Annotated in this window: 44 protein-coding genes and 1 pseudogene; 21 read left to right on the top strand and 24 right to left on the bottom strand. The window is 68.2% G+C overall.

Annotated features, from left to right (window positions below; genetic code table 11):
- Positions 1-175 precede the first annotated feature (175 nt).
- The 9 genes from SAZ01S_RS14690 to SAZ01S_RS14650 form a co-directional block, all read right to left on the bottom strand.
- Positions 176-553: a hypothetical protein gene (locus SAZ01S_RS14690; RefSeq protein WP_084583019.1), complete on the bottom strand. Its 378-nt coding sequence runs from the start codon at positions 551-553 to the stop codon at positions 176-178.
- Positions 554-691: 138 nt separating this feature from the next.
- The gene (locus SAZ01S_RS14685) at positions 692-1039 is read right to left on the bottom strand and encodes an ArsC family reductase (RefSeq protein WP_084583018.1); all 348 of its coding nucleotides are present in this window, start codon (positions 1037-1039) and stop codon (positions 692-694) included.
- 7 nt (positions 1040-1046) lie between these two features.
- Positions 1047-1457 (bottom strand): GNAT family acetyltransferase, encoded by a 411-nt coding sequence (locus tag SAZ01S_RS14680; RefSeq protein WP_084583017.1) that lies wholly within the window; start codon positions 1455-1457, stop codon positions 1047-1049.
- A gap of 32 nt (positions 1458-1489) precedes the next feature.
- Entirely contained in the window at positions 1490-2788 is a 1299-nt protein-coding gene (locus SAZ01S_RS14675; RefSeq protein WP_084583016.1) for an MFS transporter, read from the bottom strand.
- A 41-nt stretch (positions 2789-2829) separates the two neighbouring features.
- Positions 2830-4962: an acetate--CoA ligase family protein gene (locus SAZ01S_RS14670; protein WP_084583015.1), complete on the bottom strand. Its 2133-nt coding sequence runs from the start codon at positions 4960-4962 to the stop codon at positions 2830-2832.
- 17 nt (positions 4963-4979) lie between these two features.
- On the bottom strand, positions 4980-5816 hold the full coding sequence (locus SAZ01S_RS14665) for a p-hydroxycinnamoyl CoA hydratase/lyase (RefSeq protein WP_084583014.1): 837 nt from the start codon (positions 5814-5816) through the stop codon (positions 4980-4982).
- Between the two features lie 26 nt (positions 5817-5842).
- The gene (locus tag SAZ01S_RS14660; protein WP_084583013.1) at positions 5843-6316 is read right to left on the bottom strand and encodes a DUF3237 domain-containing protein; all 474 of its coding nucleotides are present in this window, start codon (positions 6314-6316) and stop codon (positions 5843-5845) included.
- Between the two features lie 9 nt (positions 6317-6325).
- Positions 6326-7777 (bottom strand): aldehyde dehydrogenase, encoded by a 1452-nt coding sequence (locus SAZ01S_RS14655; protein ID WP_084583012.1) that lies wholly within the window; start codon positions 7775-7777, stop codon positions 6326-6328.
- Positions 7778-7855: 78 nt separating this feature from the next.
- Complete coding sequence (locus SAZ01S_RS14650; RefSeq protein ID WP_439951230.1) at positions 7856-9133, bottom strand: YceI family protein; 1278 nt, start codon at positions 9131-9133, stop codon at positions 7856-7858.
- 280 nt (positions 9134-9413) lie between these two features.
- Here SAZ01S_RS14650 and SAZ01S_RS14645 point away from each other — a divergent pair, with 280 nt between their 5' ends.
- The 3 genes from SAZ01S_RS14645 to SAZ01S_RS14635 all read left to right on the top strand — a co-directional run bounded on the left by SAZ01S_RS14645 (position 9414) and on the right by SAZ01S_RS14635 (position 13985).
- Positions 9414-9950 (top strand): RNA polymerase sigma factor, encoded by a 537-nt coding sequence (locus SAZ01S_RS14645; protein WP_084583010.1) that lies wholly within the window; start codon positions 9414-9416, stop codon positions 9948-9950.
- Complete coding sequence (locus tag SAZ01S_RS14640; RefSeq protein WP_084583009.1) at positions 9947-10897, top strand: FecR family protein; 951 nt, start codon at positions 9947-9949, stop codon at positions 10895-10897. The genes SAZ01S_RS14645 and SAZ01S_RS14640 overlap by 4 nt, the downstream gene beginning before the upstream one ends.
- A gap of 121 nt (positions 10898-11018) precedes the next feature.
- Positions 11019-13985, top strand: a complete 2967-nt coding sequence (locus SAZ01S_RS14635) for a TonB-dependent receptor (protein ID WP_245824895.1) — start codon at positions 11019-11021, stop codon at positions 13983-13985.
- A gap of 51 nt (positions 13986-14036) precedes the next feature.
- On the opposite strand, the gene SAZ01S_RS14630 is transcribed toward SAZ01S_RS14635, so the two are convergent.
- Positions 14037-14393, bottom strand: coding sequence for an HdeA/HdeB family chaperone (locus SAZ01S_RS14630; RefSeq protein ID WP_167693172.1), 357 nt, complete (start codon positions 14391-14393; stop codon positions 14037-14039).
- Between the two features lie 391 nt (positions 14394-14784).
- On the opposite strand from SAZ01S_RS14630, the gene SAZ01S_RS14625 reads away from it, so the two are divergent.
- Together SAZ01S_RS14625 and SAZ01S_RS14620 are read left to right on the top strand one after the other, a co-directional pair.
- A complete protein-coding gene (locus tag SAZ01S_RS14625) occupies positions 14785-16068 on the top strand; it encodes a metal-dependent hydrolase family protein (protein ID WP_084583025.1) in 1284 nt (427 codons plus the stop codon).
- Positions 16065-17750 (top strand): GH39 family glycosyl hydrolase, encoded by a 1686-nt coding sequence (locus SAZ01S_RS14620; protein WP_084583006.1) that lies wholly within the window; start codon positions 16065-16067, stop codon positions 17748-17750. Before SAZ01S_RS14625 ends, SAZ01S_RS14620 begins: the two co-directional genes overlap by 4 nt.
- On the opposite strand, the gene SAZ01S_RS14615 is transcribed toward SAZ01S_RS14620, so the two are convergent.
- Positions 17731-18282 (bottom strand): PRC-barrel domain-containing protein, encoded by a 552-nt coding sequence (locus tag SAZ01S_RS14615; protein WP_084583005.1) that lies wholly within the window; start codon positions 18280-18282, stop codon positions 17731-17733. The two genes, SAZ01S_RS14620 and SAZ01S_RS14615, sit on opposite strands and share 20 nt — an antisense overlap.
- A 276-nt stretch (positions 18283-18558) precedes the next feature.
- Entirely contained in the window at positions 18559-19410 is an 852-nt protein-coding gene (gene asd, locus SAZ01S_RS14610; protein WP_084583004.1) for an archaetidylserine decarboxylase, read from the bottom strand.
- A 191-nt stretch (positions 19411-19601) separates the two neighbouring features.
- On the opposite strand from asd, the gene SAZ01S_RS14605 reads away from it, so the two are divergent.
- From SAZ01S_RS14605 to SAZ01S_RS14560, 10 genes and pseudogenes are all read left to right on the top strand, one after another.
- The gene (locus SAZ01S_RS14605) at positions 19602-25142 is read left to right on the top strand and encodes a hypothetical protein (RefSeq protein WP_139810090.1); all 5541 of its coding nucleotides are present in this window, start codon (positions 19602-19604) and stop codon (positions 25140-25142) included.
- 200 nt (positions 25143-25342) lie between these two features.
- Entirely contained in the window at positions 25343-25786 is a 444-nt protein-coding gene (locus SAZ01S_RS14600) for an RrF2 family transcriptional regulator (RefSeq protein ID WP_084583002.1), read from the top strand.
- A 60-nt stretch (positions 25787-25846) separates the two neighbouring features.
- A pseudogene (gene cysK, locus SAZ01S_RS14595) lies at positions 25847-26758 on the top strand (cysteine synthase A); the annotation flags it as partial.
- A gap of 283 nt (positions 26759-27041) precedes the next feature.
- Complete coding sequence (locus SAZ01S_RS14590; protein ID WP_245824892.1) at positions 27042-29465, top strand: TonB-dependent receptor; 2424 nt, start codon at positions 27042-27044, stop codon at positions 29463-29465.
- 4 nt (positions 29466-29469) lie between these two features.
- Positions 29470-30867, top strand: coding sequence for an MFS transporter (locus tag SAZ01S_RS14585; protein WP_084583000.1), 1398 nt, complete (start codon positions 29470-29472; stop codon positions 30865-30867).
- An 18-nt stretch (positions 30868-30885) separates the two neighbouring features.
- Positions 30886-31827, top strand: coding sequence for a TauD/TfdA dioxygenase family protein (locus SAZ01S_RS14580; RefSeq protein ID WP_084582999.1), 942 nt, complete (start codon positions 30886-30888; stop codon positions 31825-31827).
- Between the two features lie 260 nt (positions 31828-32087).
- Entirely contained in the window at positions 32088-33743 is a 1656-nt protein-coding gene (locus tag SAZ01S_RS14575; RefSeq protein WP_139810089.1) for an arylsulfatase, read from the top strand.
- A 178-nt stretch (positions 33744-33921) separates the two neighbouring features.
- Positions 33922-34866, top strand: coding sequence for a formylglycine-generating enzyme family protein (locus SAZ01S_RS14570; protein ID WP_084582998.1), 945 nt, complete (start codon positions 33922-33924; stop codon positions 34864-34866).
- A gap of 123 nt (positions 34867-34989) precedes the next feature.
- On the top strand, positions 34990-37233 hold the full coding sequence (locus SAZ01S_RS14565; protein ID WP_084582997.1) for a TonB-dependent receptor: 2244 nt from the start codon (positions 34990-34992) through the stop codon (positions 37231-37233).
- Positions 37214-38440, top strand: coding sequence for an MFS transporter (locus SAZ01S_RS14560; protein ID WP_084582996.1), 1227 nt, complete (start codon positions 37214-37216; stop codon positions 38438-38440). Before SAZ01S_RS14565 ends, SAZ01S_RS14560 begins: the two co-directional genes overlap by 20 nt.
- Here the strand turns inward: SAZ01S_RS14560 and SAZ01S_RS14555 are convergent.
- The gene (locus tag SAZ01S_RS14555; RefSeq protein ID WP_174596120.1) at positions 38422-39525 is read right to left on the bottom strand and encodes a Gfo/Idh/MocA family protein; all 1104 of its coding nucleotides are present in this window, start codon (positions 39523-39525) and stop codon (positions 38422-38424) included. The genes SAZ01S_RS14560 and SAZ01S_RS14555 overlap by 19 nt on opposite strands.
- 24 nt (positions 39526-39549) lie before the next feature.
- On the opposite strand from SAZ01S_RS14555, the gene SAZ01S_RS14550 reads away from it, so the two are divergent.
- From SAZ01S_RS14550 to SAZ01S_RS14540, 3 genes are all read left to right on the top strand, one after another.
- A complete protein-coding gene (locus tag SAZ01S_RS14550) occupies positions 39550-40656 on the top strand; it encodes an LLM class flavin-dependent oxidoreductase (protein WP_084582995.1) in 1107 nt (368 codons plus the stop codon).
- Between the two features lie 303 nt (positions 40657-40959).
- On the top strand, positions 40960-43998 hold the full coding sequence (locus tag SAZ01S_RS14545) for a sensor histidine kinase (protein WP_084582994.1): 3039 nt from the start codon (positions 40960-40962) through the stop codon (positions 43996-43998).
- Positions 43995-44636, top strand: coding sequence for a response regulator (locus SAZ01S_RS14540; protein WP_084583021.1), 642 nt, complete (start codon positions 43995-43997; stop codon positions 44634-44636). Before SAZ01S_RS14545 ends, SAZ01S_RS14540 begins: the two co-directional genes overlap by 4 nt.
- A 9-nt stretch (positions 44637-44645) precedes the next feature.
- On the opposite strand, the gene SAZ01S_RS14535 is transcribed toward SAZ01S_RS14540, so the two are convergent.
- The 4 genes from SAZ01S_RS14535 to SAZ01S_RS14520 all read right to left on the bottom strand — a co-directional run bounded on the left by SAZ01S_RS14535 (position 44646) and on the right by SAZ01S_RS14520 (position 47781).
- Positions 44646-45257, bottom strand: coding sequence for a hydrolase (locus SAZ01S_RS14535; protein ID WP_084582993.1), 612 nt, complete (start codon positions 45255-45257; stop codon positions 44646-44648).
- 37 nt (positions 45258-45294) lie between these two features.
- Positions 45295-45750: a cupin domain-containing protein gene (locus SAZ01S_RS14530; RefSeq protein WP_084582992.1), complete on the bottom strand. Its 456-nt coding sequence runs from the start codon at positions 45748-45750 to the stop codon at positions 45295-45297.
- Positions 45747-46664, bottom strand: coding sequence for an alpha/beta fold hydrolase (locus SAZ01S_RS14525; RefSeq protein ID WP_084582991.1), 918 nt, complete (start codon positions 46662-46664; stop codon positions 45747-45749). The genes SAZ01S_RS14530 and SAZ01S_RS14525 overlap by 4 nt, the downstream gene beginning before the upstream one ends.
- A 202-nt stretch (positions 46665-46866) precedes the next feature.
- Complete coding sequence (locus tag SAZ01S_RS14520; RefSeq protein ID WP_084582990.1) at positions 46867-47781, bottom strand: LysR family transcriptional regulator; 915 nt, start codon at positions 47779-47781, stop codon at positions 46867-46869.
- 125 nt (positions 47782-47906) lie between these two features.
- Between SAZ01S_RS14520 and SAZ01S_RS14515 the strand changes: the two genes are divergently transcribed.
- The 3 genes from SAZ01S_RS14515 to SAZ01S_RS24660 all read left to right on the top strand — a co-directional run bounded on the left by SAZ01S_RS14515 (position 47907) and on the right by SAZ01S_RS24660 (position 49716).
- Complete coding sequence (locus tag SAZ01S_RS14515) at positions 47907-48644, top strand: SDR family oxidoreductase (RefSeq protein WP_084582989.1); 738 nt, start codon at positions 47907-47909, stop codon at positions 48642-48644.
- Between the two features lie 65 nt (positions 48645-48709).
- A complete protein-coding gene (locus tag SAZ01S_RS24665; RefSeq protein ID WP_369688880.1) occupies positions 48710-49231 on the top strand; it encodes an aldo/keto reductase in 522 nt (173 codons plus the stop codon).
- Positions 49228-49716, top strand: a complete 489-nt coding sequence (locus tag SAZ01S_RS24660; RefSeq protein WP_369688879.1) for an aldo/keto reductase — start codon at positions 49228-49230, stop codon at positions 49714-49716. Before SAZ01S_RS24665 ends, SAZ01S_RS24660 begins: the two co-directional genes overlap by 4 nt.
- 34 nt (positions 49717-49750) lie before the next feature.
- Here the strand turns inward: SAZ01S_RS24660 and guaA are convergent, their stop codons facing one another.
- From guaA to SAZ01S_RS14475, 7 genes are all read right to left on the bottom strand, one after another.
- Entirely contained in the window at positions 49751-51310 is a 1560-nt protein-coding gene (gene guaA, locus SAZ01S_RS14505) for a glutamine-hydrolyzing GMP synthase (RefSeq protein WP_084582988.1), read from the bottom strand.
- Between the two features lie 31 nt (positions 51311-51341).
- Positions 51342-52385, bottom strand: a complete 1044-nt coding sequence (locus tag SAZ01S_RS14500) for a HupE/UreJ family protein (protein ID WP_084582987.1) — start codon at positions 52383-52385, stop codon at positions 51342-51344.
- A 23-nt stretch (positions 52386-52408) separates the two neighbouring features.
- The gene (locus SAZ01S_RS14495; protein WP_084582986.1) at positions 52409-53686 is read right to left on the bottom strand and encodes a YHYH protein; all 1278 of its coding nucleotides are present in this window, start codon (positions 53684-53686) and stop codon (positions 52409-52411) included.
- 73 nt (positions 53687-53759) lie between these two features.
- Positions 53760-54461 (bottom strand): YoaK family protein, encoded by a 702-nt coding sequence (locus SAZ01S_RS14490; protein WP_084582985.1) that lies wholly within the window; start codon positions 54459-54461, stop codon positions 53760-53762.
- An 11-nt stretch (positions 54462-54472) separates the two neighbouring features.
- Positions 54473-55807, bottom strand: coding sequence for an alginate export family protein (locus SAZ01S_RS14485; protein WP_084583020.1), 1335 nt, complete (start codon positions 55805-55807; stop codon positions 54473-54475).
- 157 nt (positions 55808-55964) lie between these two features.
- The gene (locus SAZ01S_RS14480) at positions 55965-56390 is read right to left on the bottom strand and encodes a DoxX family protein (protein ID WP_084582984.1); all 426 of its coding nucleotides are present in this window, start codon (positions 56388-56390) and stop codon (positions 55965-55967) included.
- Between the two features lie 2 nt (positions 56391-56392).
- Positions 56393-57268 carry a VOC family protein gene (locus tag SAZ01S_RS14475; RefSeq protein ID WP_084582983.1) on the bottom strand — a complete coding sequence of 292 codons (876 nt, stop codon included), beginning with the start codon at positions 57266-57268 and terminating at the stop codon, positions 56393-56395.
- Positions 57269-57368: the final 100 nt, after the last annotated feature.

Genomic DNA, 57368 nt, shown 5'->3' with positions numbered 1-57368 from the left:
GCCCCGTCGCGGGGGAGGGAGGGGCCCGCTACCGCAGGCAGTAGGAGGGAGAGGGGGCGATTTGCGATGCAAATCGCGCGGCGGCTACGCCGCCGCTCACCCTCTCCAAGCTATGCTAGGCGCTGAAGCGCCAAGCTACGCTATCCTCCCCCGTCAAGGGGGAGGATGCAGAACGTCAGCGCAGCCAGCCTCGCCGCGTCGCCATGCCGGCCAGCCAGATCTGGAAGATCGTCACGCCGAGGATAAACACCGGCGCGACGAACGCCTGCACCGGGCCCGAGACCAGGCCGGTGGCGAACAGATAGCCGAACTGCACGATCACCGCGGCAAGCGAGATTACGTAGAGAATATTCGCCTTGCGGGATCGCCGCAGCATCGCGATCGAGCCGAACAGGCTGCCGCCCACGCCGATCGCGTAATCGACCAGGAACCAGCGCGGAACCGCCTGATAATATTCCCAATTCCAGAAGCCGGGCTCGCCCGCCCGCTGGGGCGACAGCGTCGCATGGGCATAGAAGACGAGGCAGCCGAGCAGCCCCCACAGGACTAGCATCGTCGCGACGGTCCGGAACCAGCTTGCTGGTCGTTGTCGAATGTAAGACGCCATACGACCCCAATAATCCGTGGCTATTTTCGTGTTAATTTAGGATAAACACGGGGTTTAGGCCATGAATCCGCAAATTTTTCGCGCTCAGAGCAACGCGCGGGCGTAGCGTTCCGGCGCGAATCCGATCAACAGACCGCCCGGAATTTCCAGAACCGGCCGCTTGATCATCGATGGCTGGGCAATCATCAGCGCGCTCGCCTTGGCCGAATCGAGGTCGGTCTTGTCAATCTCTGGAAGCTTGCGGAAGGTCGTGCCGGCACGGTTGAGCAATGCCTCCCAGCCCTCCGCCGCGATCCAGCGGGCGAGCCGCGCCGGATCGACGCCTTCCACCTTATAATCATGAAAAACATAGCGAATTGCGTTCGCGTCGAGCCAGGCCCGGGCCTTCTTCATCGTGTCGCAATTCTTGATGCCGTAGAGCGCGATCGTCATGCCGCCTCTAGTGGAGGAAACGGCCGAGCGTCACAACCGGCTGGGGCTCCAATCCCAACGCGCGATAGAAACCGATCGCCGCATCATTGCCGTCGCGGACCATCAACTGGAGCTTCGGGCAGCCCCGCGCGCGCAGCCAGGATTCGGCCGCGGCCATCAGCGTGCGGCCATGGCCCTGCCCGCGCACCGCTTGGTCGACCGCCAGATAATAGACCCAGCCGCGGTGTCCGTCCTCGCCCACCATCGCGGTGCCGAGCAGCGTCCCGCCCGCGCGCAGCAGGAGGATGGCGGAGGTCGCGCCGGTCACCGCGCGATCGAAATCGGCGGCGGGATCGTTCCAGGGGCGGGTGAGCCCCGCGGCCTGCCACAGCGCCACCACCTCGGCGCAATCGGCCGGACCTGCTTCTTCGATGTTCATCGGACGAGCCTAGAGCCTCGCCGTACGCGCGCCTATCCCCGCCTGAGCCCGAGCAGCGCCGCCGCCGCGACCAGCGAGCCGCCGGCCATCGCCAGGGCGACGACCGGCAACCCGAGGTTCATCGAAAACAGCAGCCCCGCGACGATCGGCCCCAGCGCCGCCCCGCCGCGCCCCACGCCGATCACGAAGCCGGTGCCCGATCCGCGGGCCTCGGTGGGGAAACTCTGCGCGATCAGCGCGTACATGCCGACCACGCCGGCATTGGTGCAGAAACCGGCGATGCCGGCGATCAGCGCCAGGCCGCCCAGGTCGCGCTGGCCTTGCCCGAACAACGTCACCATCGCGGTCGCGGCGACCAGCGCCACCACCAGCAGCCCGCGCAGCGGCAGCCGCCAGCTGAGCACGCTGAGCAGCACCGCACCCGCCAGCCCGCCGACATTCGCCCAGACCAGCACGCCTGCCGCCTGCGATGGCGGATACCCCATGTCGACGACGATCTTCGGCACCCATTTCAGGATGAAGTAGAAGGTCATGATGTGGCAGAAATAGGCGATGGTCAGCAGGATCGTCGTGCGTGCCAGCGGTCCCGCAAAGAGCTGGGCGAGCGGGAGCTTGGCGCCCGCTTCGGCACGCGGCGGCAACGCGCCGATCGCCTCCTGCCGCATCCGCACCAGCAGCCGGTTGGCGCGGGCCAACGCGTCGGCGGGCTGGCGCTGGAACAGGTAGCGGATCGATTCGGGCAGCAGCCACCAGGCGAGCGGCAGGAACATCGCGGTCATGCCCGCGCCGAACAGGAAGACCTGCCGCCAGTCGCCGCCGACCAGCAGCCTGGCCGCGATCGACCCGCCGACGATCGCGCCGACCGGATAGCCCGAGGCCATCAGCCCCACCGCCAGGCTGCGGCTGCGGGCATTGGCCAGTTCGGCGACCATCGCATTGGTGCAGGCGAGCATGCCGCCGATGCCGAGCCCGGTGAACAGGCGGAAGGCGGAGAGCGTCTCGACATTGTGCGAAAAGGTTGCCGCCAGCATCCCCGCCGCCATGATGACGAGGCACAGCAGGATCGCCGGCCGCCGCCCTGCGCGATCGGCATAGGCGCCGAGCAGGACCGAGCCGACCGCCATGCCGATCAGTTCCATCGACAGCACCAGCCCCAGCGCCGCGCGATCGATGCCCCACTCCGCCGCGATGCCCGGCGAGGCGAAGCTGATCGCCAGCACGTCGAACCCGTCGAGCGCGTTGAGCAACAGGCAGAGCAGGATGCCCAGCACCTGCGTGCGGCTCAGCGGCGCTTCGTCGAGCCGCCGCAGGATGTGCGCGGACTCCGCCATTCCAACCTCTCCCTCGGGCGTTTGCCGCCCCTTGTCGTTCGTCAGGCAGTGAGCATCAGCGCGTCGAGCGCCACCACCCCTTCGCCCAGAGGGTGTACCACCACCGGGTTCAGGTCCACCTCGCGGATCGATGGCTCGGCGCGCAGCACCTGCGCCAGCCGCGCGATCAGCGCCGCGACTGCCGGCACGTCGAGCGCCGGTGCCCCGCGCCAGCCGCGCAGGATCGCCGCGCTCTTCAGCTGGTGCAGTTCGCGCTCGATCGCCGCTTCGGTCAGGTCGCAGGGAAGCAGCCGCACATCCTGAAGGATCTCCGCAGTCACCCCGCCAAAGCCGGCAAGGATCACCGGGCCCCATTCGGGATCGCGTTTGGCACCGACGATCAGTTCCACGCCGCGCTTGCCCATCGTCTCGACCAGCACGCCGTCCAGCGTGAGGTCGGGCCGGTGGCGCCCGACATCGCCGTGTAGCTTGCGCCAGCCGGCCCGGACTGCGTCCGCGTCGGCGAGGTTCAGCACCACGCCGCCCGCATCGCTCTTGTGGCTGAGCGCGGCCGACTGCGCCTTGAGCACCACCGGATAGCCGATCTCCCCTGCGATCTGCACCGCCTCGTCCGCCGTGCGGGCGAAGCCGCCCTTGGGAAACGGCATCCCAAGCGGACCAAGCACCGCCTTGGCGCGATATTCCGGCACCACGCCGCCCAGCGGCAGGTCCTCGCAGGCGAGCGGATCGGCGTCGCACGTCGTGAAGTCGCGCGCGGCATGCGCCGACAGCCGGGCGATCGCGCGGAACACGCGCTCGGTCGAGGCGAAGCACGGCACCCCCGCCGCGCGCAGCCGGGCGATATTCTCCGCCCCCAGCGGCGCGCCTTCGTCGAGCCCGGCGAAGATCAGCGGCGTGGCGAGCGGCTCTTCTTCCACCGCACGCAGGATCGGCGGCAGCTTGATCGCCACCGTCGCCGGATCGGTGAGGATGATGCCGGCAACAACGCAGCCGAAGCGATCGTCCGCGCCCAATGCGTTGAGCAGCCGATAATACATGTCGGGCTCGACCAGCCCCTGCGCGGTGATGTCGAGGGGATTGCTGACCGCAACGAAGTCCGGCATCGCCGCCCGGAGCACGGGCGCATTGGCGTCGTCCAGCGCCGGGAGCGCGACGCCCAGCCCCTCGCACAGGTCGAGCGTCAGCGCCTTGAACGCCCCCGATTCGCCGAGCACCGCGGTGCCGCCGCTCGGCAGCTTCGGGCAGCGTGCAGCGATCTCGGCGATGTCGCCCAGTTCCTCGAGCGTTTCGGCGAACACCACGCCGGCACGCTCGACCATTACCCGCATCAGCGCATAGTCGCCGGCCATCGCCCCGGTATGCGTCGCGGCGGATTCGCGCGCGGCGCTGCTCTTGCCGGGGTGGAGCAGCACGATCAGCTTGCCCGCCGCCCGCGCCTTGCGCGCCGCCGCCAGGAAGCGCTGCGGCTTACGGAACTGCTCGACGATCATCGCGATCACCTGCGTGTTCGGATCGTCCACGCAATACTCGACATACTCCTCGACCCCGCTCGCCGCCTCGTTGCCCGTCGAGACCGACAGCGTGACCGGCAGATCCCGGCTGAGCAGGGTGGTCGACAGCACCGCCGCCATCGCGCCGCTTTGCGAGACGATGCCGATCCCCTTGCCCGGCCCTGCCTCCGGCACCAGCGTCTCGACGAAGGTCAGCGGAATGCCGTCGACATAGTTGACCATGCCGAGGCAGTTCGGTCCCTCGATCACCATTGCCGCCTCCGCGGCGATGCGGGCGATCTCGCGCTGGTCGGCCAGCCCCTGTTCGCCGCCCTCCGCGAAGCCGGCGGAGAAGACGATCGCCGCCCCTACCTTGCGCGCGGCCAGCGCCCGGATCGCGTCGAGCACCCCGGCGCGCGGGATGGCGAGCACCGCCGCATCCACGCCCTCGGGCAGCGCATCGACCGAGGGCAGGCAGGGTCGGCCCGCGATCGTGTCACGCTTGGGATTGATCAGGTGGATGGCACCGGCAAAGCCGTTGCGCTCCAGATTGGCGAGCACCGACGCCCCCAGCGCCCCGGGCTTGTCCGAGGCGCCGACGATCACGACCGATCGCGGCCGCAAGAGCCGATCGAGCCGAAGGCCGTTGGTGGTGGGTGGCGGGGAAAGCGTATCGACGGTCATCGCGGCTCTCCCCCGTCTCAGGCGTTGTGCTTGGACTTGTCGTACGCGCCGAGGCCCGGCTTGTACGTCTTGTCGTCGATGAACTGCTTGATGCCTTCCTTGCGGCCCTCGTTATCGTAGCTGTTGGCCGCTTCCTGCGCGCGGATCAGATAATCCTCGGCATTGTCATAGGTCATCTCGCGCACGCGGCGGATCGCGTCCTTGGTCGCCTTGAGCGCGACCGGGTTCTTGCCGAGCAGCACCTTGGCCACTTCCTCGACGCGGGCCTTGAGGCCGTCGAGCGGCACCGCCTCGTTGACCAGGCCCCATTCGGCGGCCTTCTTGCCGCTGACATTCTCGCCCATCATCGCGTGGTACATCGCGTTGCGGAAGCCGGTCAGCTCGGCGATCACCTTCGAGGCGCCACCGCCGGGCAGGATGCCCCAGTTGATCTCGGACAGGCCGAACTGCGCCTCTTCCGCCGCGAAGGCGAGGTCGCAGGCGAACAGCGGGCCATAGCCGCCGCCGAAGCACCAGCCATTGACCATCGCGATGGTCGGCTTGTGATACCAGCGCAGGCGGCGCCACCAGGTATAGGCCTCGCGCTGCGCCTTGCGGGTGGCGCCCAGGCCCTTGGCCTCGTTCTCGCGGAAATATTCCTGCAGGTCCATGCCGGCCGACCAGGCGGTGCCCTCGCCGCTCAGCACCAAGACGCCGACATCGTCGCGATATTCGAGCTCGTCGAGCACTTCGACCATGCGGCGATTGAGGCGCGGCGACATGCAATTGCGCTTGTCGGGGCGGTTGAAGCGCACCCAGGCGATGCCGTCGATCACGTCATAGGCGACGGTGGCGGCTTGGATCGGGTCGGTCATGCTGTGCCTTTCTCGGAAATCGAGCGTCATTCGACGCAGTAGAAGTCAATGATCACATGGGTGGGTCGCCGGATGCCGCGGGCGACGAACACGGTGCGCGCCAGCCAGGCGTGCGGCCCGTCGGCCACTTCGAAGCGCGGCGTGGTGCGGAAATAATAGGCGTCGGGCGCGACCGGCTCGTCGCGCGCCAGCCGGTCGGTGACCGCCTCGCTGGCAACCCGCAGACCGGGATTCTCGATCCCGATCACCGTGCCGTCCTCCGCCTGGAGGAAATAGCGGGCGAGCACGCGGGTGACGCCGCCCGGCATGATCGTCTGCCAGTCGCCGCCGCCCGGCAGCACCATCGCGGTCAGCCGGGGGCCGGAAACCGTGCCCCCGGTGATCGCGATGAAGCGCGCCCGGCCGCCATCCACCTCCCCCCGGTCCACCGGCGGGGCGATCTCGACCCGCGCCGAGAAGGCGTAGGCGAGGCCCGGGGGCGGTGCGGAGGGGCCGGTCATGCTGTCCGCTCAGATCGGGAAGTGGCCGGGCTGGGTCTCCAGCGTGATCCAGCGCAGTTCGGTGAAGCTCTCGATCCCCGCCTTGCCGCCGAACTTGCCATAGCCCGATGCCTTGACGCCGCCGAACGGCATCTGCGCCTCGTCGTGCACGGTGGGGCCGTTGACATGGCAGATGCCCGACTGGATCTGCCGCGCCACGCGCAGCCCGCGCGCCGCATCGCGGGTGAACACCGAGGCGGACAGGCCATATTCGGTATCGTTGGCGAGTTCGATCGCATGCGCCTCGTCGCGGGCCCGGATCACGCCCACGACGGGGCCGAAGCTCTCGTCGCGGAACAGCTTCATCGCGGGCGTGACCTTGTCGACGACATGCGCCGGCATCAGCACGCCGTGTGCCTCGCCGCCATTCACCAAAACGGCGCCCTGCCCCACGGCATCGTCGATCAGGCTCTGCACATGCGCGACCGTCTTGGTGTCGACCACCGCGCCGAGTGGTGTCTTGCCCTCGCGCGGATCGCCGACCGCCAGCGTAGCGACCTTGGCCTGGAACTTCTCGACGAATGCATCGGCGATCGCGTCGACGACGATGATCCGCTCGGTCGACATGCAGATCTGGCCCTGGTTCATGAACGCACCGAACGCGGCGGCCTTCACCGCCTCGTCGAGATCGGCATCGTCGAGCACGATCAGCGGCGCCTTGCCGCCGAGTTCGAGCACCACCGGCTTGAGGTTCTGCGCGCACCGCACCGCAATGATCCGCCCCACGCCGGTCGAGCCGGTGAAGTTCACCCGGCGCACCGCGGGCGCATCGATCATCGCGCCGACCACCTCGCCGGCATCCTCGGGCGCATTGGTGACGAGATTGACGATGCCGCCGCCGAACCCGGCCTCGACGAACGCGTCGATGATCAGCGCATGGGTGCGCGGGCATTGCTCGCTGGCCTTGAGCACCGCGGTGTTGCCGCAGGCGAGCGGCACCGCGATCGCGCGCGTCGCCAGGATGATCGGCGCGTTCCACGGCGCCATCGAGAGCACCACGCCCGCCGGCTCGCGCACCGCCATGGCGATGCAGCCGGGCTTGTCGGAAGGGATCACTTCGCCGCTGATCTGGGTGGTGAGCCCGGCCGCTTCGCGGACCATCGAGGCGGCGAGCATCAGGTTGAACCGCGCCCAGCCCTCGGTGGCGCCGATCTCGGCCATCATCGCCGCGACGAATGCGTCGGCGCGGGCCTCCATCGCGGCAGCGGCCTTGGTGAGCAGCGCGCGACGGGCATTGGGGCCCTGCGTGGACCAGGCAGGAAACGCCGCCTGCGCGGCAGCGACGGCGGCAAGCGCATCGTCCGTGCTGGCGGCGGCAGCGATCGTAGCTACCGCACCGGTGACGGGGTTGCGTCGCTCAAAGGTACGCGCGGCCTCGCGCGGGGCACCGCCCACGCTCAGCGCAACTCGGCTTGCAGACATGACCTCTCCTGTCCTGCGTGCTATTGTTATGTAGCATAGCTTTTATCGCAGGACAGGCAAGAGGCGAATTGCGCCCGGCTATTTCGCGTCGGCGGCGAAGCGGAACGTCACGGCGACGGCGTCGGGGATCGTGCTCGCGTCGCTCCACTGGCCCTTGCCGACGCCGAAGGCGAGGCGCTTCACGGAGGCGGTGCCGCTCGCCTGGGCATGGTCGCCGTCGATCTTGAGCGTGAAGGCGACCGGCATCGGCTTGGTTGCGCCGGCCAGCGCCAGCGTGCCGTCGGCGACATAGCCTGCGCCCTGCTTGCGGATCCGGGTGGCGGTGAAGCGGGCCTTGGGGTGCGCGGCGATGCCGAAGAAATCGTCGCCCTTCAGTGTATCGTCGCGCTCCGAGTCGCCGCTGCTCACCGAGGCGAGATCGACGTCGACCGCGATCTTCGAATGGGCGAGGTCGTCCGGGCTGAACTGGATGTCGGCGGTCCATCGGGTGAAGCGGCCGTTGATCGTCTCGCCGCTATAGACGGTGCGGAAGCCGAGCGTGCCGCCCGCAGCGACCTTCCAGCTGCGGACCGGCACCGCGGCGGCGGCCTCGGTCGGCGAGGCCGAAGGCGACGGGGTCGGCTCGGGGCTGGCCGAGGCCTCCGGCGTCGGCGTCGGGGCGGCGGGCACGTCCGGAGTCGAGCCGGGCGTCGGCAGCGGTTGCGAAGGCTTGGGCAGCTCGGCATGGCCCTGATAGCGCCACGAGCCGGTGAGGAACGCCGCGACGCACGCCGCCAGCGCGACCACCACCGCCACCGACAGCGCCGGACGCCGCGACAAGGCCGCCGGCATCATCCGCCCGATCACGTCGTCGCGCAGCAGATGGTGCCGCAGCGCGCCCGCCACGTGCAATACGACCAACCCGGCGAGGAGCCAGCCGATCAGGCCATGGATCGTCTCGGCAGGCTCGTTCCACGCCGCGCCCAGCGGCAGGTGGGGCAGCGGAATCGTGCCGAACAGCAGCGTCGGCAGCTTCACCCGCGCGGTCGACACGATGATCCAGCCGGTGATCGGCCCGAGGATCATCACCGCATAGAGGCCAAGATGCACCGCGCTGACGAGCAGCTTCACCGCCGGCGCGCCCTCGACTGGCGCGGGACGCGGCACGACCAGCCGTACCAACAGCCGCGCAAGCGACAGCACCAGAATCAGGATGCCGATCGACTTGTGGAACTGGAACGCGATGAACAGCGTGGCGTGCGGCAGGTCCTCCAGCGCCCAGCCAAGGCCGAGCTGAAACAACAGCAGCAGCGCCAATGCCCAGTGGAGCAGGATCGCCACTCCGTTATACCGTTGTTGAAGAGCCTTCACGCCCACCTCGCTTTGCAACGCGCATGCCCGACCGGCCATTCGAGTCGTCACCGCAACAAGGCCGGTGTGCGCCTGCGCCCCGGCGCGGCGCAAGGCGGCAGCGGGAAACGCTGGGTTCCCGAACAACGGTGTCGCCGCATCATACCGCGCACCGACTGTCACGCCAGCTTCATCGAGAGCCGTTAGCCTGCGAAAAAACGGGAAATCTCAGGGTGAAAGAGGCCGCCCGGGCACGCCGATCCTCGGCACGACGGGCGACAAGAGCTTCGGGTAGGGGCACAGACCGATGACAGAAATGGGCACGGTTGCGGCCGAGCGTCGCGTCATATCCGAAGAGGTAGCCCTGCGCGCCGCCCTGCAGCGCTTCGTCCAGATGCGGCTGCGCGACGACCATGAGGGCGAGGATATCGTACAGGAAACCTATATCCGGCTGTACGATTATCGCCGGTCGCGCAGCGTCGCCGATGTCGGCGCCTTCTGCTTCGCGGTCGCCCGCAACCTGGTGTTCGATCATTTTCGACGACGCCGCGCCCTGCCCCGCGCCGCCGAACTCGCCGACGACATCCCCTGCGCCCAGCCGCGTGCCGAGGAGGTGCTCGACTATCGCCAGCGCGTCGACATTCTCGCCCGCGCGCTGCGCGTCATGCCGCCGCTGCGGCGCGAAGTGTTCCTCCGCCGTCGGCTCGACGGAGTCGCCGTCGCGATCATCGCGGCGGATCTCGAGATGAGCGTCGCGGCGGTCGAGAAGCACTGCGTCCGCGCGGTCGCCGATCTGCGTGCGGCGCTCGAACGGCGCGGCCTGCCGGGCGGAGCGGCGCGATGAAGCGAGATCGCCGCGCCGCGCTGAACGACGCTGCCCGCTGGGCGATGCGCGAGGATGACGCCGTGCTGCGTGAACCGCCCCCACAGGCGGCGGCCGACGTGCAGGCGATGCTGGACGACCGGGCGCTGTTCGACGCCATGGCGCAATTGCCGCGCCTTTCGGACGGCGATGTCCGCGCGATGCGCACGCGCCGGCGGCAGGCGATCGGCACCGGCAGCGCCCTTGCGCTCGTCGCGATGCTCGGCATCGGCGGGTGGCAGGCGGGCTGGTTCGGCATGCCCGCCCCGCAGCCCGTGCATTACGAGACGGCGCGCGGCGAGATGCTCGACATCCGCCTTGCCGATGGCTCGTCCGTGCATCTGAACGGCGCCACCAGTCTCGACGTGCTGCTCGCCAGGGATCGGCGCAGCGTGACGATGCAGCGCGGCGAAGCCTATTTCGACATCGCCCACCTGCCCGCCCGCCCCTTTGCCGTGCGGGCGCAGGGATCGGTGACCCAGGTTCTCGGCACCGCGTTCGATCTCGACATCGCCCGGGGCGGGGTGCGGCTGGCGGTATATCGCGGCACAGTGCGGTTCGGCGGCGACCGCGGCGGCAATGGGGACGTGGTGGTACCGGCCGGCTGGCGGAGCCGGTTCGCCGATGGCCGCGCCCAGGCGCCGACGCGCTTCGATGCCGCGCAGAAGGACTGGCGCAACGGCTGGATCGACGTCGACGCCATGCCGCTCGGCGACCTCGTCGATACGCTCAACCGCCGCGGCGGGCCACTCGTCGCGCCGCCGCCCGCGAGCCTCGCCGCACTCCCGATATCGGGGCGCTTCCGGCTGGACTCGTCGCAGGACCTGCTCGATGCGATGGGCGTGGCCTATGGCTTCCGCACGGTGCGAGCTGGGGCAACGCTGCGGCTGGTGCCGACGGACGCCGACGTCAAAGCGTCACCCAGATGACATTGAACTGCAACAACAAAATTTTGTCCGGAAGCTGATCGCCCCCCGTCTTCCTCGCTAGCGGCGCAACCGCGCCGGAGCGGAGGGAAGACCAATGAATCGCATCCAGGGGATTTCACGCATGGCCATAGCCATCATGCTGGCGGCGCCCGCCATCGGCCAGGCACACGCTGCCGAGGCGGCACTGGCCGCGCAGCACCGTTTCGACATCGCGCCCACCGACCTGCGCACCGCCATCTCGCAGTTTTCGCAGGCGACCGGCCTGCAGGTCGTCGTCGCACCCGCCGCGGTTGCCGGGCGTCGCACCGCCGGGGTGCGGGGTGCCCTCACGGCGCGCGCGGCGCTCGATCAGTTGCTGCGCGGATCGAACCTGACCGCATCTCTGCACGGCGGCATCGTGGTGCTCACGCCCGCCCGCGCCGCCCCTGCCGCGCGCCGGGTGGTGCGCAGCGAGGCACCCGCCGCCGCGACGACCGCCCCCGTCCAGACGGCCGCCGCCGCACCGCAGGAAGCGGACCCCGCCGAGATCGTCGTCTCCGGCTATCGCGAGAGTCTCACCGCCGCGCAGGACCTGAAGCGCCGCGCCGTGGGTGCCGAGGACGACATCGTCGCCACCGATATCGCCGCCTTTCCCGACCTGAACCTCGCCGAATCGCTGCAGCGCGTACCCGGCATCACCATCACCCGCGATACCGGCGAGGGCCGCCAGATCGCCCTGCGCGGCCTTGGTGCCGACTTCACCCGTACCCAGCTGAACGGCATGGAAGTGCTGGGCAACACCGCCTCGGGCATGGACAATCGCGGCTCGGTCACCCGCTCGCGCGCGTTCGACTACAGCCTGTTCGCCTCGGAGTTGTTCAACCGCGTCGCCGTGCAGAAATCCTATGCCGCGGAGCAGGACGAAGGCGGGCTCGCGGGCACGGTGCAGCTCTCCACCGCCAAGCCCTTCGACTATAGCGGCAACAAGTTCGTCGTGTCCGCCAAGGGCCAGACCAACACCAACACCAGCGGCGTCACCCCGCGCGCGGTCGCGCTCGCCTCGGTCCGCTCGGGCGATCTCGGCGCGCTGGTCTCGGTCGCGTACAGCAAGATCCGCAGCAACGAATATGGCTATCGCAACTGGGGTTGGGGCCCGACAAAATATGGCGCCGCGAACATCGGATCGGAGATCGACGCCGCGACCCGCGCCAAGCTGCTCGCCGGCGTCTACCAGCCGACCGCCCAGTCGCCCTCGACCTGGTACACCGAACGCCAGCGACTCGGCATCACCTCCTCGGTGCAGTATCACCCGGGCGACGCGTTCAAGCTCGACGTCGACTTTCTCTACGGGCGGCTATGGGACACGCGCGACGATTATGCGCTGGCGACCGCGGGCAGCAATCCGCTGACCGGATCGTCGGTCACCGGCACGCAGGTGATCCACAGCGCGGTGATCGATGACACCAACACGCTGCGCGCGGCGAGCTTCACCGGCATCGACCTCCGCTCCGAGCACCATATCGTCAAGAACCACACCGATTTCTACCAGGGCGTCGCCAATCTCAGCTGGAAGCTGACCGACCGGCTGACGGTCCGCGCGCTCGGTGGCTATGAGGAATCGGATTTCGGCCAGCCGGTGTTCGACAAGGTGTTCATGGAGGCCAAGCAAACCGCATTCAGCTACGACACGCGGCCGCAGATCCCGGTCAACACCTATGGCATCGCGATCACCGATCCGAACCTGTGGGCGGTCCAGCGGCTCGACGTGCAGGAAAACAAGATCGTCAACCGCTACACCAACGGCAAGCTCGGCGCCGACTATGATCTCGGTAACGGGCTGCTGTTCAAGGCCGGCGGCGCCTACAAGCACTTCACCAACAGCGGCTACACCTGGGCCAACAAGGTGTTCCACAACGTGCCGGCCGATATCCAGGTTTCGAACGACCTGAAGCAGCTGGTCGGGCCGAAGACGCTGCTCCAGTACATCGTCGGCAATATCGACGGCGTCTATGCCGCGATCGGTGACAAGCGCGACTTGGCCGCCGGCAACCTCCAGGCCGGCAGTGACTACACGGTCGACGAGAAGACGTGGAACGGCTTCGCGCAGGTCGACCTCGATACGCAGGTCGCGGGCATGCGGCTGCGCGCCAATGCCGGGCTGCGCTATTTCTCGACCGACCTTACCTCGTCGGGCCATCTCGCGGTGGGCACGGCGTTCGTGCCGGTGGTGATCAAGAACAACAGCCATGGCTGGCTGCCCGCCGCCAACCTCGCGCTCGACCTGACCCGCAGCCTGGTGTTCCGCCTGAGCGCCGACCGCAACATCAACCGCCCGTTCCTGGGCGACCTCGCCGCGGCGGGATCGATCACCACCCGGCCGAATGGCGGCAGCCTCAGCCTCGGCAACCCGTTCCTCAAGCCCTTCAAGGCGACCTCGGTCGAGACCTCGCTCGAATGGTACATGGACAGCAAGGGCTTCGCCTCGATCGGCTTCTTCTACAAGAACATGGACACCTATATCTCGCCGAGCACGACGACTATTCCCTACGGCCAGACGGGCCTGCCGCTGTCGCTGCTGATCCAGGGCCAGGACGCCAACACCCCCTATGACGTGAGCCAGCCGATCAACGGCCCGGGCGCGGACATCAAGGGCGTCGAGGTCGCGTTCCAGCACGACTTCACCTTCCTGCCGGCGCCGTTCGACCATCTCGGCGTCACCGCCAACGGCACCTGGTTCGATGGCAAGCAGCAGGGCAAGGTGGGCAACATGTTCGTGACGCTGCCGCTGTTCAACCTCTCGAAATGGGCGGCGAACGCGACGCTCTATTATGAGGACAAGCAGTGGGGCGTGCGCGTCTCCGACGCCTATCGCAGCAAATATTATACTGGCCTCGGCACCATCGGGAATGTCGGCGACTGGATCCGCGGCACCCACAATATCGACTTCCAGGCGCATGTGAACCTGCGTCCGGGCATCCGCCTGATCGCCGAAGGCATCAACCTCACCAACGTGCCGATCGAGCAGTTCGCCGCCGGCCCGATCGCGCGCCGGGTGGTATACACCACCAGCGGCCGCACCTTCACCTTCGGGTTCAGCGCCGAGTTCTGATCCCCCGGGCCCGCTCCGGCAGCGCCGGGGCGGGCCGCCTTTTCGAGGGCGTTACTTCTTCAGCGTCTTGGCCACGGCCTGGTGCAGCGGCACGGCCGGCGTGGTGACGCACGCGCTGACGACGACCGGTACCAGCGCCTCGACCCCGGATACTTCCACCACCGCTTCTTCGGGATGCTTCGCGCGGTTATAGCCGATGGCATAGGCGACGGCCTGCGGCTTGAACGCGTCCGCCAGCCCGACAAAGCCCTCGCAAGTGACTTCCTCTTCGCCGCCGCGCGTCTTCACGAACTGGTGCGACACGACCACGCCGTCCTTGACGGTGGCGCCGGACTGCTGCGCCTGCACCAACGGCGTGGGCGCGCCGAACGCGACAAGGGCGAAGGCGGATACGGCAAGCACGTTCATCGCAATCTCCATGGAATGGCAAGTGTCTTCGATCAAGGCCGTGGCGATTGAATGTTAAAATCCATTCGAACAGCCAAGCACGACCTCCCTACTATCCAACAACAACATCCAATATCATACGGATGGATGCAGGAGCGCACCCACATCAACGACGGTAAATCGGCATCAACCGTGTTCAACAACATCCCTGAATCCGCCGTCATTTCACCGACCCTCGAAATTCGCGACGTGTTCTAAAGCTTGTTTTGCCGGCAAGCGCGCGTGCTTCGCTATGCGGCGACTGCCGCACCTGGTCTCCGCATGCGCCACATCGAGCAAAGCCAATGGAAGCAATGGATTGCGCCCGGTGCGGATCCGCGTATCCATGGCCCGAAACGAAAACGGGGAGCAGATGGCGAAACATCGGTTCGCGGCCCTGGCGGCACTGGCGCTTGCCGGCCCGGCATCCGCGCAGCAAGCCGAACCCACCGGCATCCTGCTCAAGCCGGCCGCCGTGTTCGACGGGGTCGATGGCCAGATGCATCCCGGCTGGCAGGTTCTCGTCCGCGGCGAGCGCATCGTTGCCGTCGGCCCCGCACTGGCAGCCCCCGCCGGCGCGAAGGTGGTTACGCTCGACGGCGACACGCTGATGCCCGGCATGATCGAGGGCCATGCGCACCTTTTCCTGCATCCCTATAACGAGACGAGCTGGGACGATCAGGTGCTGCACGAATCGCTGGCGCTCCGCACCGCCCGTGCGGTGGCGCAGGCGCGCGCGACGCTACATGCAGGCTTCACCAGCCTGCGCGATCTCGGCACCGAAGGCGCCGGCTATGCCGATGTCGGGCTGAAGGCGGCGATCGACCAAGGCGTGGTGGAAGGGCCCCGCCTTCAGGTCGCCACCCGCGCCATCGTCGCACTCGGCGCCTATGGCCCCAAGGGGTTCGAGCCGGGTGTGGACGTGCCGCAGGGCGCCGAGCAAGTCTCGGGCCCCGAGCAGATGGTCGCCGCTGTTCGACGCCAGATCGCCGCGGGCGCCGACTGGATCAAGCTCTATGCCGATTATCGCTGGCGCCCCGGCGAGGAGAGCCGTCCCACGCTGAGCCTCGAGGAAATCAAGGCTGCCGTCGCTGCCGCGCACGATGCGGGGCGTCCGGTGGCGGTGCACGCCGCCACCGCCGAAGGGATGCGCCGCGCGATCGAAGCGGGGGTCGACACGATCGAGCATGGCTATGGCGGCACGCCGGCGATCTTCGCGGCGATGGCAGCGAAGAAGATCGCGCTCTGCCCCACCCTCGCCGCCGCCGATGCGACGTCCCGCTACCGCGGCTGGGACGGCATCGAGCCCGCCCCCGCCGCCGTCGTCGCCAGCAGGGAGAGCCTGCGGCTCGCGCTTCGCGCCGGGGTGCCGATCTGCATGGGCGGCGATGTCGGCGTCTTCGCGCATGGCGACAATGCCCGCGAGATGGTGCTGCTGGCAGCCGCGGGGATGCGCCCGGCCGAGGTGCTGATGGCAGCGACCGCCGGCAATGCCCGCTGGTCCGGTGCGTCCGCGCGGTTGGGAGCGGTGAAGCCCGGTCTGCTCGCCGATCTTGTCGCGGTCGCCGGCGACCCCACCCGCGACGTCCAGGCGGTGCGCGCCGTTCGCTTCGTGATGAAGGGCGGCACGATCGTCGCGCTGGAGCAACCGAAATGAAGGTGCGGGCGGTGCTCGCCGCGGCTGTCCTCGCGTGCCCGCATGCCGCCCTCGCGGCCCCCGATCCCGCGCCGATCCCGGTCACCATCGAGGTCGATGCCGCGCGCGACGAAGGCCCGGTCGAACCCGTCTGGCGCTTCTTCGGCGCCGACGAGCCCAATTATGCGACGATGAAGGACGGCCGGACCACGCTCGCGACGCTCGGCGCACTCGCGCCCGACCGCGTCTATTTCCGCACGCACAACCTGTTCACCTCAGGCGACGGCACCCCCGCGCTCAAATGGGGGTCGACCGGCATCTACAGCGAGGATTCCCAAGGCCGCGCGATCTACGACTGGACGATCGTTGATCGCATCTTCGACACCTATCGGGCGCGCGGCGTGAAGCCCTATGTCGAGCTCGGCTTCATGCCCGAGGCGCTATCCACGCAGCCGATACCCTATCAGCATGACTGGCGGCCCGGCAGCGGCACGCTGCGCACGGGCTGGGCCTTCCCGCCGCGCGACCTCGCCAAGTGGGAGGAACTGATCTTCCAGTGGGTCCGCCACTGCATCGCGCGATACGGCCGCGCCGAGGTCGCGAGCTGGTATTTCGAGACGTGGAACGAGGCCAATCTCCCGCAATATTATTGGGGCGGCACGCGGGAGGACTTCTTCCGCCTGCACGATGCCGCTATCCATGGGGTCCGCCGCGCACTGCCCGAGGCGCGTGTCGGCGGACCCGACGGCGCCGGCGCCGGCGATGATTTCCTCGCCGCCTTTCTTGCCCATGTGCGTGTGGCCGGCACCCCTACCGACTTCCTGTCCTTCCACGCCAAGGGCCAGCCCATCGTCGTCGAGGATGCTGCCGGCAGCCATGTCCGCATGGGACTGAACACCCATCTGCGCGCCGCCGACCATGAGTTCGCCGCCATCGCCGCCGATCCGATCGGCCGCACCAAGCCGATCATCATCGGCGAGTCCGATCCCGAGGGCTGCGCGGCCTGCCAGGGGCCGGCCAATGGCTATCGCAACGGCACGATGTATTCGAGCTACACCGCCGCCGCCTTCCCGCGCCTGCGCGCGCTGGCGGCACGGCGCGGACTGAAGCTGGAGGGAGTCCTGTCCTGGGCGTTCGAGTTCGAGGATCAGCCGCCCTTCGCCGGGTTCCGCCAGCTCACCTCGAACGGCATCGACCTGCCGGTGATGAACCTGTTCAAGCTGTTCGCGATGATGCGCGGGCACTATGTGCGGGCCAGTTCCGACCGCGAGGCGCCGCTCGATGCGGTGCTGCGCGACGGGGTGCGCGGCGCGCCCGATATCGGCAGCGTCGCCACTCTGGACGGCGACACGCTGTCGATTCTGGTCTGGCACTATCATGACGACGACATCGCCGGGCCCGATGCCCAGGTGGCGCTGCGGCTTCGCGGGCTGCCGACCGCACTGGCTAGCGGCGCCGTGGTGACGCACTACCGGATCGATGCGGCCCATGCGAACAGCTTCGCCGCGTGGCGCGCCATGGGATCGCCGATCGCGCCGAGCGACGCGCAGCGCGCCGCCTTGCTGCAGGCGGCCAAGCTGACGCCGATAGAGGCTGCGCCCCAGCCGCTGCGGGCCGTGAACGACGGGGCAGCGCTTCGCTTCCGCCTGCCGCGACAGGGCGTTTCGCTGCTCGTCGTGACGCCTAGGCAGGCTCTACAGTAGGCAGCCTTGCGAGTTCGGCGGCGTCGAGGTTCGTCAGCAACGCCCGGTCGCGCACGCGGACGTCACGCCAGGGGAGACGACGCAAGGTCTCGCCCACCCCGGCCACGCCGCCTTCGCGGATCACCAGGTGCGACAGGTCGCCCCCGGCGCATGCCAGCATCGCGTCGACCGCATAGGCAAGGACATCGCCGTCGCGGCCCTTTACCGGCATCCCGTCCAGGCCGGAGGCGGCGAACAGATTCTCGCCCGACTGGTGCCGGCTGATTTCCTGCTCGGCATCGGCGGCGTCGCTGAAGCGGGCGCGACGGCCCAGCCAGCGCCAGATGCCGAACAGGTCGACCAGCCCGAGAAAGATGTTGCTCCACAGCAACTGCGTCTGCTGCGTCGCGATCCCGACGACGATCCAGGCCGCGGCGCCGACGGTGAAGACGACGAAGCCCCAGCCGGTGACCCGCGCCCCCAGATTGGATGCCGTCATCAGCGCTGCGACACAGGTAGCGGCCAAAGCCAGCCAGCCGGCGATGTCTGCCATGTTCGTCCTTCTCTACATGCGCGGCCCGGGTGACTCGGCACGCCGCTGGGGGCGCCGCGAGCGTTGCTTCATGCCGCCTAGGCGGCGGCGTTGCTCGCGACCTCGATCATATCCTCAGTTGCGCGTATCGACACTCGAGCTCGACCGGACCGCGCTTGTGCTGACCGGACCGCCGCTCTCAACGACGCGTCGCCGCGAAGGGTCCGGCGGCGATCCGATGAATCTGCTGCGGCCGGTGCGCATCGAGACCGTCCACTGCGGAACCATCGAGCCTGGTTATACCGGGCGGTCGCCCATGCGCTCGCCGAGCCGTACGGGCCGTTCCGGCACCCAGCCGGCGTCGAACGCGATGGTACCGGGCCGGAAGAGCATCACCACCGTGGAGCCGAGCAGGAAGCGGCCCATTTCTGCCCCCTGCTCCAGCACGATCTCTTCGTCCGCATACCGCCATTCGCTGGGCGCGCCCGTCCGCTTGGCATTGACGACGCCGTGCCACACCGTCGCCATGCTGCCCACGATCGTCGCGCCGACCAGCACCATCGCGAAGGTGCCGTGCTCCGGACTTTCGAACACGCACACGACCCGCTCGTTGCGGGCAAACAGGTTGGGCACGCCGCGCGCGGTGACCGGGTTCACCGAGAACAGGCTGCCCGGAATGTGGATCATCCGCGTCAGTCGGCCCGTGCACGGCATGTGCAGGCGATGATAGTCGCGCGGCGACAAATAGAGGTTCGCGAAGCTGCCGTGCCGGAATGCGGCCGCCAGCGCGGCGTCACCACCGAGCAGCGCGGTCGCGGTGAAGCGATGCCCCTTGGCCTGAACCATGTGCTCGTCATCGATGTCCCCGAGCTGGCTGATCGCCCCGTCGACCGGCGAGACGAAATCGGCACGCGCCATGGGCCGCGCTCCCGCCCGCAGCGGGCGCGTGAAGAACGCGTTGAAGCTGGCATAGCTGGCGATGTCGGGGTCCGCCGCCTCGCCCATGTCGACGCCGTACCGGGCGACGAACGCGCGGATCAGCCAGCGCGTCATCGCACCGCCCCGGGCGCGGGCGACATGGCCTGCAAGCTGCGTAAGGCGCTGTTTCGGCAGGGCATGCTGCAGTAGCACGGCGAGACGATCGGACATGTTGAACTCTCCAGGCGGGGGGAGCCGCACTAGCGCACCTATCGGCGTGGACAACCTGCAACTTTTTCTTCAGTAGAAGTCGCGACCAACTGGTCGATCTACAGGGGGGAATTTTCGTGGTTCATGCTTTTGGAGCGGGGCGTGGCCGCCGCTTGTCGTACGTGCTCAGCACAAGCGCGCTGGCATTGTGCATGGCGACTGCGTCCGCACATGCGCAGTGCACGCCCGATCCCACAATCGCCAGCGGGACGACGACGTGTAGCGGCAGCGATCCCGATGGCGTGGTGGTCACTACCAGCTACAGCACGGTGGTGGTAGCGGCCGGCGCGACGACCGGCCAGGTCCGCGTGAACATGCCGATGTCCGCCAGCTACTATGAACGCCAGGCGACTCTCAACATTTTCGGATCTGTCGACGGAGGCGCGCAGAGCGGGATCCTCGTGCAGCCCGGCACCGCGCCCGCCAACAGCTATGATTATTATGGAAGCCGCGTCGCCCTGACGGTCGCGACAGGCGGCCAGGTCTCCGGCTTCAACGGAGTTACGGTGGACGCGTCCGGTACCGGCTATGCGCCCGCCCTTGTCACGATCGACAATGCCGGCACCATCACCGGCACCAGTGGGACGGCGCTGCTTGCGATACGGCCCGAGCAGGCCGGCTTTCGGTCGATCACCAATCGAGACGGCGCGTTTCTGGGCGCGATCAGCGGCAGCATCGGCACGCTGGCCAATGCCGGAACCATCGACGGCGGCAGCCTCGCGGCGATCAACATGGCCAGCGGCTACAACAGTTCCCTGCAGGGGAGCGATTGGACCAACAGCGGGACGATCCGTTCCAATTCGGCGGCGGCCACGCTCTCTAACCTGAGCACCAGCGGATATACGCTGACGAACACGGGCACCATTTCCAACAGCGGCAGCGGTGCCGCCATCGCGGGAAGTTCCGCGACCTACGCAACCCTGTCCATCGTCAACTCGGCCGGGGGGCAGATCACCTCCGGCGGATCGACCGCGATCACGATCAGCAACTCGGTTGGGCTCACCAATGCCGGACGTATCGACGGCAGGGTGCTCGCGGGATCGGCCCAGAGCTATTATGGCAGCACCGTCGACAGCACCGCAGGTACCATCAATGGCGATCTGATCTTCGGCGCAGGCGACGATGTGCTGGTGGCACGCTACACGGGCTCTCCGACGCTCAGCACCGGCGTCAGCGGCATCGTCGATGGCGGTGCCGGTACCGATCTGGTGCGCATCCGCGTCGATACCGACACGACCATCAATACGTCGATCAGCCTGCCGACCAACTTCGAGCAGCTGGAAATTGCGACCGAACGCGGCGCGACCACGACGATCGCCGGAGGCTTCACCAATTCCGGTACGCTGCGCGTCAGCGGTCCGGGAACGTTCGACAACCGCGGAACGATAGAGGCTGCCGGCCAGGCCTTGGTGAGTAGCGCGCTTTCTTCCTCCTACCCCGTGATCGTGAACAACGGAACGATCCGCACGACATCCGCTACCCCCTACAAATATGCGGTCGAGATCGGCTCCGGCAACGGCTTCACCAACAATCAGACGATCAGCGCCGCAGGCGATGGCGTGTCGTTCTCGTCCTACGGCGGGTTCGTCAATGCTGGGACGATCACGAGTGTCGGCATCGGCGTCTCGTTCTTCGGCGACGACTTCAACAATTCCGGCACGATCCGTTCGAGCGGGGGCACTGGCGTGATCCTGACGGGATCCTCCGGATCCTATTACAAGCGCGTCAACAGTGGTGTCATCGAAGGCGCGAGCATCGGCGCCCGCCTCTCGGCGGACCTGACCAACACCGGCACGATCCGCTCGGCAGGCACTGCGGTCTACCTGGAATCCCATGCCGTGCTGAAAAACCTCTCCGGCGGTGTCATTACCGGCGGAACCGAAGCCATCGGCGGCGCCCGCTATCCGGGCAACAACCGCGTCGTGCAGAATGCCGGCACCATCAACGGCGATGTGCACCTTGCCGGCAGCGAATCGACCTACCCATATAGCAACGACAATCGCTATTTCGCGCTGGCCGGCGGCGTGCTGAACGGCAATCTTACGCTCGGCTATGGCGACTATCTGGTCACCGAACTGGTCAATACCGGCACCGGCAGCTTCGCCGGCATCAACGGTACGGTCACCGCGACCGGCTCCAACTTGCGGTACGAGGTGCGGAGCGACGCCATGGCAAGCTACGGCGCAGTGAGCGGGTTCGCCATGATCGGCTATGAGTTGTTCAACAATGCCGCCCTGACGCTCAAGAGCAATGGCGGCGCGGCGCTTCCGCTGACGTTTGCCGGCGCCGGTTCGATCGATCTGACCGCGGATATCACGACGACCAGCAAGTCGGCGATCCAAACGAATTCTCTGATCACGGTCGGGGGTTTTGGCGGAACGGGCAACGCACTCTCGATCACGAGCCGCGGAAATATCTCCGTCAGCCATGCCGACAGCACTGCGTACGCCTATGCTGCGGTTTCGATCGGCTCGACCGACCGCTTCATCAACGCTGGCACGATCACGGTGAACGATCAGGCCCCGACCGGCTATTCCTCGATGATAGCCGTGGCGAACGGTGGTACCGTCGTGAACAACGGGACCATCAGCCTCGGCGGCGCAATCGGGATCAGGAGCGCCACCAGCTTCGTCAATACGGGCACCTTGAGCCAGATTGCCGGAAGCGGCGCGGCGACGGGCGTGATCGATGCCGGAACGATCACCAATAGCGGCACCATTCGCGTCGACGGACTCGCCATCGCCAATTCGGACTATACGTACGGATCGACGATCATCACCAATGCGGCGGGCGGGACCATCGCCAGCAGCAGCGGCACCGCCATCCAGGTCCGGGGCGGTACGTTCACCAACGCCGGCACGGTGCAGGGAACGGTCGATCTCGGCTATCAGCCCCCCTATAACAGCGGCGCGCCTTCGCGGTCGTACAACACCGGCATCTACATCGCCGCAGGTGGCACGATTGCCGGCGACCTGCTGTTCGGCCGCGGCGACGACCTGCTGCTGCAGCGCGGAGACTCGCTGGGTGTTTCGGGTACGATCGATGGCGGCGACGGCGCCAACGTCTATGGTCGCTCGCTATCGAGCAACGGAACGGTGGCGCTGGCCGTGCCCGCGCTGCGCAATTTCCAGAACAGCCTCCTCGAAGCCGTCGGCGACGACACGACGATCACCGCGACGGGCAGCCTTGCGGGCGACCTGTACGTTACCGGCACGGGCAGCGTGATCAATCAGGGAAGCGTCAGCGGCCGGCTGACAAGCTATCTGCCGTATGACCTGACACATGGTGCCACCGCGGTCTTCGCGACGGATTCCGTCCTGGCGTCGTTGACGAACACCGGCACCGTCGGAGGGGGCGTCGGGGCCCAGGTGAACGCCTTCGCCAATAGCGGCACGATCACCTCCGGCATGTACGTCGACCCCGCCGTCTGGCTTACCGGGACATCGCTGACCTTCACCAACAGCGGCACCATCCGGTCCCTGGCAGCCGCCAGCCCCTATTTCCAATCCGCGGTTGCACTGAGCGCCGGAAGCGGGATTCAGGCGACGAACAGCGGCCAGATCAGCGGCGTGATGGGCGTTTCCCTGCAGGCCGTTGGAGAGAATGCCTCGATCGTCTTTACCAATAGCGGCAGCATCGCCGCCGCCAGCACATCGGTTTCGATCTACGACACGCCGGCGATCGGCGTGGCGTGGTCCGGTTCGGCAACCGGCACCCTCACCAATCAGGCCGGCGGGTCGATCACGGCCTCCGGCCTGAACGCGGCCGCCATCTGGGCGGGCGGCACGACGGTGACGCTGAACAATTCCGGGCGCATCGCCGCCACCGGCACGGGCGCGGCAGCGATCCTGGCTGCCAGCGGCAGCACGATCACGCTCACCAACACCGGCACGATCACCGGCGCGACGCTGCTCAGCGACGGCGCCGATCTGGTCGACAATGCCGGCACCATGGGCGCGCTGTCGCTCGGCGCGGGCGACGACCGCGTGGTGCTGCGGGATGGCGCGATCAATCCGCGCATCGATGGCGGCGACGGCAATGACCGGCTCGAGATCGCCGGCACCGCCAATGGCGCCACGATCGCGCTGGGCGATGTCGCCAATGTCGAGGCACTGCGGATGAGCGGCGGCTTCGCGACCCTGTCCGGCACCGCCAGCTTTGCCGATGTGCAGCTGAACGGCGGCCGCCTGGTCGGCCTAGCCGGATCGACCCTCACCGCGAACAGCATCTCGGTGGCGGCAGGCGCGACCTTCGGCTCGGCGGGAACGGTGAACGGCAATATCGCCGTCGCCGGCACGCTCAGCCCCGGCGCATCGCCGGGCACGATGACGGTAAACGGCAACGTCGCGCTGGCGGGCACGTCGACCGCGTTGTTCGAAGTCACGCCGACCATTTCCGACAAGCTGGTGGTCAACGGCACGCTGTCGATCGCCAATGGCGCGACCTTGCAGATCGTGCAGACCGGCAACATCGCCCCCGGCACGGTGCTCGACCTGATCACCGCAACGGGGGGCGTCTCCGGCAGCTTCAGCAACTTGTTGACCAATGGCGCCGGCTTCGGCCTGTTCTCGCAGGACGGGGGCCGTATCCGGGTGATGTCCACCTTCGTCGCGGCGCCGAACTTTGGCGACCGCGCGAGCGCCAGCCTGAACTATGTCAACGGCGTGTTGCTCAGCGGCCGGGCCTCGCCGGCGCTGATCGCTGCAGCCCCGCAGCTGCTGACCAGCACGGCCGCCAGCAACGCCGCTGCCTTCGTGCAGATCACGCCGCAAGCCTATGCCGCTACCCGCCAGATCAGCATCGAGAACGGCCTGACGCTGGCCGATGCGGCGCGCGGCCAAGCCTTTGCGCCGGTCGGCGACTCGCCCGGCCTGTTTAGCTTCGCCACGGCGCTGGGCGGCACCCGCGCGCTCGCCGGGGATCCGACGGGCGGCGTGGCGCGAACCACCACCAATGGCTATGGCTTCCTGGCCGGCATCGGCTTTGGCGATACCGCATGGTCGCTCGGGGCATTCGGCGGCTATCTGAACAGCCACCAGACGCTGGCCAATCTCGGCGCGCGGACCACGGCGGACGGCGTGGTGGCGGGCGTCCACGGACGCGCGCAGGTCCGCGGCATCGGCTTCAAGGCGACAATCGCCTACGATGCCGCGCAGGCGAATACCCGCCGCATGCTGCCCTTGGGCAGCGCGACCGCCCGTTACGATCTGCACGGCTGGACGGCCGACGCCAGCATCGACGCACGCCTGGCGCTGCGTGGCAGCTGGTCGCTGCGGCCGGCAATCGGCGCGACGGCGATCCGCACCACCCGCGACGCCACGACCGAGGACGGGGGCAGCCCGTTCGCGCTGACCGTGGCAAAGCGGCGCGGCACCGCGGTGTTCGTCGATGGCGGCGTGACCTTCGCCGGGACCGCGGCGGCGAGCTCGGCGGTTTCGATCCGGCCCTATCTGACGCTGGGCGCCCGCTATCAGCTGCGCGGACGGGTGCCCTATGCGGTCGCCGGTCTCGCCGGCGGCGGCCTCGGCTTGGTCGGCGAGAGCGCGACGCGCGCGCCGCTGCTCGCCACGGCCAAGCTCGGCGCCGATGTCGTGCTATCGCCCCGGCTCGCGCTTTTCGCGGTGCTGTCCGGCGAGAGCGGCGATGCAGACCACCGCGCCGCGGCCCGCGGCGGGGTGCGCCTGGCGTTCTGACCCTCTACGGGCCCTGCGCGCCGGCGCGGGGCCCCGCTTCACCCCCGGCTCGATAGGGTCGCCCCATTCCGCGGCGAGCGAGACCGCGTCGGGGAACGGCGGTTTCTACCTTGCGTCCACGGCACATCCCATGATCGCCGGATGCCCGAAACCGCGCAGTTCGCGTTGAAAACGGATAGCGAGCCGCGCATAGCAGCGCCATGCTTTCGCAGAAGAGCCGCTACGCGATCCGCGCGTTGCAACACCTCGCTGATCGGCATGGGCAAGGCGTTGTACCGCTGGCCGAGATCGTGGCGGCGCAGAACATCCCGGCCAAGTTCCTGACCGTCATCCTCTCCGAACTCGGCCGCGAGGGCCTGGTCCGCTCGCAGCGTGGGCGTGATGGCGGCTATGTGCTGGTCCCCGCCCCTGCCGAAGTGCGGATTGGGGAGATCATCCGGCTGATGCGCGGATCGATCGCGCTAGTACCCTGCGCCAGCCGAAACTCGCACGAGCATTGCGAAAACTGCGTGCCTGAACCCGAATGCCGGCTGCGCGCCCTGATGCTTCGCGTTCGCGATGAAACCGCCCGGATCCTCGACAGCGTGACGCTCGCCGATGACTTCGCTGCCGGCAATCTGGAATTGGCTGGCGACAAGCCGTGATTTATTGCCCATCGCGTCGATAGGAATTAGCCTCCCTTCAACATCGAGGGGTGAAGCGTCATGCGGGCTGCAAGTGTCCTGGGTACGATCGGCAACACGCCACACATTCGGCTGTCGCGGCTGTTCCCCGATGCCGAGGTGTGGATCAAGTCCGAGCGCGGCAATCCCGGCGGATCGCTCAAGGACCGCGTCGCGCTTGCGATGATCGACGCTGCCGAACGCAGCGGCGCGCTCGCCCCCGACGGCATCATCGTCGAGCCGACCAGCGGCAACACGGGCGTCGGCCTCGCGATGGTGGCGGCGGTGAAGGGGTATCGGCTGATTCTGGTGATGCCCGAGAGCATGTCCGTCGAGCGGCGCCGGCTGATGCAGGCCTATGGTGCCGAGTTCGAGCTCACCCCGCGCGAGCAGGGCATGGCGGGCGCCATCGCGCGCGCCGAACAGCTTGCGGCATCGGTGCCCGGCGCCTGGATGCCACGCCAGTTCGACAACCCGGCCAATATCGACGCGCATGCCCGCACCACCGCGATCGAGATCCTCGCCGACTTTCGCAACGAGCCGATCGACGCGATCATCACCGGCGTCGGCACCGGCGGTCATATCACCGCGCTCGCCGAGACGCTGAAGATGGAGTGGCCGGGCCTGCTGGTGTTCGCGGTCGAGCCGGCCGCATCGCCGGTGCTTTCGGGCGGACGTGCGGGGCCGCATCCGATCCAGGGCATCGGTGCTGGCTTCGTGCCCACCAACCTGCATGCGGACATGCTCGACGGCGTGCTCCAGGTCGATGCCGAAGCGGCGCTGTGGTTCGCCCAGGCGGCGGCGCGGCGCGAGGGCTTGCTGGTTGGGCCAAGCTCGGGCGCAACACTGGCGGCGATCGCGGCCAAGCTTCCGGAGCTTGCCGGCCTGCGGGTGCTGGGCTTCGCCTATGATACCGGCGAGCGATACCTCTCCGTGCCCGGCTTCGTCGCCGAAGGCACCGACAAAGCTGCACTTTCGACGACACCCAAGCTGCACTTCGCCGCGGCCAAGCCAAACTAGGTTTCTAATCTCTACTTGTTTAGTAGACATAAGGCACCGCCACAAGGGAGGTGACATGATCCAGCCGAAACGCCGGGGCCGCTAACCCCCATTCGTGGTCTTATAAGGCCGACGATCTCTTCCGTGCCGTACGAACGGTCGGGCGCCGGACGCGCCGGACGATGCCCTTGTGCGGCCGCTGCAGATCGATCGCCCGCGACCTGCCAGGGAGATTCCATTGCCGTTTCCTTCGTCCGTGCCGGCATGGCTTGCCGGCGCCAGCCTCGTTGCGCTCTTCGCCGGTGCCGCCCAGGCCCAGACCGTCCAGCTCGCCGCCGTCGATCCGGTGAGAGCGCCGGCGGTGGGAGACGAGCCGACCGACGCCGCGCCCGCTGCCGAGGGCGACGACATCCTCGTCACCGCCCGCCGCCGCAAGGAGCGTGCGCAGGACGTGCCGATCGCCCTCAGCGCGATCAGCGGCGAAACGCTGGCGGCGCGCGGCGACTATCGGCTCGATCAGATCCAGCAGCTGGTGCCCGCGCTGCAGGTATTCAGCTTCAATCCCCGCAACACCAACATCAACATCCGCGGCCTCGGCTCCAACGTCGCGCTGACCAATGACGGGATCGAGAACGGGGTCGGCCTGTATATCGACGGGGTCTATTATGGTCGCCCTGGGCAGAGCCAGTTCGACCTGGTCGATCTCGAGCGCGTCGAGGTGCTGCGCGGACCGCAGGGCACGCTGTTCGGGAAGAACACCACGGCCGGTGCGATCAACATCAGCTCGCGCCTGCCGAGCTTCACCACCGAGGCGCAGGGCGAGGCGAGCTTCGGCGACTATGGCTATCGCCAGTTGCGCGGCTCGCTGAGCGGGCCGCTGCTCGCCGACCTCGCCGCGGCGCGGATCAGCCTGGCCGAAACGCACCGCGACGGCTTCATCCACAATGTCACCACCGGCCGTGACGTTCATAATTACGACGACTTCACCGCGCGCGGGCAGCTGCTCGTCACGCCCTTGAGCGGCCTGTCGATCCGGCTGATCGGCGACTATTCCAACCAGCGCCAGCAATGCTGCATCAACCTGCCGGTCTCGGTGTTCACCAGCTACACCAACGGCGCGAGCATCGCCAACAACTGGCTGCAGCGCGCCGCCCGCGCCGGCTACACGCCGCTCCCCTTCGACCCCTTCGCGCGCAAGACTGACGCCAACTCGCCCTTTTACGCGATCATGGACACCTGGGGGATCTCAGGCGAGATCGACTATGACCTGGGCGGGGCGACGATCACTTCGATCACCGCCGGGCGGCACTGGAACTGGTATCCGTCGAACGACTCCGACGTCACCCGCCTGTCGGTCAACCTCCAGAGCAACCAGCAGAATTTTCAGCGCCAGTTCAGCCAGGAAGTCCGCATCGCCTCGAACGGCGAGCGCCGCATCGACTGGCTGATCGGCGGCTATTATTTCTGGCAGGTGGTACGCGGCGTCGGGTCGGCGATCTACGGGGCGGACGCGCCGAACTGGCTCTACCCGGCCGATGCGCCGGCCGTGTCCGACGCCGCGGTAAACGGCTTCACCTCGCGGTCGCGCTCCGATCCGCACACCCGCAGCCTCGCCGCCTTCGCGCAGACCACCTGGCATATCGATCCCCGGCTCAGCCTCACCACGGGCCTGCGCTTCACCCATGAGGACAAATGGGGCAGCTATGTCTCGGCGCAGACCGACGGCAAGTCGCTCGCCGGACTGACGCCGGCCCAGGCGACCCGCGCCCAGGCGATCCGCAACGGCCTCGCCCCGCCCGCCAACTACAGCGTCGACGCCAAGGACGACAGCTGGTCGTGGCTGGCGACGCTCAGCTGGAAACCGGTCGACGACGTGCTGCTCTACGCGACCAACTCGCGCGGGACCAAGTCGCAGGGGCTGAACCTCACCACCATCCCGGCGGGCGTCAGCGCCGTCGTCGATCCCGAGCAGACGGACAATTACGAGGTCGGCCTCAAGTCGCAGCTGTTCCGCCACACGCTTACCGCGAACCTCGCCGGCTTCTGGGCGGACGTGACCAACTACCAGACGACGATCGTCCAGCAGGTGATCGGTACCAACAGCTACATCAACTACATCGCCAATATCCCCAAGGTGCGCTCGCGCGGGTTCGAGGCGGATCTGGCGTGGCAGCCGGTCGCGGCACTCGGCTTCACCGGGGCGCTGGCCTATACCGATGCCACCTATCGCAAGTATCCGAACGGCCCGACGCCGGTGGAGGCGCTCAACCCCAGCACCACACAGCCCGGCGGATCGCCGCTCCAGAACATGAGCGGCCAGCAGCTGGCGGGCGTGCCCAAATGGTCTGCCTCGCTCGGCACCGATGCCAGCCATGCGCTGACCGACCGGGTCACGCTCTACGGCCATGCCGACTGGTCGTGGCGGTCCAACTATTACACCGTCGCCAGCAACAGCCGCTACGGGCTGGTCCCCAGCTATGACCTGGTCAACGCGCGCATCGGCGTGCGGCTCGACAAGGGCAAGTTCGACCTCTCGGTCTGGGCCCGCAACCTCTTCGACAAGAACACTTTCCAGACGCTCAGCGTCGCGAACACCGGGCTCGTCACGGCGATCCTCGGCGATCCGCGCACGCTGGGCGCCACCCTCCGGACGAAATGGTGAGCCCATGGCGACGATCCCCGCCCACGACACCCGGTTCCGCATCGCCTCCCCGCCGATCCGCACCGACGAACCGCCGGCGTGGCGCCTGATCGGCTTCGCCTCGCTGGCGATCCCGATCGCGGGGGCGGGGCTGCCGCTGATCCTGTTCGTGCCGCAGCTCTATGCCAGCCGTTACGGGCTCTCGCTGGCGACGATCGGGCTGATCTTCTTCCTCGGCCGCTTCTGGGACGTCGCCGCCGATCCGATCGTCGGCGTGCTGAGCGACCGCACCCGCAGCCGCTTCGGAAGGCGCAGGCCGTGGATCGCGGCGGGCGGGCTGCTCTTCGGGCTGGGCTCGGCGCTGCTCTTCTTCCCGCCTGCGACCGTGGCGCCGCTCTACCTCGCGGCGGCGCTGTTCCTCTTCTACGCCGGCTGGACGATGATCGAGGTGCCCTTCTCCGCCTGGGCGGGGGAATTGTCGGGCGCCTATCACGGCCGCACCCGATCGGTGACCTTCCAGCAGACCGCGCAAGCTTCGGGACTGCTCCTCGTCCTGATCCTGCCGACGCTGCTCGAACAGCTCCGTCCCGCCGACATCGCGCTCAAGCTCCACGTCGTCGGCGGCTTCATCCTGCTGACGCTGGCACCCTCGCTGGTGCTGAGCCTGACCGCCTTCCGCGAGCCGCCGCGCCCGGCCTATGAGCCCAAGCCCGAGGGATTCCTCCGCACCGCCAGCCTGATCCTGCGCGACCGGCTGCTGGTCCGCGTGCTTGCCTCGGACGTGGCGGTCACCGCCGGCCAGTCGATCCGCGCGGGGCTGATCACCTTCTTCGCCGTCAATTATATGGGCGCCCCCGGCTGGGCGAGCGGCCTGTACCTGTTCCAGTTCGTCTTCGGCGTGTTCGCCGCGCCGATCTGGCTGCAGATCGGCCGCCGCTTCGGCAAGCGCGAGACCGCCATCGCCGGCGAGCTGGTGCAGGTGGCGATCAACCTTGGCCTGCTGTTCGTCGTGCCGGGCGGGATCGGACTGCTGCTGGCGCTCACCGTTGCGCAGGGGCTCGCGCAGGGCTCGGGCAACCTCATGCTACGCGCGATGGTCGCCGACGTCGCCGATCATCACGAGCTGGAGACCGGCCACAACCGCACCGGCCTGTTCTTCTCGGTGTTCAGCCTCGCCACCAAGGCGGGGCCGGCGATCGGCATCGGCATCGCGCTGCCTTTTATCGCCTGGATGGGGTTCAGCCCCAAGGGCGCCAACGCGCCCGAGGCGCTGGAGACGCTGAAAGTCGTCTTCGCGCTCGGCCCGGCGCTCGCCCACATCCTGTCCGCCGCCATCCTCTGGCGCTTCCCGCTCGACGCGCAGCGTCATGCCTCGATCCGTCGTGCGCTCGATGCGCGCGCCGCCGGCCAACTTCCCCTGTGACCCTGAAGGAGAATGCACATGACGATCCAGACGCATGACTTCCCCAACGCCGCCGATGCCGACAGCGTGCTCGACGTCCACCCCGTGGCCGGCCGGATCGGTGCCGAGATCCGCGGCGTGCGGCTGGGCGGCGACATCGACAACGCCACCGTCGAGGCGATCCGCGCCGCGCTCTACCGCCACAAGGTGATCTTCTTCCGCAACCAGACGCATCTCGACGACGCGAGCCAGGAAGCCTTCGCCGAGCGCCTCGGCGATCCGCTCGCCCACCCGACCGTGCCGGTGGCGCCGGGCTCGCGTTTCCTTCTCGAGCTCGACAGCAAGGAAGGCGAGGCCGCCTCGGCCTGGCATACCGACATCACCTTCCTGCCCGCCTATCCCGCCGCCTCGATCCTCCGCGCGATCACCATCCCGCCCGCGGGCGGCGACACGCTCTGGGCCAATGCGGTAACCGCGTACGAGACCCTGCCGGAACCGCTCAAGGCGCTGGTCGAGACCCTGCGCGCGGTCCACACCAACGCCTTCGACTATGCCCAGCAACGCCCCGAGGCGACCAGCGAGCAGGTCCGCCGCCACCGCGAGGTGTTCGCCTCGACGGCGTACGAGACCGAGCATCCGGTGGTCCGCGTCCACCCGGTGACGGGCGAGAAGCTGCTGCTGCTCGGCAGCTTCGTGAAAAGCTTCGTCGGCTTCAGCCGCGAGGATTTCGCCCGGCTGTTCGGCATCCTGCAGGACCATGCGACCAAGCCCGAGAACACGGTGCGCTGGCGCTGGAGCCCGGGCGACGTGGCGATCTGGGACAATCGCGCCACCCAGCACCGCGCCATCGCCGATTTCGGCCACCAGCGCCGTACGCTGCGCCGCGCCACCATCGCCGGCGACGTGCCGCGCGGGATCGATGGGGCGCCCAGCCGGGTGATCAAGCCCGAGCCGGTCGCCGCGGTCGAAGCCGCCGCCTAACTTTCACCGCTACTAAGCTGTGCTCCTCGATCCAGGGGTATCGCATAGGCGTCTCATCCCCCTCACCCTTCCCACCGCCTTCGGCGGCGGGCCCCTTCCCTCTCCCACAAGGGGAGAGGGAGGTGGGGTGCCGCTTCTCCCTCTCCCCTTGTGGGAGAGGGAGGGAGCCGCGAAGCGGCGGAAGGGTGAGGGGGACTTCGGTGCCAATGCGAACCCTGCGCACTGACAGAAGCGCGGCCTCCTTTTCGGATATGCCATCCATGCGCCTTCGCCTCGCCGCCCTGCTCCTGCTGCTGCTCCCGTCGCCTGCCGTGGTGGCGAAGGACCAGCCTGCCCCCGCGCCGCCACCCAAGCGGCCCAACATCCTGATCATCGTCGCCGACGATCTCGGCTATTCGGACCTTGGTGCGTTCGGCGGCGAGATCCACACGCCCAATCTCGACGCGCTGGCCGAACACGGCCTGCGCCTCACCGGCTTCCACGCCGCGCCCACCTGTTCGCCGACCCGATCGATGCTGCTCTCGGGCACCGACAACCATCTGGCGGGCCTCGGCAACATGGCCGAGCTGATCGCCCCCAACCAGATCGGCAAGCCCGGCTATCAGGGCTATCTGCCCGACGACGTGGTGACGCTCGCCGAGCGGCTGCGCGACCTCGGTTATGCAACCGCGATGTCGGGCAAATGGCACCTCGGCACGCGCCCGCAGGACGACCCCACGAAACACGGCTTCGACCAGGCCTTCACCCTGCTTCAGGGCGGTGCCAATCACTTCGGCATCGACGCGACGGCGACCCCGCTGCCCGGCCAGGCGACCTATCGCGAGAACGGCGTCACGCTGCCGAGCCTGCCCAAGGACTTCTATTCGTCCGACGCTTATGCCGCGAAGCTGATCGGCTTTCTCGGGCATGCCGATCCGGCCAAACCCTTCTTCGCCTATCTTACCTTCACCGCGCCGCACTGGCCACTCCAGGCCCCGGCAGAGGACATCGCCAAATATCGCGGGCGCTACGATGCCGGGTTCGAAGCGCTCCAAGCCGAGCGGCTCAAGCGCCAGCAGGCACTGGGGCTGGTGCCGGCGGGCGTGAAGCCGCACCCGTTCGTGCTGCCCGACGGGCGGGACTGGGCACATCTTTCGCCCACGGAGAAACGCGAGCAGGCGCGGCTGATGGAAGTCTATGCGGCGATGGTCGACCGGCTCGACCAGAATGTCGGCAAGGTGATCGCCCACCTCAAGGCGACCGGCCAGTATGACAACACCATCATCCTGTTCCTCGCCGACAATGGCGCGGAGGGGATCGACCTCGCCACCACCAAGCTGCCGACCATGGCGGCGCGGCTGAAGGCGGCGGACAACCGGCTCGACAATCTCGGCGCGGCGAGTTCCTACACCGCCTATGGCCCGGGCTGGGCACAGGCGGCGACCACGCCGTCCTTCCTCTACAAGGGCTTCACCAGCGAGGGCGGCACGCGCGTCGCAGCCTTCCTTTCCTATCCCGGCTGGAAGCGGCAGGGCGAGATCAGCCATGCCTATGGCACGGTGATGGACGTGGTGCCGACGCTGGTGGAGGCGGCCGGCGGCAGCTGGCAGGGCAGCAGCTATGGCGGGCGGACCGTGCAGCCGGTGCGCGGCAGCAGCTGGCTGCCCTATCTTCGCGGGCAGTCCAAGGCGGTGCACGGGCCCAACGAGATCGTCGGCACCGAGCTGTTCGGGCGCCGCGCGATCCGGCAGGGCGACTGGAAGATCGTCGACCTCGGCGACGGCTGGAAGCTCTACAATCTGGCCGAGGACCCCGGCGAGACCCGCGACCGCGCCGCCGACCAGCCCGCCCGGCTGAAGACGCTGGTCGCCGCGTGGGATGCCTATGCCAAGGGCGCGGGCGTGGTGATGCAGTCCACCCCGGCGACCTTCCCGTGATGGCGGGCGCATGCGCGGTGCCGCGCCCAATCCGTCATCCCCGCGAAGGCGGGGATCCATTGGGGTCGCCAGCGCGGTTCCTGCCCCCGCCGTCCTGGCCAATGGATTCCCGCCTTCGCGGGAATGACGATCGTTTTCTGGGCATCGGCGCCGATCCTCTCGCTGCAGGGGGCCGATCGTGAAGCCGGTTGCGCTCCTCGCGCTGCCGCCGCTGGTCGCGCTGCCGCTGCTCTGGGCGACGCGCCCGGCGGCGGCGCCCACCTCGGCCGGCCCGCCGCGGGTGTGCGCGGGCAGCCATCTCGACCGGCCGGTGCGCATCCCCGCCAGCCGCTTCGTGATGGGCAGCAGCCGCTACTACCCCGAGGAAGGCCCACCCACCGAAACCGAGGTGCCCGCCTTCGATATCGACGCGCACGAAGTCACCAACCGCCAGTTCGCCGCCTTCGTGACGGCCACCGGCTACCGCACCGAGGCGGAGAAGCCCGGCGGCGGCGCCTTCGTTTTCGTGCCGCCCAAGACCGCGATCGACGAACCCGATCCGCGCCGCTGGTGGCGCTTCGTGCCCGGCGCGACCTGGCGCCATCCCGAGGGGCCGGGCAGCAGCATCGCGGGGCACGAGGAAGAGCCGGTGGTCGCCGTCACCTTCGCCGACGCCCGGGCCTATGCCCGCTGGGTCGGCCGAGCGCTGCCGAGCGAGGAACAATTCGAGGCGGCGGCTCGCGTGGGCATCGCCGATCCGGATGCCGAGCCCAACCCGGACCGCGCCAACACCTGGCAGGGCAGCTTCCCGAACACCAACACGAAGCGCGACGGCTACACGGGTCGCGCGCCAGCCGGCTGCTTCAAGCCCAACGGCGCGGGCGCCTATGATCTGATCGGCAATGTCTGGGAATGGACCAAAAGCTGGTATCTGCCCAGCCACGCGCCCTTCGCGGTCGGTGACGGAGCGCCCGGCAACCCGAGCTTCGATCCCCGCCAGCCCGACGCGAGGGCGCGGGTGATCAAGGGCGGCTCCTATCTCTGCGCCAGCAACTATTGCGCCCGCTACCGCCCCGCCGCCCGCCATGCCCAGGAGGAGACGCTCGCCGCTTCGCATCTCGGCTTTCGCACCGTCAGCCGATAAGCCTCTGCATGCAAAGGTTTTCGCTAGCGCGCGAAGGCCTGCTTTGCCGCGCCCAAGCAAAAGCTTATTTTCCTAGCTCACTGCTGGGAATTACCACCCGCCCCGACACATAAGGAGGATCGGATGGGGCGCTTGCACGGTTGGTTGGTCGCAGGTCTGCTGGCGGGAGTGGCGCAGCCGGCGCTCGCCCAGGCACAGGATTCCGAGACACCCGCAAAGGATGGCGCGGGCGACATCGTCGTCACCGCGCGCTTCCGCAACGAGAATCTGCAGGACGTGCCGATCGCGGTGTCGGTGGTGAACGGCGATGTCGCCGCCTCGCGCAACCTCAACACGCTGCAGGACCTCTCCACCGTCATCCCGACGGTGGATTTCCGCACCGGCCAGTCGAACAAGGATCGTACCGTGTTCATCCGCGGCGTCGGCACGATCACCACCTCGCCGGGCGTGGAAAGCTCGGTCTCGACGGTGATCGACGGTGTGGTGCTGGTCCGCCCGGGCCAGGCGACGCTCGACCTGCTCGATCTCGACCATCTCGAGGTACTGCGCGGGCCGCAGGGCACGCTGTTCGGCAAGAATGCCTCGGCCGGCGTGATCAACCTCGTCACCAAGGGCCCGACCAAGACCCAGACCGGGTCGCTCGAGGGCGGCTATTACGAGGGCGGCGAGGGCCGCATCAAGGGCACGGTCTCGGGCCCGATCACCAGCACTATCGGCTATACGCTGAGCGGGCTCTACGCCGCCTATCGCGGCAACGTCTACAATGTCGGCACGCGCAACTGGGTGAACGGCTATGACCGCTGGGGGGTTCGCGGCAAGATCGTCGCCAAACCCAACGACGACGTGACGATCACCTTCGCCGGCGACTATCTCTATAATCGCGACGATACCCCGCAGGGTGTCTATGTCAGTTCCAGCCGCGTCGCCTATCCGACCGGCGTGGTAACGCCGAACGCGACCCTCGCGGGGTTGCTGACGCAGGAAGGCATCACGCCCTCGGCCAACAATACCCGGATCAACACCAATTTCGACGCCGAGGTGCGCGACCGCAACTATGGCGGCTCGATCGCGCTCGATTGGGGGCTGGGCGGCGGCTACACGCTGACCTCGATCACCGCCTATCGCGAATGGAAGAACCACCAGAAGCCGGATTGGGACGCGCGCGCGATCCTCGCCGCGGGCTTTCCGCAGGGCCGCGACGACGGCACCGTCGACTTCGACCAGTTCTCGCAGGAGATCCGCCTCGCCTCACCGCAGGGCGGGCTGGTCGACTATGTCGTAGGCGCCTATCTGCTCTCGGCCGATACCGACGAGCGCTACCAGCGCAGCGTCACCCAGCTGATCGGCGGTGCGCCGGGGACCAACAACGGCGTCGCGAACTACGGCATCCGCGCGCAGAACCACGCGCTGTTCGGCGAGGCCAACCTCCACGCCACCGACACGCTGACCTTCATCGCCGGCGGCCGCCTGATCCACGATTCGCTCAGCTATTTCCACCAGCGCGTATCGGACACCGCGACCGGCGTGGCAGGCATCCGCCCCAGCTTCGCCAGCAGCGGCAAGACCGACCGGGTGGACTACAGCGCCCGCGCCGGGGTGCAGTACAAGCTGGCGCCCAACGCCAACACCTATTTCACCTTCTCGCGCGGCTATAAGGGCCCGGCCTACAACGTCTTCTTCAACATGCAGGCGTTCGACACCCAGCCGCTCGCGCCCGAGACCTCGACCAGCTACGAAGTCGGGCTCAAGGGCAGCCTGTTCGACGGGCGGATAAGCGGCGGGATCGCTGCCTATCTCACCGATTATGACGGCTTCCAGGCCAATTACACCGACACCTATCTCGGCGCGATCGTTACCCGGCTGATCAACGCGGGCCGGGTACGGACCAAGGGCGTCGAGGCCGATCTGAACGCGCGGCCGACCGGCCGGCTGACGCTCAACTTCGCGGTGGCGCGCACCGATGCGCGCATCCGCCACTTCAACTGCCCGGCGGCGACCAGCTGCACCTCGATCGACAGCGGCGCCCTGCCCTTCGCCCCCGACTGGAAGCTGAGCGGCGGCGCGGCGTGGAAGCTGCCGATCACCGACGGCCTGGCGGTCGAGCTGCAGACCGACGCCAGCTACAAGAGCAAGACCCAGTACGCGATCACCCAGAACCCGGACACGATCCAGCCCGCCTACGGCCTCTGGAACGCCAGCATCGCGCTGATCGGCGGGGAGCGCTGGGAGCTGCGCGCGCTGGTGAAGAACATCCTCGACCAGCACTATGCCAACTATCTCGTCTATGGCACCACCGCCGGTGTCGTCCGTTACGTGCCCCGTGACAATGATCGCTATGTCGGCCTGAATGCGCGCATCCTCTACTGACGGCACCGCCGGAGCGCAGGGTCGCTGGGCGATCCTGGCGCTCGTGTTCGGCGCGGTGATGCTCAACTATGTCGACCGGCAGATCCTCGCGCTGCTCAAGCCCATGCTGCAGGGCGAGTTCCACTGGTCCGACCGCGACTATGCGCACATGGCCTCGGCCTTCCAGTTCGCCGCGGCACTGGCCTTTCTCGGCACCGGCTGGTTCCTCGACCGGGTGGGGCTGCGACGCGGCTTCGCGCTGGGCGTGGCCGTGTGGAGCCTCGCGGGCATGGCGCATGCCTTCGCCACCACCGTCACCCAGTTCGTCGCCGCCCGCGCCGTGCTGGGGGCGGCGGAGTCGATCGGCACCCCGGCGGCGGTGAAGTCCGCCGCTACCTTCTTCCCGCCGTCCGAGCGCTCCCGCGCGCTCGGCATCGGCAACACCGCGCCCAATTTCGGCGCGATCCTCACCCCGCTGCTGATCCCGGCGCTGGCGCTGTGGGTCGGCTGGAAGGGCAGCTTCCTGATCGCCGGCGGGCTGGGCCTCGTCTGGGTGGCGATATGGCTGCGCTATGTGCCCGCCGCCGCCAGCGTGCGGGGCCCGCGCTCCGAGGTGCCGTGGCTCCATCTGCTTCGCGACCGCCGGACGCTGGCCATCGCCGTCGCCAAGGTGCTGAGCGACCAGGTCTGGTGGTTCCTCTTGTTCTGGACACCGGACCTGTTCCACCGCCAGTTCGGGCTGGAGCAAGGTGCGCTGGGCCTCCCCGTGGCGCTGGCATACAGCCTCGCCGCGCTCGGAGCGATCAGCGGCGGCTGGGTGCCCGGCTGGCTGCTCGCGCGTGGCTGGGTGCCGGAGAAGGTGCGGCACGCCACCCTGCTTGGCTATGCGCTGCTGGTGCTGCCCATTCCGCTGGTACTGGTGGCAAGCAACCCCTGGATTGCCGCCCTCCTCCTCGGCCTCGCGCTGTTCGCGCATCAGGGCTTCTCGACCAACGTGTTCGGGCTGGCGACCGACATCATCCCCGCCAGCCGCGTCGGCTCGGTGATCGGCATCGGCGCCTTTGCCGGCAACCTCGCCGGCATGGCCATTCTCGAACTCGCCGGCTGGTCGCTCGACAATGGCCATGGCTATGCGCCGATGTTCTGGATCGCCGCCTTTTCCTATCTCGCCGGTGCGCTGCTGGTGCGCTGGATCCTGCCGCGCACCGCCTATGCGGACGCGGGCTGACCCAGCAGCTCGGCCATGTCGACCACCCGATGCTCGCGAAGGCTGATCTCCGCCGCCATGCCGATGGCGACGGCCTTCAGCCCGTCCTCGGCGGTCACCTCCACCGGCCCCTCGCCCCGCACCGCACGGGCGAACGCCTGATGCTGGTAAAAGGTCGAGCCATGGTGCGATCCCGCCGCCAGCGCCGCCGCGTCCACGTCGATGCGGCGCTTCTCGGGCGCCTTGGGATTGCCGAAGCCGGTGCGCGGCGACCGGGTGAGCACGCTGCCGGGAATGCTCACATCCAGCCGTGCGACGTCCCCCGTCGCGACAATCTCCTCCTGCTCCTCGGCCCCGTCGGCGAACATGCACAGGTCGAGCAGTGCGCGGGTGCCGTCGGCGAAATCGACGGTGGTGAAGCTGTTGTCGACGATATCGGGGGTCGCCCCGTCATAGCGCTCGTCAAGATGGTTCACGTCCTGCGCGCCAGAGCAATAGACCCGTACCGGCTCGGAGCGGACGATGAAGCGCATCAGGTCGAAGAAATGGCAGCATTTCTCGACCATCGTGCCGCCGGTATTGCGCGCGAAGCGATTCCAGTCGCCGACCTTCATCAGGAAGGGGAAGCGGTGCTCGCGCATCGCCAGCATGCGCAACCGGCCGATCTCGCCGCCGTGCACGCCCGCGATCAGCGCGGCGACCGGTGGCATGTAGCGATATTCCATCGCGGTCCAGAACACCGCGTCATGGCGCGCGGCGCGCTCGGCGATCCAGCGCGCGTCTTCGATCGTCGTCGCCAGCGGCTTCTCGCACAGGATGTGGAGGCCAGCGTCGAACAGCGGCTCGACGGTGCCGCGATGGGTGAAGTTGGGGCTGGCGACGATCACCGCGTCCAGCCCGTCATGCTTGGCCAGCGCCTCGGCGTCCCGGTAGGCGGTCACGTCCTGCGCCTTGTCGCCCAGCGCCGCGCGCGCCCAGCCGAGCGAGGTCTCGACCGGATCGGCGATCGCCACCAGCTCCGCGCCGGCCGTGATCGCAAGATTGCGGATATGCTCCACGCCCATCATCCCGCACCCGACCAGACCATACCGAATTCGCGACGCCATACTCTTCTCCAGAGGCTTTGAACGATGACCACCCATCCCCAGACCGACGCATCCGGCAAGCAAGAACAACTTCCCCCCTGCGAAGTGAGCTGGTTTTCCGCCCTGTGCGACGACGATTACGAGTTTCTCGGCCAGCCGGACCCGCGCCTGCTCTCCAGCTGGGAACATTGCCGCGACATCGTGCTGGCGGCGGAAAGCGCCGGCTTCGACAATATCCTGCTGCCGTCGGGCTATGCGCTGGGGATCGACACCACCGCCTTCGCCGCCGCGATCGCCACGCTGGTCCGCCGCATTCGGCTGCTGATGGCAGTGCGCGTCGGCGAGAGCTGGCCGCCCCAGCTCGCCCGCCAGATCGCGACGATCGACCAGATTCTGGGGGGCCGCCTCGCGGTCAACATCATCTCCTCGGACCTGCCCGGCGAGACGCTCGCCTCCGCCCCGCGCTACCGCCGCACGATCGAGGCGATGCACATCCTGAAGACGCTGCTGAACGGCCAGCTCCTCGATCACCAGGGCGAGTTCTGGCAGCTCAAGGTCGAGCCGCCGCGGATCACCACCGTGTCGGGTCGCGCGCCCCAGCTCTATTTCGGCGGGCTGTCCGAGGATGCCCGCGAGGCCGCGGCCGAAGGCGCCGACGTCTACCTGATGTGGCCGGACCGGATAGAGGCCGTCGCCGCCACGCTCGACGACCTCCGCGCCCGCGCCACCAAGCGCGGCCGCGCGCTGCGCTTCGGCTACCGCGTCCATGTCGTCGTCCGCGAGACCGAGGCGGAGGCGCGTACCGCGGCCGACCGGCTGCTCTCGCACCTCGACGCGGCGGCGGGCGAAGCGATCCGCGCCCGCTCGCTCGATGCCCAGTCCGCCGGCGTCCGCCGCCAGGCCGAGCTGCGCGAAGCCTCGGCAGACGACGGCTATATCGAGGACAATCTCTGGACCGGCATCGGTCGCGCTCGCTCGGGCTGCGGCGCTGCGATCGTCGGTGACCCCGACCAGGTGCTCGCCAAGCTCAACGCCTATCGCGCGCTGGGCATCGAAGCGTTCGTCCTCTCCGGCTACCCCCACGCCGCCGAGGCCGACCTGTTCGGCCGGCACGTACTGCCCAGGCTGGAGCATGGCCCTTTAGGCGGCTAACCTCATTCCCCACTCGAACATCAACGGCACGATTTATTGTTCCGATATCAGATGCTTAAACGAGCCACCTTCAGTCAATGCCATGAAAAACACTACACCGCCTGATTGCCCTGCGACAGCCGCATGTGCGAGCCTCATCCGGCTTGAGGCACGGCATGGCACGGCGCCTCTGCTCGGTCGCTTCGCTGTTGGAAAAATCAGTCCTGTCGCGACGCTGGCATCTGTAGGCCGCACCTGATACGCCCTGATCACGCCGCATGATTTGCGGCGAGGGCAGCATCGGTGGGCTTGGGGGAGCAACACATGGCACGCCGGCGGATATCGCGCTTTTGCCTGCACTCTACCAACCTGTGCTCCATGCTCGTGCGCACGACAGCGGTCACCGCGGCGGCGGCGCTGCCGATCGGATCCGCTCGCGCACAGATCGCACCGCCTGGTTTTGCCGCGTTCAAGCACATCGGGTGGGGCGTGGAACAGGGCGCCCCAGAGGGGGTGTTCGAGACGGCGCAGACGCCCGATGGGTACCTCTGGCTGACGGGTGACGGGCTCTACAGGTTCGATGGGGCGACGTTCGAGCGGATCGACTGGCCCGCCGGGGCGCCTTGGAAAAGGCTCGATCCGACGAGCCTGCTGGTCAGTCGACGCGGCGAGCTCTGGGTCGGCCTGAACGCCAAGCCTGTATTGGCGGTGTATCGCGGCGGACGGCTCGTGGATGCCGGCATGCCTCGCCCGCCCGGCCCGATGGCGGCGATGGCGGAGAGCCCGGACGGAACCATGTGGTTCGCCTTCCGGCGGCGCGGCAACCCGTTGCGACAGCTTCGCCATGGCCGCTGGTCCTCGCTTCCCCTCCCCCCCGGCGCGGTGATGGATCTCGTGGCGATGCAGGATGGCTCCGTCTGGGTCGCCCTGGCGCATGAGGGCGGCAGAGATGGCGCCATCGCATATCTGCCGAACGGTGCCAGCCGCTTCCAGTTGTTGCCCGACCCCATCGGTCCGTTACCCCGGCTCGCACGCGATGCCGGCGGCGCCCTGTGGGTTTCCGATCGCGCGGGCACCCGCATGCTGATCGATGCGGCCGGCAAAAGGGCGCTGCATCCCGTCGCCGTTCCCGTTCCCGCCGGCATCCGCAGCGCCGCCTTCGCCTTCGATCGCGCCGGCGGCCTGTGGCGGACGAGCGGACGCAACGGCATCGCTTATGCGCCCCATGCCGCGTCAGCGAGCGCCGGGCCGCCCTACGCTTTCACCGCCGCCAACGGCTTACGCTCGGACTTCACCTACCACACGATGGTCGATCGCGAGGGGAGTGTCTGGATCGCCACCGAAGCCGGGCTGGATCAGTTCCGCCGGTCGCGCGCCATACAGGAGTCCGCGATCCCAGCGGATCCTGTAGACGGGCTGGCCATTGCTCGGGCCGAGGATGGGAACGTGTACGTCGCCTCAAACGGCGCGCTTTTCCGCATCGCTCCCGGTCGAAGTCCGGAGCGGGTGCTGACACTCGACAAGGCACTTCTCTCTATCTGTCCTGCCCGTGCCGGCGGCGTATGGGTCGTACAACCGACCCGGACGCTGCGCGTGCAGGAAAGCCGAGTGGCGTTGCAGCAGCGTCACGTGAGCATCGGCGCGCCAATCAATTGCGCGGAAGATCGATCCGGCCGCTTGTGGCTGAGTGACATGGCTGCGCCCCTGCGATGGCACGACCTTGCCTGGTGGCACGATGCGCCAGGGCCGCTACGCCAGCAGCATGCGTGGGAAGTGGCGGCGACGCGATCGGGCGACATCGCCTTCAACGGCCTGCCCCGCCTCGGAATCCTTCGCGGCAACCAACTTACCCTTCGCGGCAAGTATGGAACCGCGACGATGCTGACGACCAGCGGGGACGACGTCTTCCTTAGCGACGCGCAGGGACTGGTCCGGCTCCGCGGCACCACCATCGCGCGCCTCGACGACAAGCGCTTCCCGTGGCTGGTCTGGTTGCGCGGACTGATGCAGACCAGAGAGGGCCAGACCTGGCTGGTGGCGCGTTCCCGCATCTACCAGGTGGCGACCGCCGATCTCGATCGCGCCTTCGCCGATCCCAAGGCGCCGCTGCCGTATCGATATTTCGACACCCAGGACGGGCTGGTCAGCGCGGCGCAGCATGCCGGCTTCAAGGGTACCCAGATCGTCGAAGGCGGTGACGGGCGGATCTGGTTTCTCAATCGCGAGGGGGCGGCCTATTTCGATCGGGCAGCGCTCACGCCCAATCCGCTGCCGCCCCCGGTTGCAATTCGGGTGCTGCGCAGCGGAACGTCCAGTTGGCGTGATCCCGTGAAGCTGACCCTGCCTGCCGGCACCCGCGCGGTGGACATCGGCTATGCCGGCCTGACCTTCATCGTGCCCCAGCGCATGCGCTTCCGCTATCGCCTGGAAGGCATCGATGCCGACTGGGTGGACGCTGGCGCGCGCCGCCTCGCCAGCTACGCCAATCTCGGTCCCGGCACATACCGGTTCCAGGTCATCGCCGCCAACGCCGACGGCGTCTGGAATCGAACCGGCGCATCGCTGAACTTCGACATCCGCCCCACCTTCTGGCAGAGCACGCCCTTCAAGCTCCTGTGTGCGGTCGCGCTGCTCGGGCTGCTATGGGGAGCCTATGCCCTGCGCCTGCGGGTCGTCGCCGCACGCATCCGGCTGCGGATGACCGAGCGGTTCGAGGAACGCGAGCGCATCGCGCGCGAGCTTCACGATACGCTATTGCAGGGAATCCAGGCGGTTACCCTGCGGTTCCAGCGCGTCGTCAACGAACTGCCCGACCAGCAACCGGCGCGGGGATCGCTGCTGCAGGCGCTTGACGTCGCCGATCAGGTGATTGCCGAGGGGCGCAACCGCGTCCAAGATCTGCGATCGCGGCAGCATGATGCACTGGCGCCGCTTCTGCGCGAAGCCGCGGCCCAGCAACTGTTCGAGCCAGGCGTGGAGATCACCATTGCGGAACACGGCCGGCGACGCCCGATCGAGCCGCTTGCACTGGACGAAATCGCCAGCATTGCCGGCGAGACGCTTGCCAATATTCGCCGGCACGCGGCCGCCTCCGGCGTCGAAATCGAGGTTCGCTATGGGCGGTCCCTGCGACTACGCATCGTGGACGATGGCGTCGGCATCGATCCGGCGGTCGCGGAGACCGGGACAGTTGGCCATTTCGGGTTGCGCGGCATGCGCGAACGTGCCCGTAAGCTACGGGCGACACTTGCACTTCGGCCGCTTGCGGATCATGGTACCGAACTGGTGCTGACGGTCCCCGGGCGGGTCGCGTATCTCCCGGAACGACGCAGTTGGTGGGCGCGCATCAGGAGGATGCGATGACGGCTGCTGCAACCAAGACCAGACCGATCCGCGTGCTCGTCGTCGACGATCACCCGATGCTTCGCGACGGCATCCAAGGCTTGCTGCTGGGCTGCGGCGACATGGAGCCGGTCGGCGAAGCGAGCCATGGTGCTGAGGCGATCGCGAAATTTGCCGAGCTCGCACCCGACGTGACGCTGATGGACGTGCGCATGGAAGGCATGAGCGGCGTCGACGCGATCCAGGCGATCCGCGCCTTGTCACCCAAGGCACGCATTCTCGTTCTCACCACCTATGCCGGCGACGCCGCCGCGATCCGCGCGATGCGGGCGGGGGCATCGGGCTATCTGCTCAAGAACTGCGTGAGGACGGAGTTAGCCGACGCGATCCGCGCGGTGCACGCCGGTCGTCGCGTCGTTTCTCCCGACATCGCGCATGCACTGGCCGAGCATGCCCTCGACGAGCCGCTGGTAGAACGCGAAATCGCGATCCTGCAATTGATCGGCGAAGGACAATCCAACAAGGAAATCGCCCGCTCGCTTCAACTCTCGGTGGATACGATCAAGGCCGGCGTGAAGACGATCTTCGAGAAACTCGACGTCCACGATCGCACCCACGCCGCAATGGTCGCGGTGCGGCGCGGCTATATCGAGCGCTGAGCTCCCTCCTCAGGGGTGGATCGACGCGAAGACGATATCGGTGAAGCCCTCCACCGTCTCCCAGCGGTTCCAGTCGCGCTGGAATTCGCACACGAGCTGGATCCAGGTGATCGGTCGTCCGCCCGCTTGCTGAATGCGGGCCAGGCCGGCCTCGTGCGCGACCAGCGACGTGCCGCCAATCGCGTCGACCACCGGATAGACGTCGAACCCCTCGCGCAGCGCGTCCAGCGCGGGAAAGGCGAGACACACCTCGGTCCACAGCGCCACCATGATCAGCTTGCGTCGCCCGGTCGCCTTCACCGCGGCGACGAAGTCCTCGTCTTCCCAGGCATTGATCGAGGTCCGGTCGATGGGCGTGACGCCGGGTAGCACCTCCTGCAGCTGGCGGATGGTCGGGGCATTGCGGCCCGTCGCGACGTTGACGGTAGAGAGCACCACCGGCACGCCGTACAAGGTCGCCGACCGCGCCACCGCAACCACATTGGCGATCAGTTCGCGGCGCTCCATCGAAACGATCGAGGCGACCTGGACAGGTTGGAAATCGATGATCAGCAACGCCGCGTTCTTCGGCGTGAGCAGTTCGTCCGCTCTCGGGTCGCGAATGTGCTCGGGCGATGTCATGGCGATTCCTTCGTTTCGAGGAAGTGGCAGCGACCCGTCAGGGCTTGGCGACATACTCCGTGTCGGTCGGCCCCCAGCCGGTGATGTAGACCACCGCCGGTTCATCGCGGGTCAGTGCAAAATGCGGATCGGCGGCGGGCTCGCTGTAGAAGCTGCCCGGCGGCAGGCGCTTGACCAGCGCAGGATCGGCCTTGGTGCCGTAGCCGAAATACCAGGTACCGCTGACCACGATCGCGGTGCGCGCGTCGCGGTGGGTATGCGCTTGGATACTGGTGTGCGCCGGCACGCGCAGTTCGATGGTGTACGGTCCCTCCTTGGTCGGGTCGCCGGCCAGCACCGTGGTACGGATGCCCGCAAGCCCTGAGGTGCCCGGCCCCGCCCCCTCCTTGGGCAGCGCGGCAATCTCGGCCGGGGTCAGCCGCGCCTGCTGGGCGTGTGCCATAGGGACACTGCCAGCGGCGAGCAGCGCGACGGCGACGAACAACCGGCTCATCGACCGGCCGCCAGGAACGGCTTGACCAGCGCGACCGTGCCGGCGGGATTTTCCTCCATGATCCAGTGACCGGAATCGGGGACGACCCCTTCCTTCACGTCGGTCGCGGCGGCGCGCATCACCACCGCCATCGTCAGTCCGAACGACTTGGCCCCGCCCAGTGCCAGCACCGGCATCTTCAGCTTGTTGCCGGCGGCGAGCCATGCCCGATTGTCGGCGGCGTCCTGATCGAACGCCGCGAACTGCGCGAAGCCTGAATGCATGCCGCCCGGCCGTGCATAGAGCGCCGCATAATGCTGGCGGGAGGCCTCATCGAACTTGGCGGGATTGGCCGAAAACTCGTTCCAGAAGCGATCGAGGTAGATACGCTCGCGCCCGGCGACGAGCCGCTCCATGTCCGGCCCGCCGAATCGGAAATGCCAGAGCAGCGGGTTCTTCAGGATTTCATCCCAGGGGCCGACGCCCGGCACCGGCGCGTCGATCATCACGAGATGGCTGACCCGGTCGGGCACCTGCGTGGCGAGCGCGAAGCCGACCATGTTGCCGATATCGTGCGCGACGATGTCGAACGTCTGCACCTTCAGCGTGGCCAGCACGCCCTGCATGTCGCGGCCCTGGTTCATCTTGTCGAAGCCGCCGGCAGGATGCGCGGAAAGGCCCATGCCGCGAAGGTCCGGCACGATCACGGTGTGGTCCGCCACCAGCGCGGCGGCGAGGGGCGCCCACATGTCGCCGCTCTCGCCATAGCCGTGGAGCAGCAGCACGGCCGGACCACGCCCGCCGATGCGGACGTGGAGCGTCGTGCCATTCGTGGCGACCTCCTGCGTCTTGAAGCTGCTCGGATAGGCCGGGACCTGCGCCAGCGCTGGCGCGGATATGGTGCACGCAGCAGCGAGCAAAAGGGATCTCAACATCGGAACGACGCGCCTCCAGATCGCGGTGAGTTCGCGTGGAGGGTGCGCGCTGTCGCCACCGCGCTCAATGCCAAGGCGGGCGCCGGAAGCTACCCGATCGGGTATTCGCCGCGTACCGCCGCCCAGGCTATCGATCCCTGGTGCAGAGGGAGCCGGGCCGATGCAAGGCGCGCAGTGCGATTGGCAACGTGTCAGAAGCGCGTCAGCCCGCCGCCTCCCACCGGTGCAGCGGCCCGTGAAAGGCATCGGCGAGGAAGTCGACCATCAGCCGGACCTTGGCCGAGAGGTGCCGCCGGCTGGGATAGAGCGCGAGGATGTCGATATCGGGCAGCCGCCAGCCGGGCAGCAGCGGCACCAGCGTGCCCGCACGAATATCATCACCGATCAGGAAGTCGGGCTGCCAGGTGATCGCCTCGCCCGCAAGCGCGACGGCGCGCGCGGTATCGCCGCTGTTGGTGCGCAGGCGGATGCCGACCCGCACGCGGACCTCCGCCCCATCGGCGCCGAGGAACGTCCAGGTCTCCGGCTCGGGCGCATAGCCGTAGACGACGCAGCGATGCCTGGCGAGATCGGCTGGCGTGCCGGGCGTGCCGTGCCGCGCGATATAGTCCGGCGAAGCACAGATGACGTTGTGCGACGTGGCCAGCTTGCGCGACACATAGTGCTGCGATCCCCCGCGCGAGATGCGGATGCCGAGGTCGTACCCCTCCTCGACCAGATCGACGATCCGGTCGGTGAGCGCGATGTCGAGCTCCACTTCCGGATGCAGCGCCATGAAGCGCGGCCAAAGGGGCGCGAGATGGCGGGCGCCAAATACCAGCGGCGCATTGATCCGCAGCCGCCCGCGCGCGCCGCTGGCGCTCGCCGTTGCCGCCGCTTCGGCTTCGGCCACCTCGTCGAGGATGGTCCGCGCGCGCTCGTAATAGGCCTCGCCCGCCTCGGTCAGCGACACGCGCCGCGACGTGCGGTGGAGCAGCCGCGTGCCGAGATGTGCCTCGAGCTCGGCGACGTAGCGCGTCACATTGGCGGGCGAGGTGTCCAGTGCATCGGCGGCACGGGCAAAGCCACCGCGCGCCACCACCGCGACGAACACCTCGAGGGCGCGCAACCGATCCATCGCGAAAATCCTTCAGCTTTGCTGAATGAATGCACGATTTTCCGCCCATCGATCAAGTTTAGCTAGAGATTATTTGTGTCCTTGTCGCCGACGATCTCCGCCGGCTCGCAACCAAGGAATCGATCATGAACCGTCTTGCCAATAAATTCGCCCTCGTCACCAGCGGCATCGGCCTCGCCACCGCCCGCCGCTTCCTCGAAGAAGGCGCGACCGTCGCCATCACCGGCACCAGCGAGGCGAAGCTCGCCGCTGCCAGGCAGGAACTGGGCGACGTGCTCACCATCCATGCCGATGCCGGGGACGTTGCCGGCCAGACGGCGATCGCCGACACGATCCGCGAGGCATGGGGTCGCCTCGACACGCTGTTCGTCAACGCGGGCGTCGCCGACTTTCGCCCGCTCGAGGCGTGGGACGAAGCCGGGTTCGATCGCACCTTCGCGGTCAATGTGAAGGGCCCGCTGTTCCTCGTGCAGGCGCTGCTGCCGCTGTTCGCCAATCCCGCCTCGATCGTGCTCAACGGCTCGATCAACGCCCGGCTCGGCAAGCCGAACTCGATCGTCTACGCCGCGAGCAAGGCCGCGCTGATCTCGCTGGCGCGGACGCTGTCCGGCGAACTGATCGGCCGCGGCGTGCGGGTGAACGTCGTCAGCCCCGGCCCGGTCTCGACGCCGATCTACGGCAAGCTCGGCCTGTCCGAGAGCGATCTCGCGGGCATGAAGGACTATCTGATCGGCGCGATCCCGGCGGGCCGCTTCGGCGAATCCGCGGAAATCGCGGAGGCCGTCGTGCATCTCGCCTCGGACGAGAGCCGGTACACCGTCGGCAGCGAGCTGATCATCGACGGCGGCATGAGCAATCTCTGATCCACGGACGCGGCGGGCATCCGACGGTGGACGCCCGCCGCTTCCGCAACTGGAAGGACCACGGCATGGCACTGGATACCATCCTGAAAGGCAAGCTCGGCTTCGGCACCGCGCCGCTCGGCAACATGTTCCGCGCGATTCCCGAGGCGGAGGCGCTGGAGACCGTCGCTGCCGCCTGGGACGCCGGCATCCGCTACTTCGACAACGCCCCCTTCTACGGCGCCGGCCTTGCCGAACTGCGCATGGGCGAGGCGCTCAAGAGCAAGCCGCGCGACGCCTATGTGCTCAGCACCAAGGTCGGCCGCGTCGTGCTCGACGAGGTCGAGGACATCAGCCTGCGCGACCATGGCGAGAAGGGCGATGTGTTCGCGCATGGACGCCCGAACAAGATGGTCAACGACTATGGCTATGACGCCACGCTGAAGTCGATCGAGGACAGCCTCACCCGGCTCCAGACCAGCCATGTCGAGATCGTCTTCGTGCACGACCTGGCGCAGGATTTCTGGGCGACCAGTGGATCGCCCGCTTCGAGGAAGCCCGCACCGGCGCCTTCCGCGCGCTGGATCGGCTCCGCAGCGAGGGCGTGATCAAGGCCTGGGGGCTCGGGGTCAACAAGGTCGAGCCGATCGAGATCCTGCTAGACCTCGACGAGCCGCAGCCCAACGCCTTTCTACTTGCGGGCCGTTATACGCTGCTCGACCATAGCCGCGCATTACAGCGTCTGATGCCCAAGGTGCAGGAGCGCGGGCTGGGCGTGATTGTCGGCGGCCCTTATAGCTCCGGCGCCCTCGTGGGCGGGCCGAACTTCGAATATGCGCCTGCCTCGCCCGAGATCCTGGCGAAGATTGCCGCCATCAAGGCAATCGCCGACCGGCACGGCGTCTCGATGAAGGCGGCGGGCCTGCAATTCTCGCTGGCCCATCCTGCAGTCGCTGCGACCATCCCGGGCGCGAGCCGGCCAGAGCGCATCGCCGAAGATCGCACCGCGTTCGAGGCGGTGATTCCGGCGGCGTTCTGGAGCGAGATGCGCGCGGAAGGATTGGTCGACCCGACAGCCCCGCTGCCGGGTTGATCCCGTCAGCGCGCGCTCTGCCACAACGCCGCCCTCATTCCCACTCGATCGTGCCGGGCGGCTTGCTCGTATAGTCGTAGGTCACCCGGTTCACGCCGCGCACCTCGTTGACGATGCGGGTCGCCACGCGCGGAAGGAAGCCGCCGGGGAATTCGAACGCCTCGGCAGTCATGCCGTCGATCGACGTTACCGCGCGCAGCGCCAGCACGCTGTCATACGTCCGCCCGTCGCCCATCACGCCGACGCTGCGCACCGGGGTAAGCACCGCGAAGGCCTGCCAGATCGCGTCGTAGAGCCCCGCATTGCGGATCTCCTCGAGATAGATCGCGTCGGCCTTGCGCAGGATGTCGCAGCGTTCTTTGGTGACTTCGCCCGGGATGCGAATCGCCAGGCCCGGCCCCGGGAAGGGGTGCCGGCCGACGAACACATCGGGCAGGCCCAGTTCGCGGCCGAGCGCGCGGACCTCGTCCTTGAACAGCTCGCGCAGCGGCTCGACCAGCTGCATGTTCATCCGCGCGGGCAGGCCGCCGACATTGTGGTGGCTCTTGATCGTCACGGACGGACCGCCGGTGAAGCTGACGCTCTCGATCACGTCCGGATAGAGCGTGCCCTGCGCCAGGAAATCGGCGCCGCCGATCTTCTTGGCCTCGTCCTCGAACACGTCGATGAAGGTCTTGCCGATGAACTTGCGCTTCGCCTCGGGGTCGGTAACCCCGGCAAGGCCGTTCAGGAACAGCGTCTCGGCGTTCACATGGACGAGCGGGATGTTGTAGTGGCCGCGGAACAGGCTCACCACCTGGTCGGCCTCGCCGGCGCGCATCAGCCCGTGGTCGACGAACACGCAGGTCAGCTGGTCGCCGATCGCCTCGTGGATCAGCACCGCGGCGACCGCGGAATCGACACCGCCCGACAGGCCGCAGATCACCTTGCCGCTGCCCACCTGCGCGCGGATCTCGGCGATCTTGGCGGCGCGAAACTCGGCCATCGTCCAGTCGCCCGACAGGCCGCAGACATGGCGCACGAAGTTCGCCAGCAGCTTGGCGCCATCGGGGGTGTGCACCACTTCGGGGTGGAACTGCATCGCGTAATAGCGGCGCGCGTCGTTGGCGATCACCGCATAGGGCGATCCGGGGCTGGTTGCGACCGGACGGAAGCCCGGGGCGAGCTGAACGACCTTGTCGCCATGGCTCATCCACACCTGGTGGCTTTCGTTTTCCTGCCACAGGCCGTCGAACAGCACGCAGCCGTCCTGGATCTCGATAAAGGCCCGGCCGAACTCGCCGCTGTCGCCCAGCACGACCTCGCCGCCGAGCTGGTGCATCATCACCTGCTGGCCGTAGCAGATGCCGAGCACCGGCAGGCCGCTGTCGAAAATTTCCTGCGGCACACGCGGGGAGCCCTCGTCGAGCACCGAGGCGGGCGAGCCGGAGAGGATGATGCCCTTGGGCTGCATCCGGGCAAAGGCCTCGGCGGCGGTGGTGAAGGGCGCGATCTCGGAATAGACCCCGGCTTCGCGAACGCGGCGCGCGATCAGCTGGGTCACCTGGCTGCCGAAATCGACGATCAGGATGGAGTCGGTGTGCTGGAGCGTCATGGCTGGCCGATAGGGAGCGATCGCCGGCCTGTCAAAGGGGCAGGCGCATCGCCAGCAGGATCAGCCCGAGCAGCAGCGCCAGCATCGAAGCGAAGCGCGGCAGTGCCGCCGCCAGCCGCCCCTGCCCTGCCCGCGCCAGCAGCGCCGCCGCGCCGAGCAGCGCTCCCAGGAACAGCAATTGCCCGAGTTCGACGCCGAGATTGAAACCGGCCAGCGTTGCGAGGCGATTGCCCTGCCCGAGCCCCATCTCGGTCAGCACCCCGGCAAAGCCGAGGCCGTGGAGCAGCCCGCAAGCGAAGACGATGCCGATCCGGGCGCGCGGGGCTGCGGGGCCGAACAGGTTGAGCGCCGCCATCGCGGCGATGCTCAGCGCGATCCCCGGCTCGACGATCGCGGGGTCGAGCCGCACCAGGCCCAGCGCGCCGAGCGTCAGCGTGATGCTGTGCGCCAAGGTGAAGGCGGTGACGACGGCGATCCAGCGGCGCCAGCCCGCCACCCCCATCAGGATGGTGAGCAGGAACAGCAGATGGTCATAGCCAAGCAGGATGTGCTCGATGCCGACACCCAGGAACACGGCGAACAAGGCGCCCGGTCCGCGAAAGAAGACATGGCGCGGGCTGACAGGATCGAGCACGCCCGCCTCGATGCGGTCGCCGATCCGGGCGCGGACCACATAGCGGGCATCCTGCGCGGTGGCGCCGAAGAGATCGGTGGCGAGCGTCACCGTCTCGACCGGCGCGGCCAGCTGGGCGCCGGCCATTACCACCACATAGGGGGTGGGATCGCTCAGCCCGGAATCGCTGCCCGGATGCGCGACCCAAGTGAAGGCGAGCGGGGCCGCCCGCGCGCCTTGCAGGACGTGAAACCGCGCGCGGAACTGGGCGCCGATCGCCTCGGCATGGCGCCCCAGCTCGCCCGCATCGAGCAGCCCGTCCCGATTGTCGTCGACGTCGGTGAACGCCGAGACGGGCACCGACACCGCCAGATAGGCGCGGTCGCGCTCCACGTGCAGCGTCGCGTTTTGGCGCGGCAGCAGATGCGCCCAGGCAGCCGACGGCAGCAGCAGCGCCAGCAACAGAATCCCGCGCAGGAACCCGGCTATTGCACGTTCCCCTTCAGGCAGCGGCCGAAATACGGATAGCTGTCGGTGACCATGTAATAATAGATGCCGTTCGGGAATTCGGGCGTCACGCCGGTGCGGCCATTGCAATTGTCGAGGTCGCCCGATCCGGCGGTATAGTTCCAGTCGCTCTGGAACGCACCCAGTGGCACCCAGCTGGTCGAGGGGCGACCGGCATCGGGCGTGCTGTCCAGCGTATAGCTGCCGGTGCAGACCTTGAGCGCGCTGGTCGCGTCGCTCGCCACCGAATAGCAATAGCGCGCATAGACCGGATAGCCGTCCGACGCCCAGCCGATCAGCACCATCTTCTTGTTCGCGGCGGACGCGCCGGCGGCGGTGAGCAGCGCCTCGGGCATGCCGTGATAATGATATTCGCCGGTCGGCTGCACATGGGCGTTGTTGGTATCGACGCCGAAATCGAACACCGATTGGCCCAGCGCCTCGATCTTCCACGTGTCGGTGCCGTTGGCGAGGTTGCAGTCGCTCGCCTTGGTGGCGGTGCCCGCGCAGGTGCCGGCGGTGCCGGGATCGAACTTCACGCTGTTCAGCGCATAGCCGATCACCTTGCCCGGGCCGCTGACATAGTCGCTGCTCGCCTTGCTGGGCGTGAGCGTCATCGAGACGCTGACCGATTGCGCGCTGATCCGGTTGGGGTTGGCGCTGTTGGGGAAGGTGCCGACCGCGTGATCGGGCAGACCGTTGCCGGTGAGCGCGCGGCGACCGCTGCCGCAGGTCCAGCTCCAGGTGGCAGTGAGCGTGCCCGCGCCGCTGTAGCTGCCGGTATAGCTGCCGCTGTACGGGCAGAGCACCGCGGCGGTGGAAGCGCTGGTGCCGCCGCTGCCGGCTGCCGCGGGCGTGACGCTCACCGTGGCCGAGGCGGCGCTGGTGCCGGCCGAGTTGGTGGCGGTCACCGAACAGCTATAGGCGGTGCCGTTGGTGAGCTCGGCAACGGTGATCGGGCTCGCCGTGCCGGTGCCGGTGCGGGTGGCGCCGCCGCCGGTGCAGCTCGCCGTATAGCCGGTGATCGTCGCGCCGCCGTTGCTGGCGGGGGCGGTGAAGGCGATCGCGGCGCTGCCGTCCCCGGCGGTCGCGGTGCCGATCGTCGGTGCACCGGCGACGGTGGGGGTGGAAGGCGTCACGACCGTCCCGCCGCCGCTGCTCCCAGAACCGCCGCCGCTGCACGCGGCGAGCCCCGCCGCGCCGAGAACCACCGCACCCGCTCGCCAGACCGTCGCCGTGCCCATCGCTTCGTCCACCGGTTATGCAGCGTGCTTGTACGCCCATTCGGCGATCGTTGCACGTCCGACATGCTGCGGAGGCAGCGCGCGCTCAGGCGCGAAGAGGTTCGGCCGCGATCGGATGGCGGACACAGGCAAGCGTGCCGACCAGCACGGTAAGCCCCGCGACCAGCAGCGGAATCGCCAGGCCGTAGCGGTTGACCAGCACGGCCCCCAGGAACGCGCCGAGCAGGATCGCCACCACTGCCGCAAGTCGCCGCCCGATATTGGGGTTGCGGCCGCCGGCGAAGTGCGAATCGGCGGCGATGCCGGTCAGCGTCAGCGTCAGCACGGTGGTGGTAAGGTCCGGCACCTTGAGCTGGCGGATCGTCGCGTTGCGGAAGCCCATCGCGATCGCGGTGAGGGCAATGATCGCGAACACGCAGGTCTCGGGCAGGATGCCGATCGCGCCGGCCCAGGCGGCGACGCCCGCGGCGATGCCGAACAGCACGGCCTCGATCACCGCGGCCAGCACCAGCCAGCGCCGCAGCGGCTGCCCGGCAAGATGCGCGCCGACCTTGCCCGCCACCAGCGCGCCGGCGAGGAAGGATGCCAGCGCGACGATATAGGGCGTGATGGTGAAGCCCGGCGTGCCCGCCGCCGCGAAGCCGAGGAACACGATGTTCCCGGTCATGTTCGCGGTGAACACCTTGCCCAGCCCGAGCACGCTCACCGCGTCGACAAGGCCCGTGGTGACGGAAAGCAGCAGGAGCAGCGGGGGAAGCGGGGAAGCTGCGGTCTTGGAATCGGCCATGGCGGGAGTCCTCAGAATCGGAAGTTGCTTTCCAGGCCGATCATCCGGATCGGGCGGGGCGCGCCGGTTTCGCGCAGGAAGCGGCCGGCCTGGAAGAAGGAGAGCGAGGCGGAAAGCTCGAGTTCGGCGGTCGCCTGCCAGGCGATCGCGCCTTCGATCTGCTTGCCGATGAAGCGGGCGCGGCTGGTGCCGGGGGCGCGGAGCAGATTGCCGGGGATGTCGTATACGCCGTCCGCCGTGCTGTAGCGCCAATAGGCGCTGCCGGCGACGCTGGCGGAGACGTCGCCGCCCAGCGTGCCGGCGATGCGCGGGTTGAGGTTGATCAAGTTATAGGGGCCGACCGGCGACAGCTCGCCGAAATATTTGCCCTTGGGGAACAGCGCGTTGAACGTGCCGAGCCGGCGATCCCCGGCATGGCCGTCGCCGCTGATCACGTTGAAGCGGAGCACCGCGTCGGGCGCGAAGGGCAGGGTCGGCAATTTGCGGCCGAGTTCGGTGCCGAGCGTCCAGGCAGCGATCGGCCCGTCGGCGAAGCGACCGAACTGGGCGACCCCCTCGACATTCCAGTGCCAGTTGTCGCGCGCGCCATAGACGCGCGCGCCGAAACTGTGGCGCAGCTCGCGGCCGGTGCGGTCGACGAAATGCGCGGTGCGGTTGCGATAGCCGAGATAATAGAGGTCGATCCCCGGCAGCACGGCATAGGCGCCCCAGAGCCGCTTGGTCGGCGAGGTGCGGTCGTCGAAGGTGCTGAGCCGCGGTGCCACCGGCGCGACGGCGAGCAGGCTGATCCTGGCCTGGCCCACCGCCACGATCCCGCGCACCCCGTCAAAGGCGAGCGGCACATTGGGGCCGTAGCGGGTGCCGATCAGCCGCTCGGTGCCGAGCGACAGCATCTGCCGCCCGCCGCGCAGGGTGACCGCGCCGAGATCGAGCTCGGCAAAGCCCTGGAGCAGGTCCGTGCGGGTCTGGTCGACCGGGCCGGCAGCGGGGCGAACGCCGGCGGCATAGGCGAGGATCGGCTGGGCAAAGGCGCGGACGCGGCCGACATGGAGATCGGCATAGGGCAGCGCGCGGGTCCAGAGATACGCATCGTCGGGCGAGGCGGCGTTGCCCAGCGCGTTATTGGCAAAGGATTCGCTGCGCAGCCGGACCTCGATGCCGGTGGAGAGCCACGCATCGCCGCCGAGCGGGATGTACTTGAACGGCCCGGTCCAATGGTGCGCGCGCTTCTCGGCATCGGCGAGGTCGGACCAGTCCTCGTCATAGCGGGTGATGCTGAGCGTCGGCGCCTGCCAGGGTTCGGGGGCGGGGGTGGATGCGGTCTGCCCCTCCCCCACAATCGTCATCCCCGCGGAGGCGGGGATCCATTGGGGCTGCCGGATCGGCTTCTGCTGCGAACGCACTGGCGAATGGATCCCCGCCTTCGCGGGGATGACGGTTTCGGGCGTGGCGGCGTCGGGCTGGATCTGCGCTGCCGCTACCAGCACCACCACCGCGGCAAGGCTAGCCACGGCGCTTCGCCTGCTCCGCCACCAGCGCCGCCAGGACGAAGCCGCCGATCAGGCCGAGATGCTCGAAGAAGGCGTTGGTCGCGCCGAACCGCTCGGGGCCTGGCGGCATGGACCAGAAGGCATTGGCGGTGAAAGCGGCGAGCAGGGTGAACACCCCCAGCATCCCCGCGCCCAGCCAGACCCAGCGGCCGGTGAGGATCAGCACCGGCCCGACCAGTTCCACCGCGATGGTCAGCGCCGCCCAGAGCACGGGCGGGTGCATGCCGAAATGCGCCTGCTCCGCCACTGCGCCGTGCCAGTCGGTTAGCTTGACCAGTCCGCCGAGCAGGTATGCGCCTACCAGCAGCAGCCGGGCGAGGAACCAGGTCGGCCGCCAGTCGAGAATGGCGTCGACGAAGCGGGGGTCCGGCGTCGCCATGGTCACTTGGCCGCGGGGCCGTGGATCTCGGCGATATAGCCGCCGGGGAAGCGCACGATCGCCGCGCGGCCACCGGCTGCGGCATAAGGCTGCACCAGCGTCTCGACGCCGGCGGCCTTGGCCTTGGCGAGCGTCGCGTCGAGATCGGGCACCGCATAGCCGGTCATGTCGCGGCCATAGGGCCAGGGCAGCAGGCCATCGGTGACGAACACCACCATCTTGCCATAGCCGCTGGTGATCGAAATGCGGCGGATCGTCTTGCCGGGCTCGCCGACCTCGGCGCCAGACGCGGCGCGATCATCGGCGGTGATCTTGCCATGCGCATAGCCGACCCAGCTCTTCACAAAGCGATCGGCGACGTCCTCGGTCAGGTAGATGCGGTTCTCGGGCACCGTTTCCAGCGGCGTGTAGCTCGGCTTGGTGGTGTGCCAGTAGATCTGCATGTTCACGCCCCCCGGCCACTGAATCAGCGAATCACGGCCGATCGGATCGGGAAAGGTCACCAGCCGGCGGACCGCGCCGTGCTGGACGGCGGCCTTCACCGCGGCGTCGATGTCGGTCACCAGATAGCCGGTACGCTCGTCGCCGAACGGGAACGGGATCGGCGTCTTGAACCCGAATACCGAAACGGTCCCGGCGGGCGTCAGCACCAGCTGCGACTTGGTCAGGCTGGTGGTGGGCGTCACCTGGAACACGCCCTGCTTGCTGGTGGTGCCGCCGAACGTCGCCTGGAAGCTGGTGACGAAGCTGTCGAACTGGTCTTCCGGCACATAGACGTGCGTGGTGTCGTACTGGGGCCCGACCGAATAATCGGCGGTCTGCTGGGCGAGTGCCGGCGTGGCGACGACCAGGGCGGAGGCGAGGAGGAAGAGGCGCATGGCGAAACTCCTGAGGCTATCGCTCCCCTCCCGCTTGCGGGAGGGGTCGGGGGAGGGAACGACGTGGAAGAAGTGCTGAGGCGGCGCAGCCCCCCCCCCC

It is taken from the genome of Sphingomonas azotifigens NBRC 15497, from assembly GCF_002091475.1.
Classification (GTDB): domain Bacteria; phylum Pseudomonadota; class Alphaproteobacteria; order Sphingomonadales; family Sphingomonadaceae; genus Sphingomonas; species Sphingomonas azotifigens.
The sequence above is the reverse complement of the archived record's forward strand: the minus strand, read 5'-3'. Positions and strand labels throughout refer to the sequence as shown.

Coding starts and splice junctions, on each gene's coding strand:
- SAZ01S_RS14690 (WP_084583019.1), bottom strand. CDS start 553: ATGCTAGTCCTGTGGGGGCTGCTCGGCTGCCTCGTCTTCTATGCCCAT.
- SAZ01S_RS14685 (WP_084583018.1), bottom strand. CDS start 1,039: ATGACGATCGCGCTCTACGGCATCAAGAATTGCGACACGATGAAGAAG.
- SAZ01S_RS14680 (WP_084583017.1), bottom strand. CDS start 1,457: ATGAACATCGAAGAAGCAGGTCCGGCCGATTGCGCCGAGGTGGTGGCG.
- SAZ01S_RS14675 (WP_084583016.1), bottom strand. CDS start 2,788: ATGGCGGAGTCCGCGCACATCCTGCGGCGGCTCGACGAAGCGCCGCTG.
- SAZ01S_RS14670 (WP_084583015.1), bottom strand. CDS start 4,962: ATGACCGTCGATACGCTTTCCCCGCCACCCACCACCAACGGCCTTCGG.
- SAZ01S_RS14665 (WP_084583014.1), bottom strand. CDS start 5,816: ATGACCGACCCGATCCAAGCCGCCACCGTCGCCTATGACGTGATCGAC.
- SAZ01S_RS14660 (WP_084583013.1), bottom strand. CDS start 6,316: ATGACCGGCCCCTCCGCACCGCCCCCGGGCCTCGCCTACGCCTTCTCG.
- SAZ01S_RS14655 (WP_084583012.1), bottom strand. CDS start 7,777: ATGTCTGCAAGCCGAGTTGCGCTGAGCGTGGGCGGTGCCCCGCGCGAG.
- SAZ01S_RS14645 (WP_084583010.1), top strand. CDS start 9,414: ATGACAGAAATGGGCACGGTTGCGGCCGAGCGTCGCGTCATATCCGAA.
- SAZ01S_RS14640 (WP_084583009.1), top strand. CDS start 9,947: ATGAAGCGAGATCGCCGCGCCGCGCTGAACGACGCTGCCCGCTGGGCG.
- SAZ01S_RS14635 (WP_245824895.1), top strand. CDS start 11,019: ATGGCCATAGCCATCATGCTGGCGGCGCCCGCCATCGGCCAGGCACAC.
- SAZ01S_RS14630 (WP_167693172.1), bottom strand. CDS start 14,393: ATGAACGTGCTTGCCGTATCCGCCTTCGCCCTTGTCGCGTTCGGCGCG.
- SAZ01S_RS14625 (WP_084583025.1), top strand. CDS start 14,785: ATGGCGAAACATCGGTTCGCGGCCCTGGCGGCACTGGCGCTTGCCGGC.
- SAZ01S_RS14620 (WP_084583006.1), top strand. CDS start 16,065: ATGAAGGTGCGGGCGGTGCTCGCCGCGGCTGTCCTCGCGTGCCCGCAT.
- SAZ01S_RS14615 (WP_084583005.1), bottom strand. CDS start 18,282: ATGGCAGACATCGCCGGCTGGCTGGCTTTGGCCGCTACCTGTGTCGCA.
- asd (WP_084583004.1), bottom strand. CDS start 19,410: ATGTCCGATCGTCTCGCCGTGCTACTGCAGCATGCCCTGCCGAAACAG.
- SAZ01S_RS14605 (WP_139810090.1), top strand. CDS start 19,602: ATGGCGACTGCGTCCGCACATGCGCAGTGCACGCCCGATCCCACAATC.
- SAZ01S_RS14600 (WP_084583002.1), top strand. CDS start 25,343: ATGCTTTCGCAGAAGAGCCGCTACGCGATCCGCGCGTTGCAACACCTC.
- SAZ01S_RS14585 (WP_084583000.1), top strand. CDS start 29,470: ATGGCGACGATCCCCGCCCACGACACCCGGTTCCGCATCGCCTCCCCG.
- SAZ01S_RS14580 (WP_084582999.1), top strand. CDS start 30,886: ATGACGATCCAGACGCATGACTTCCCCAACGCCGCCGATGCCGACAGC.
- SAZ01S_RS14575 (WP_139810089.1), top strand. CDS start 32,088: ATGCGCCTTCGCCTCGCCGCCCTGCTCCTGCTGCTGCTCCCGTCGCCT.
- SAZ01S_RS14565 (WP_084582997.1), top strand. CDS start 34,990: ATGGGGCGCTTGCACGGTTGGTTGGTCGCAGGTCTGCTGGCGGGAGTG.
- SAZ01S_RS14560 (WP_084582996.1), top strand. CDS start 37,214: ATGCGCGCATCCTCTACTGACGGCACCGCCGGAGCGCAGGGTCGCTGG.
- SAZ01S_RS14555 (WP_174596120.1), bottom strand. CDS start 39,525: ATGGCGTCGCGAATTCGGTATGGTCTGGTCGGGTGCGGGATGATGGGC.
- SAZ01S_RS14550 (WP_084582995.1), top strand. CDS start 39,550: ATGACCACCCATCCCCAGACCGACGCATCCGGCAAGCAAGAACAACTT.
- SAZ01S_RS14545 (WP_084582994.1), top strand. CDS start 40,960: ATGGCACGCCGGCGGATATCGCGCTTTTGCCTGCACTCTACCAACCTG.
- SAZ01S_RS14540 (WP_084583021.1), top strand. CDS start 43,995: ATGACGGCTGCTGCAACCAAGACCAGACCGATCCGCGTGCTCGTCGTC.
- SAZ01S_RS14535 (WP_084582993.1), bottom strand. CDS start 45,257: ATGACATCGCCCGAGCACATTCGCGACCCGAGAGCGGACGAACTGCTC.
- SAZ01S_RS14530 (WP_084582992.1), bottom strand. CDS start 45,750: ATGAGCCGGTTGTTCGTCGCCGTCGCGCTGCTCGCCGCTGGCAGTGTC.
- SAZ01S_RS14525 (WP_084582991.1), bottom strand. CDS start 46,664: ATGTTGAGATCCCTTTTGCTCGCTGCTGCGTGCACCATATCCGCGCCA.
- SAZ01S_RS14520 (WP_084582990.1), bottom strand. CDS start 47,781: ATGGATCGGTTGCGCGCCCTCGAGGTGTTCGTCGCGGTGGTGGCGCGC.
- SAZ01S_RS14515 (WP_084582989.1), top strand. CDS start 47,907: ATGAACCGTCTTGCCAATAAATTCGCCCTCGTCACCAGCGGCATCGGC.
- SAZ01S_RS24665 (WP_369688880.1), top strand. CDS start 48,710: ATGGCACTGGATACCATCCTGAAAGGCAAGCTCGGCTTCGGCACCGCG.
- guaA (WP_084582988.1), bottom strand. CDS start 51,310: ATGACGCTCCAGCACACCGACTCCATCCTGATCGTCGATTTCGGCAGC.
- SAZ01S_RS14490 (WP_084582985.1), bottom strand. CDS start 54,461: ATGGCCGATTCCAAGACCGCAGCTTCCCCGCTTCCCCCGCTGCTCCTG.
- SAZ01S_RS14485 (WP_084583020.1), bottom strand. CDS start 55,807: ATGACGATTGTGGGGGAGGGGCAGACCGCATCCACCCCCGCCCCCGAA.
- SAZ01S_RS14480 (WP_084582984.1), bottom strand. CDS start 56,390: ATGGCGACGCCGGACCCCCGCTTCGTCGACGCCATTCTCGACTGGCGG.
- SAZ01S_RS14475 (WP_084582983.1), bottom strand. CDS start 57,268: ATGCGCCTCTTCCTCCTCGCCTCCGCCCTGGTCGTCGCCACGCCGGCA.